The 57,671-nt window shown below is 46.3% G+C and carries 51 protein-coding genes, 1 tRNA gene and 1 other annotated feature (1 of these 53 running past the window's edge); of the genes, 4 read left to right on the forward strand and 48 right to left on the reverse strand.

The window, feature by feature from the left end; all coding sequences use genetic code 11:
* Positions 1-531: 531 nt before the first annotated feature.
* The 45 genes from KSP24_RS12450 to KSP24_RS12670 all read right to left on the reverse strand — a co-directional run bounded on the left by KSP24_RS12450 (position 532) and on the right by KSP24_RS12670 (position 49,697).
* Positions 532-2,175, reverse strand: a complete 1,644-nt coding sequence (locus KSP24_RS12450; protein ID WP_040103051.1) for a LysM peptidoglycan-binding domain-containing protein — start codon at positions 2,173-2,175, stop codon at positions 532-534.
* A gap of 159 nt (positions 2,176-2,334) precedes the next feature.
* Entirely contained in the window at positions 2,335-3,219 is an 885-nt protein-coding gene (gene ilvE / locus KSP24_RS12455; RefSeq protein ID WP_040103050.1) for a branched-chain-amino-acid transaminase, read from the reverse strand.
* A 17-nt stretch (positions 3,220-3,236) separates the two neighbouring features.
* Complete coding sequence (pheA, locus tag KSP24_RS12460; protein ID WP_216975249.1) at positions 3,237-4,136, reverse strand: prephenate dehydratase; 900 nt, start codon at positions 4,134-4,136, stop codon at positions 3,237-3,239.
* Positions 4,133-5,101: a homoserine kinase gene (gene thrB / locus KSP24_RS12465; RefSeq protein WP_216975250.1), complete on the reverse strand. Its 969-nt coding sequence runs from the start codon at positions 5,099-5,101 to the stop codon at positions 4,133-4,135. Before thrB ends, pheA begins: the two co-directional genes overlap by 4 nt.
* A gap of 27 nt (positions 5,102-5,128) precedes the next feature.
* The gene (locus KSP24_RS12470) at positions 5,129-6,415 is read right to left on the reverse strand and encodes a homoserine dehydrogenase (RefSeq protein ID WP_064963346.1); all 1,287 of its coding nucleotides are present in this window, start codon (positions 6,413-6,415) and stop codon (positions 5,129-5,131) included.
* Between the two features lie 43 nt (positions 6,416-6,458).
* Complete coding sequence (locus KSP24_RS12475) at positions 6,459-6,896, reverse strand: ACT domain-containing protein (protein WP_013372659.1); 438 nt, start codon at positions 6,894-6,896, stop codon at positions 6,459-6,461.
* A 159-nt stretch (positions 6,897-7,055) separates the two neighbouring features.
* The gene (obgE, locus tag KSP24_RS12480) at positions 7,056-8,366 is read right to left on the reverse strand and encodes a GTPase ObgE (protein WP_216975251.1); all 1,311 of its coding nucleotides are present in this window, start codon (positions 8,364-8,366) and stop codon (positions 7,056-7,058) included.
* Between the two features lie 13 nt (positions 8,367-8,379).
* Complete coding sequence (locus KSP24_RS12485) at positions 8,380-9,117, reverse strand: Spo0B domain-containing protein (RefSeq protein WP_216975252.1); 738 nt, start codon at positions 9,115-9,117, stop codon at positions 8,380-8,382.
* Between the two features lie 147 nt (positions 9,118-9,264).
* On the reverse strand, positions 9,265-9,582 hold the full coding sequence (rpmA, locus tag KSP24_RS12490) for a 50S ribosomal protein L27 (RefSeq protein WP_013311590.1): 318 nt from the start codon (positions 9,580-9,582) through the stop codon (positions 9,265-9,267).
* Between the two features lie 5 nt (positions 9,583-9,587).
* Positions 9,588-9,926 (reverse strand): ribosomal-processing cysteine protease Prp, encoded by a 339-nt coding sequence (locus KSP24_RS12495; protein ID WP_016818432.1) that lies wholly within the window; start codon positions 9,924-9,926, stop codon positions 9,588-9,590.
* Positions 9,927-9,939: 13 nt separating this feature from the next.
* Positions 9,940-10,251 (reverse strand): 50S ribosomal protein L21, encoded by a 312-nt coding sequence (gene rplU / locus KSP24_RS12500; protein WP_013372663.1) that lies wholly within the window; start codon positions 10,249-10,251, stop codon positions 9,940-9,942.
* Between the two features lie 13 nt (positions 10,252-10,264).
* Positions 10,265-10,351 (reverse strand) — a sequence feature (ribosomal protein L21 leader region).
* A gap of 96 nt (positions 10,352-10,447) precedes the next feature.
* On the reverse strand, positions 10,448-11,632 hold the full coding sequence (locus KSP24_RS12505; protein ID WP_016324654.1) for an Rne/Rng family ribonuclease: 1,185 nt from the start codon (positions 11,630-11,632) through the stop codon (positions 10,448-10,450).
* A 47-nt stretch (positions 11,633-11,679) separates the two neighbouring features.
* Positions 11,680-12,558 carry a M50 family metallopeptidase gene (locus tag KSP24_RS12510; protein ID WP_013372666.1) on the reverse strand — a complete coding sequence of 293 codons (879 nt, stop codon included), beginning with the start codon at positions 12,556-12,558 and terminating at the stop codon, positions 11,680-11,682.
* Positions 12,551-13,396 carry a peptidoglycan DD-metalloendopeptidase family protein gene (locus KSP24_RS12515; protein WP_216975253.1) on the reverse strand — a complete coding sequence of 282 codons (846 nt, stop codon included), beginning with the start codon at positions 13,394-13,396 and terminating at the stop codon, positions 12,551-12,553. Before KSP24_RS12515 ends, KSP24_RS12510 begins: the two co-directional genes overlap by 8 nt.
* A 339-nt stretch (positions 13,397-13,735) precedes the next feature.
* Positions 13,736-14,533, reverse strand: coding sequence for a septum site-determining protein MinD (minD, locus tag KSP24_RS12520; protein WP_013372668.1), 798 nt, complete (start codon positions 14,531-14,533; stop codon positions 13,736-13,738).
* A 3-nt stretch (positions 14,534-14,536) separates the two neighbouring features.
* Positions 14,537-15,199: a septum site-determining protein MinC gene (gene minC / locus KSP24_RS12525; RefSeq protein ID WP_013372669.1), complete on the reverse strand. Its 663-nt coding sequence runs from the start codon at positions 15,197-15,199 to the stop codon at positions 14,537-14,539.
* Between the two features lie 82 nt (positions 15,200-15,281).
* Positions 15,282-15,812 (reverse strand): rod shape-determining protein MreD, encoded by a 531-nt coding sequence (gene mreD, locus KSP24_RS12530; RefSeq protein ID WP_013372670.1) that lies wholly within the window; start codon positions 15,810-15,812, stop codon positions 15,282-15,284.
* On the reverse strand, positions 15,812-16,633 hold the full coding sequence (gene mreC, locus KSP24_RS12535; protein WP_013372671.1) for a rod shape-determining protein MreC: 822 nt from the start codon (positions 16,631-16,633) through the stop codon (positions 15,812-15,814). The genes mreD and mreC overlap by 1 nt, the downstream gene beginning before the upstream one ends.
* 55 nt (positions 16,634-16,688) lie before the next feature.
* Complete coding sequence (locus KSP24_RS12540) at positions 16,689-17,723, reverse strand: rod shape-determining protein (protein ID WP_013311600.1); 1,035 nt, start codon at positions 17,721-17,723, stop codon at positions 16,689-16,691.
* A 106-nt stretch (positions 17,724-17,829) separates the two neighbouring features.
* Positions 17,830-18,522 (reverse strand): RadC family protein, encoded by a 693-nt coding sequence (gene radC, locus KSP24_RS12545; protein WP_013372672.1) that lies wholly within the window; start codon positions 18,520-18,522, stop codon positions 17,830-17,832.
* Positions 18,523-18,536: 14 nt separating this feature from the next.
* Positions 18,537-19,145 carry a Maf family protein gene (locus KSP24_RS12550; protein WP_216975254.1) on the reverse strand — a complete coding sequence of 203 codons (609 nt, stop codon included), beginning with the start codon at positions 19,143-19,145 and terminating at the stop codon, positions 18,537-18,539.
* 22 nt (positions 19,146-19,167) lie between these two features.
* A complete protein-coding gene (locus KSP24_RS12555; RefSeq protein WP_013372674.1) occupies positions 19,168-19,410 on the reverse strand; it encodes a DUF4321 domain-containing protein in 243 nt (80 codons plus the stop codon).
* Positions 19,411-19,531: 121 nt separating this feature from the next.
* Positions 19,532-20,803, reverse strand: a complete 1,272-nt coding sequence (locus KSP24_RS12560) for an SPOR domain-containing protein (RefSeq protein ID WP_216975255.1) — start codon at positions 20,801-20,803, stop codon at positions 19,532-19,534.
* Positions 20,804-20,968: 165 nt separating this feature from the next.
* Positions 20,969-22,348, reverse strand: coding sequence for a UDP-N-acetylmuramate--L-alanine ligase (murC, locus tag KSP24_RS12565; protein ID WP_216975466.1), 1,380 nt, complete (start codon positions 22,346-22,348; stop codon positions 20,969-20,971).
* A gap of 6 nt (positions 22,349-22,354) precedes the next feature.
* Entirely contained in the window at positions 22,355-23,731 is a 1,377-nt protein-coding gene (locus KSP24_RS12570) for a bifunctional folylpolyglutamate synthase/dihydrofolate synthase (RefSeq protein ID WP_058712271.1), read from the reverse strand.
* 36 nt (positions 23,732-23,767) lie between these two features.
* The gene (locus KSP24_RS12575) at positions 23,768-26,434 is read right to left on the reverse strand and encodes a valine--tRNA ligase (protein WP_013372679.1); all 2,667 of its coding nucleotides are present in this window, start codon (positions 26,432-26,434) and stop codon (positions 23,768-23,770) included.
* Between the two features lie 435 nt (positions 26,435-26,869).
* Positions 26,870-28,201, reverse strand: coding sequence for a LysM peptidoglycan-binding domain-containing protein (locus KSP24_RS12580; protein ID WP_216975256.1), 1,332 nt, complete (start codon positions 28,199-28,201; stop codon positions 26,870-26,872).
* A 125-nt stretch (positions 28,202-28,326) separates the two neighbouring features.
* Complete coding sequence (locus KSP24_RS12585) at positions 28,327-29,238, reverse strand: RluA family pseudouridine synthase (RefSeq protein WP_025678453.1); 912 nt, start codon at positions 29,236-29,238, stop codon at positions 28,327-28,329.
* Positions 29,235-30,539 (reverse strand): glutamate-1-semialdehyde 2,1-aminomutase, encoded by a 1,305-nt coding sequence (gene hemL, locus KSP24_RS12590; RefSeq protein WP_025678456.1) that lies wholly within the window; start codon positions 30,537-30,539, stop codon positions 29,235-29,237. Before hemL ends, KSP24_RS12585 begins: the two co-directional genes overlap by 4 nt.
* Before the next feature lie 31 nt (positions 30,540-30,570).
* Positions 30,571-31,569, reverse strand: a complete 999-nt coding sequence (hemB, locus tag KSP24_RS12595) for a porphobilinogen synthase (protein WP_013372683.1) — start codon at positions 31,567-31,569, stop codon at positions 30,571-30,573.
* 48 nt (positions 31,570-31,617) lie between these two features.
* A complete protein-coding gene (cobA, locus tag KSP24_RS12600; RefSeq protein WP_025678459.1) occupies positions 31,618-33,174 on the reverse strand; it encodes a uroporphyrinogen-III C-methyltransferase in 1,557 nt (518 codons plus the stop codon).
* A gap of 4 nt (positions 33,175-33,178) precedes the next feature.
* The gene (gene hemC, locus KSP24_RS12605; protein ID WP_013372685.1) at positions 33,179-34,105 is read right to left on the reverse strand and encodes a hydroxymethylbilane synthase; all 927 of its coding nucleotides are present in this window, start codon (positions 34,103-34,105) and stop codon (positions 33,179-33,181) included.
* Position 34,106: 1 nt separating this feature from the next.
* Positions 34,107-34,754, reverse strand: coding sequence for a precorrin-2 dehydrogenase/sirohydrochlorin ferrochelatase family protein (locus KSP24_RS12610; protein WP_216975257.1), 648 nt, complete (start codon positions 34,752-34,754; stop codon positions 34,107-34,109).
* A gap of 8 nt (positions 34,755-34,762) precedes the next feature.
* Positions 34,763-35,590: a cytochrome c biogenesis protein CcsA gene (gene ccsA, locus KSP24_RS12615; protein WP_216975258.1), complete on the reverse strand. Its 828-nt coding sequence runs from the start codon at positions 35,588-35,590 to the stop codon at positions 34,763-34,765.
* Between the two features lie 16 nt (positions 35,591-35,606).
* Complete coding sequence (gene hemA / locus KSP24_RS12620) at positions 35,607-37,001, reverse strand: glutamyl-tRNA reductase (RefSeq protein ID WP_216975259.1); 1,395 nt, start codon at positions 36,999-37,001, stop codon at positions 35,607-35,609.
* Positions 37,002-37,250: 249 nt separating this feature from the next.
* On the reverse strand, positions 37,251-37,649 hold the full coding sequence (speD, locus tag KSP24_RS12625; protein ID WP_025678464.1) for an adenosylmethionine decarboxylase: 399 nt from the start codon (positions 37,647-37,649) through the stop codon (positions 37,251-37,253).
* A gap of 265 nt (positions 37,650-37,914) precedes the next feature.
* Positions 37,915-38,502: a hypothetical protein gene (locus tag KSP24_RS12630; protein ID WP_013372690.1), complete on the reverse strand. Its 588-nt coding sequence runs from the start codon at positions 38,500-38,502 to the stop codon at positions 37,915-37,917.
* 286 nt (positions 38,503-38,788) lie between these two features.
* Complete coding sequence (yihA, locus tag KSP24_RS12635) at positions 38,789-39,400, reverse strand: ribosome biogenesis GTP-binding protein YihA/YsxC (RefSeq protein WP_013372691.1); 612 nt, start codon at positions 39,398-39,400, stop codon at positions 38,789-38,791.
* A gap of 18 nt (positions 39,401-39,418) precedes the next feature.
* Complete coding sequence (lon, locus tag KSP24_RS12640) at positions 39,419-41,755, reverse strand: endopeptidase La (RefSeq protein ID WP_025678468.1); 2,337 nt, start codon at positions 41,753-41,755, stop codon at positions 39,419-39,421.
* Between the two features lie 110 nt (positions 41,756-41,865).
* Positions 41,866-43,593, reverse strand: a complete 1,728-nt coding sequence (gene lonB, locus KSP24_RS12645) for an ATP-dependent protease LonB (protein ID WP_216975260.1) — start codon at positions 43,591-43,593, stop codon at positions 41,866-41,868.
* Positions 43,594-43,811: 218 nt separating this feature from the next.
* Entirely contained in the window at positions 43,812-44,930 is a 1,119-nt protein-coding gene (gene ispG, locus KSP24_RS12650) for a flavodoxin-dependent (E)-4-hydroxy-3-methylbut-2-enyl-diphosphate synthase (protein ID WP_013372694.1), read from the reverse strand.
* A 110-nt stretch (positions 44,931-45,040) separates the two neighbouring features.
* Positions 45,041-46,297 (reverse strand): ATP-dependent protease ATP-binding subunit ClpX, encoded by a 1,257-nt coding sequence (gene clpX, locus KSP24_RS12655; protein ID WP_013372695.1) that lies wholly within the window; start codon positions 46,295-46,297, stop codon positions 45,041-45,043.
* A gap of 12 nt (positions 46,298-46,309) precedes the next feature.
* The gene (gene clpP, locus KSP24_RS12660; RefSeq protein ID WP_016324659.1) at positions 46,310-46,900 is read right to left on the reverse strand and encodes an ATP-dependent Clp endopeptidase proteolytic subunit ClpP; all 591 of its coding nucleotides are present in this window, start codon (positions 46,898-46,900) and stop codon (positions 46,310-46,312) included.
* Between the two features lie 407 nt (positions 46,901-47,307).
* Entirely contained in the window at positions 47,308-48,621 is a 1,314-nt protein-coding gene (tig, locus tag KSP24_RS12665; RefSeq protein WP_013372696.1) for a trigger factor, read from the reverse strand.
* Positions 48,622-48,764: 143 nt separating this feature from the next.
* Entirely contained in the window at positions 48,765-49,697 is a 933-nt protein-coding gene (locus KSP24_RS12670) for a hypothetical protein (RefSeq protein ID WP_025678472.1), read from the reverse strand.
* Between the two features lie 238 nt (positions 49,698-49,935).
* Between KSP24_RS12670 and KSP24_RS12675 the strand changes: the two genes are divergently transcribed.
* Positions 49,936-50,009: transfer RNA gene (locus KSP24_RS12675), tRNA-Arg, on the forward strand.
* A 214-nt stretch (positions 50,010-50,223) separates the two neighbouring features.
* Positions 50,224-50,988, forward strand: a complete 765-nt coding sequence (locus KSP24_RS12680) for an exodeoxyribonuclease III (RefSeq protein ID WP_137079123.1) — start codon at positions 50,224-50,226, stop codon at positions 50,986-50,988.
* Between the two features lie 112 nt (positions 50,989-51,100).
* On the opposite strand, the gene KSP24_RS12685 is transcribed toward KSP24_RS12680, so the two are convergent.
* Positions 51,101-52,447, reverse strand: coding sequence for a GH1 family beta-glucosidase (locus KSP24_RS12685; protein WP_058712256.1), 1,347 nt, complete (start codon positions 52,445-52,447; stop codon positions 51,101-51,103).
* 364 nt (positions 52,448-52,811) lie between these two features.
* Between KSP24_RS12685 and KSP24_RS12690 the strand changes: the two genes are divergently transcribed.
* Complete coding sequence (locus KSP24_RS12690; protein WP_216975261.1) at positions 52,812-53,852, forward strand: LacI family DNA-binding transcriptional regulator; 1,041 nt, start codon at positions 52,812-52,814, stop codon at positions 53,850-53,852.
* Positions 53,853-53,939: 87 nt separating this feature from the next.
* On the opposite strand, the gene glpK is transcribed toward KSP24_RS12690, so the two are convergent.
* Together glpK and KSP24_RS12700 are read right to left on the reverse strand one after the other, a co-directional pair.
* Entirely contained in the window at positions 53,940-55,433 is a 1,494-nt protein-coding gene (gene glpK / locus KSP24_RS12695) for a glycerol kinase GlpK (protein ID WP_216975262.1), read from the reverse strand.
* Positions 55,434-55,464: 31 nt separating this feature from the next.
* Positions 55,465-56,289: an MIP/aquaporin family protein gene (locus tag KSP24_RS12700; protein ID WP_216975263.1), complete on the reverse strand. Its 825-nt coding sequence runs from the start codon at positions 56,287-56,289 to the stop codon at positions 55,465-55,467.
* A gap of 317 nt (positions 56,290-56,606) precedes the next feature.
* Here KSP24_RS12700 and KSP24_RS12705 point away from each other — a divergent pair, with 317 nt between their 5' ends.
* A protein-coding gene (locus KSP24_RS12705) for a PTS transporter subunit EIIC (protein ID WP_216975264.1) crosses the window boundary here: on the forward strand, positions 56,607-57,671 show its 5' portion. 417 nt of this gene lie beyond the right edge of the window; the window shows 1,065 of its 1,482 coding nt (coding positions 1-1,065); its start codon is at positions 56,607-56,609; the stop codon falls past the right edge of the window.

Here is a 57,671-nt window from a genome sequence, read left to right on the forward strand (position 1 = left end):
GCCGCCAGCGTTCGTCCTGAGCCAGGATCAAACTCTCCATTAAAGACCAACCGAAGTTGGTTATAGAAAGAGCGATTAGCTCATTTTGAAACTGACGAGATAAAATATCTCTTGTTTGATTTTGCGAACAAAATCATTTTACTCACTCGTTGTTCAGTTTTCAAAGATCAAATCTTCATTATGTCTCACTTTGTCTCACCACCGCATCTCAGCGGCGACTTAAATAATATATCACGTTTGCCTCATCTTTGCAACACTTTTTTTTCAGAAGAATTTTTTAATCAATTCTACTTTGTTTTTGTGTTGCTAACTATCTTGTAAAAGACAGCTATAAGAATATAGCACATGGCCATACTAATTAGCAACATCTTTTTTAGTGACATTTTTCATATTTAAGATTACTGCATTTAAACAAAGAGACTATCATTCTCAACTAGCAGAATAACAGCCTCTTTAACTTTATTCCTTTAGCCTTACGACTAACAAATCGGGACGCTACTAGTGTTTACCTCTTTCTTGTATTTATCTGCGTCAGTCATTAATCCATGGATTTTGACGTGCACGAGCACTATAGGATGAGGAGCGAGATCTTCCTCCAGTCGATTTACGGGATTTATGCTTCTTAATAGTATCATGCTCGCTTGAAACCTTGGCTTTGGATGTTTCTTCTTTGGATGTACTGCTAGAGATATCTTTTGATTTGCCTTTACGCGCGCTATCGTCTTTTTTTGAAGAAGAAGCAACTTCATTTTGAGATGGAATAGTCAGATTGTTACCTACCTCTTGCGTTCCCGGAGAGGCTGGCGCCGACTCGGTGTTTCCTTCCCGGCATCCACAGTCTGGCATAAACATATAGGGCGTGGTATATCCCTCTAATGGATACATAGGTGCATTTCCATGTGCGAACGGATGATATGGGTGATTCGCAGAGTGTTGACCTATTGGTTGGCTAAAGTCGGACACGTATCCACTTGCAGGCATACTATATTGTGGTCCTCCCCATGCGTTGCCCCACTGGCTACCCTGGACCGCACTCTCTGGTTGCTTCTGCGGGCCCCCTTGATGGATAAATGGAGGATAGACAGGATAGGATGTATTTTCAGACGCTTCATGACTCGGATAATATCCGGGGGTGCAGCAGCAATCTGAATAGGCAGGATAAGGTGTGGGATGAGCATGTATGGGTGCTGTCTGCACAGGCCCCCAGCACCATGGATGCTCACAGTCATGATGATAGCCCTGATCTGCAACTACAGTAGGAGAGGCATGTTCTGCAAAGGAAGTATTTACAGGAGCATTCCCCCAATTCTGAGGAGATCCAATCCCCGGATACCACGAGTTCGGCATAGCATTTATTGGCGGACTGTAATCAAATGCCGGTTGCTGTAATGGCCATGAGGAATTCTCCATCGGCTTCGAGCTGGTGCAGCCACAAAACTTTTCGGTTACGGGTTGCTTCTCAATATGAACTGGAAGCTGCGGTTTAGGTGCAATCGGTTGGGTGACTATAGGTTGCATTTGTTGAGGTGGGGCAGGTTGAGTAATTATGGGCTGCAATTGAGGTGGAGCAGGATTTACGGGCGCCATATTGACGGGTGCCATATTGACAGGCGCCATAGGAACTTCAGGCAGTTTTAATTCAGGAAGCTTAGGAGGATTCACTGTTTCTTTCGGCTGTGTCATTTCTTCTTTAGGACTAGGCATATTCTCCGGTTTAGGCTGTGTTAATTCCGCCTTGGGCTGGGTAAGCTCTTCCTTGGTTGGGGATTCAGGTTTAGGCTGTGTCATCTCTTCTTTCACTGCGGTATTTTTCTTATTCACAGAAAGATCAGATACGCTTTCTTTGTAGTGTGGAATATTAACTGTTTCTCCAACCAAAAGTGCATTCGGGTTTTTAAGCTGGGAATTGGCATCAATAATTAACTTAAGCGGTACATTCCACGCCTTGGACAACTTCCACAACGTATCACCTTGCTTAACTTTGTGTTGATAGACCGTTGACGGCTGTGTTTCCATCGTAACAGGATCTGTCGGAATTTTGATTTTCTCGCCGATGCTCAACTGATTAGGGTCTGCCAATTGGGGATTAGCGGCAATAACTTTCTCTAGTGTCACATTATACTTCTGTGCCAGTAAGTACAGAGTGTCACCTTTTTTGACGATGTGTATTTTCACAGGTCACAAACCTCCTAGACTTTCGTTCGGGCGGGATAAACGCCCGGCTTCTGTTATTACATCCTATGCACCTCCCAGGCGAATGACCCCCTACAAACAAAAAAATCCTCTCAACCGAATACTCTTACAAGCATTCAGTCAAAAGGATCTCGTATTCTTTTAGTCCTGCCACACTTTATAGCCATCCTGATCCACAATCTTCCGGAACTCGGCCAGGAGCTCTAAAGTCACTGGACCAGCAACACCGGAGCCGATCGTACGACCATCTACTTCATAAGCTGCAATCACTTCTGCAGCGGTTCCCGTAAAAAACACCTCATCCGCCACATATACATCATGCAATGTAAAAGGTTGCTCCTTAAGCGAATATCCAAGCTTGGCACACAAATCGATGATAGCATTACGTGTAATCCCCTCAAGCGCTCCCAAATAACAAGGCGGTGTATATAACACTCCATTTTTGACAATGAAAATGTTATCAGCAGAACCTTCCGTCACATATCCTTGGGAATTGAGCATAATAGCCTCACCTACACCAGCATAATTAGACTGGATCTTCACCAGGATATTGTTGAGGTAGTTCAATGATTTTATCTTTGGATTCAAAGCATCCGGGATGTTGCGACGTTGAGAAACAGAAATTGTCTTCAGACCTGTCAAATAAGCTTCTTCCGGATAAATGGTGAGCTGCTCGACAATAATGATGACACTCGCCTTTGCACAACGAAGGGGATCCAAACCTAGATTTCCAGCACCCCGGGATACAACCAATCGGATATATCCATTGCGCATTTCGTTAAGACGAATCGTTTCAGCCATTGCTTCCAACATTTCATCAGGAGACAACGGAATGTTCAACTGAATAGATTTCGCAGAATCATACAGCCGCTCTAAATGCTCCTTACATTTAAAAATATTGCCGTTATAAATACGAATACCCTCAAATATACCGTCTCCGTACAGGAAACCATGATCATATACAGAAACCTTTGCGTTCTCCTTAGTCACATGCTGTCCATCCAGATAGATCCATTGTTCTGCCATTACAACCACACCTCCGATTAATGTTCCTTCAAAATAGGTTCGATCGCTGCTTCAACATACTTGTAGCTTGGATAAGAGCCAAGAATACGTACATGGCACCCCAAAGCCTCGATCTCTGCAAAGGCTGCCGGAAGCAAAACGGAATGCAGAGATTCCAGAACTTCAATGTAAAAATAATAATTCCCCAATTGCTTTTTGGTCGGACGCGATTCAATACGAGACAGATTTAACCTGCGCCATGCAAATGCGGATAAAACCTGATGCAGCGCTCCTGGGAAATCCTGCGGCGGCGTAACCAGAATACTGGTTCGCTGGCCTTCAGGCGTACGCGGGAACCTTACAGGTTGATGTCCAATCAAGACAAAGCGGGTGAAATTGTTATCATGATCCGTCACTTTGCTGGCCAAAATATCTAACCCGTGTTTGGCAGCCGCAAGCTTGGTTCCAAGAGCGGTCCAACCTTTACCTGGGTTATGTTTAACAATTTCGACGGCCTCTGCCGTACTTCCTGCACTCTCCAGCTCGGCTTGAGGAGCGAAAGTTTGTATGAATTCTTTACATTGGGGAAGCGCTACAGGATGGGACATAATTTTGACCACTTTGATCAAATCAAGCTTGTCCTGATCCCCGAGAAATTCACTACGATGTCCAATAAGATTTTGAATTGAAGGATATACCCATTCCGCCTGCATTGGAATGTCTACCTCATGCACAAGCCAGTCCATATGCAAACTTACAGAGCCATCAATCGTATTTTCTATAGGAATTACACTATAGTCTGCCTGTCCCTTGTCTATTGCCTGAAATACGTCTGCTATATGCTTGTAAAACAGTAGTTCACAGGGTGTATCTCCTAACAAATATTTAATTGCTTCATGAGAAACAGTCCCCTCAGGAAGAAGTGCAATTCGCATCATATCGTAAGTTCCCCTTTAATCATATCCATAAAAGGGTGTGTACTCCCTTCCGTATATACTTTAGCTCCTTCAATCTCCGGGCGCAAATTTAAAACAGACGCCGTGATCCCTTCTTTGTTCATTGTCTCCGTTAAATACTGTTCAAGCTCCGCTTTACGATTTTCCCGTTGATCCGTCAATGCCAGCAATGTCGGTCCAGCACCGCTAAGGGCCACACCTAATGCACCATAATGGTACGCATTCTGTAGGATCTCTGTCATACCCGGTACAAGTGCCGCGCGGTAAGGCTGATGAAGCTGATCACGCATCGCTTCGGCGATTAGATCTGTTCGGCCCGATGCCAATGCCGCTACCAGCATTGAAGCATGGCTTATATTGTATACAGCATCCTTCAAGGATACATGGGTAGGCAGGACCTCTCTGGCCTTCGACGTGGACAGTTGAAAATCTGGAATAACTACTATTACCTCTAGATTAGCATCCGGTTCAATCCGTAAGTGCTTGGCATGTTTGCCATCCCACACAGCAGTAATAATACCGCCAAACAAAGAGGCCCCGACATTGTCCGGATGCTTTTCAATAGCGCTTGCCATATCAAATAGCTTGGAATCCGACAGAGGCGAGCCAATCAGCGTATTAGCAGTCACCAAGGCACCTACAATAGCGGAAGCGCTACTGCCCAAGCCACGGGTAAGCGGAATATCCGAGTACATCGAAATTTCCAGCTCAGGAACAGATACACCTGCTTCACGAAAAACCATTTGTGCTACCTTGTAAATCAAATTGGTTTTATCTTGGGGAACGCCATTCATTTGATCCCCGTACAGATGGAAAGCTGTCTGCTCGGCCTCTTTTAATTCAATCCATGCGTATAGAGACAACGCCATGCCCAATGTATCAAAGCCAGGTCCTAGGTTAGCCGTACTCGCAGGCACGCGCACTCTTGCTGTTTTCAAAACGGTCATACAGATGATTCCTCCTGCTTTTATTAACTATCCCTCTACCCGATATACACTCTTGATGCGGCGAATCACGTCCAAAGTTTCAAAATGCTCCAAAACCTTTTTCATACTTGCTTTACTAGCTAAATGAGTCACGATAATAATCTCAGCATCAGGATTAGTCTCATTCGGTTGCTGCACGACAGATGCCAAACTGACATTGAATTCAGCAAATACCTGCGTAATCTGTGCCAATACCCCTGCTTTATCATCTACGTGTAAAAGCACGAAATTTTTGAAATACACGTCTTCGTCATTGCAAATTTTTTTAGGATTGTAGGGTACGATTGCTTTTAGCCCATTTACGCCAAGTTTGAGGTTTTTCACTACAGCTACCAGGTCAGCCACTACTGATGTAGCTGTTGGCATTTCGCCTGCACCTGCACCATAAAACATGGTTTCTCCCACTGCTTCACCATGTACATAAACTGCGTTGAATACTCCGTTCACCGATGCCAATGGATGCTGCTTGCGCACCATAGTCGGCTGAACATTAATCGTAAATTCATCACCTTGGCGTTCTGCAATACCAAGCAACTTCATTTCATATCCTAGTTTTTTAGCAAAGGCAATATCTTCACTGGTTACCTTTGAAATACCGCTCACGCTTACATCCTTGAGCTCTACATTAGAGCGGAAACCAAGGGTTCCCAGTATTGCCATCTTGCGCGCCGCATCCAATCCTTCGACATCTGAGGTCGGATCAGATTCTGCGTATCCAAGTTCTTGAGCTTCCCTAAGAACCTCCTCGTACGAGGCTCCTTCCTGACTCATTTTAGTTAAAATAAAGTTTGTTGTACCGTTCACAATCCCCATAATGCGGGTAATACGGTCAGAGGAGAACCCTTCAATGAGTGTACGAATGATCGGGATACCGCCTGCCACACTAGCCTCATAAAAAATATCACATTGTTTTTCCTGTGCTTTTGCCAATACTTCAGAACCGTGCAATGCCATTAAGTCCTTGTTGGCTGTTACAATGTGTTTGCCTCTCTCTAGCGCTTCTAGAATGTACTCCTTCGTCTGATCAATCCCACCCATGACTTCGATAATCACATCAATTTCAGGGTCTCGAATGACTTCCCACGGGTCCTCAGTAAGTTTGGCGGTGTCTACTTCTATGGAACGATACTTATCTATGTTTTTTACAGCTATTTTTTCAATGATGATCGGTGAACCTACTTGTCTGCTCAAGTCTTCCTGATTGCCCTCAACGATTCGAACGACTCCCGTACCTACAGTCCCTAAGCCTAACAATCCTACTTTGACCGGTTTCATCCATTCCCCTCCTGCTAACTTTTATCTAACGAATTGAATCGCCTCAGCCTTGCCCAATCAGACGGACCCGCTTGACTCCAGAAATGCTTTCCAAGCCCTCCAGCAGAACACCCAATTCATCACTAAGCCTGGACATTTCGACTGAGATAACTACGTTGGCTCTACCTTGCAGTGGAATACTTTGCTGGATCGTCAGCACATTACCTCCGTAATCCGCCACTCTGCCGAGCACCCTGGACAGCATGCCGGATTGATGCTCTAGATCGATAGAGATATTGACAATTCGCTCACGCTCCAACTGGTTAACCAAATGTATACCATCTTTATATTTATAAAAGGCGCTTCGGCTTAGCCCAACTTGCTCCACAGCATCATGTACGGTTTTAACATCTCCCGAAGCCAGCAGCAGTTTTACCTGTATGGTCTTAACAATAGCTTCAGGCAAAATATCTTCCCGCACCAAGTAATAGCGCTCTTTCAAGAACGTCCTCTCCTCAAAGACTTATGTTTTTGTATAGAGGACATTATATCTAAACTCATGAAAATCGGCAAGCTAACAATACAAAAAAAACGGCTACTGCCTTCTATAGAATTCCCTATAGTGCAGTAACCGTTCAGGTTTTAAAGCTTTATTTAATTTTTAGTAGTAGCTGCTGCCTTCTACGAATTCGAACTCGAAATCAGCGATGCGTACAGATGTACCATCTGTGGCACCACGTTTGCGTAGCTCAGCATCCACACCCATATGACGCAACGTTCTTGCTAATTTCAAGATGGCATCATGCGAATTCATCTGCATGCGCTTCATCATGCGCTCAATTTTGGGGCTGTGCACCACGAATGTGTCGTTTTCACGTACAATCGTAAAGCCCTCGTCTTCGGTCGTATCCAACTTAAATACCTTGCGTTCATTAACTTCTGCTACTTCCTCAACAACCGGCTCGTCCGGTATTTGATCCAACAGATCAGCAGCCCGATAGAGCAGTTCCTTTACACCCTGACGTGTCAGAGAGGAAATAGGCATGATTTCAAGGTCAGGACGTATCGTAGCAATCTGCTCTTTGAAGTGAGCAAGATTTTCTTCAGCTTCTGGCATATCCATTTTATTGGCCGCCACAATTTGTGGACGCTCAGCCAGAGCTGCATTATATTGCTTTAATTCATCGTTTATTTTGGTCCAGTCTTCAAACGGGTCACGTCCTTCAGAGCCGGCCATATCCACAACATGGATAATAATTCGCGTCCGCTCAATGTGACGCAGGAATTCATGGCCCAGTCCAGTGCCTTCATGGGCTCCTTCAATCAAACCAGGCAAATCGGCCATCACAAAGTTCCGCTGATCGCCCACATCCACGACGCCCAGGTTTGGGGTAATCGTTGTAAAGTGGTATGCGCCAATTTTGGGTTTTGCAGAAGATACAACTGACAACAAGGTAGACTTTCCTACACTAGGAAATCCGACCAAGCCTACGTCAGCCATCACTTTTAACTCAAGCGTAACATAACGTTCTTGCCCCTCCGCACCGTTTTCAGCCAATTCAGGCGCTGGATTACTCGGTGTTGCAAAACGAATATTGCCGCGTCCTCCGCGTCCTCCTTTAGCTACAACGACCTGTTGGCCATGACGAGTCATATCTGCCAATACTTCACCTGTGTCATCATCCATGATAACTGTTCCCGGTGGTATACGGACAATCATGTGCTCAGCGTTGGCTCCGTGTTGGCTTTTGTTGCGACCTTTTACCCCACGCTGGGCTTTAAAATGCCGTTGGTACCGAAAATCCATCAAGGTACGCAAACCCTCATCTACACGAAAAATTACATCTCCACCGTTCCCTCCGTCACCACCAGCTGGGCCGCCATTAGGAACATATTTCTCACGGCGAAACGCAATTAATCCGTCTCCACCGTCACCGCCTTTAACAAAAATCTTCGCTTTATCTACAAACATGGTTACACCTTCCTTATGTCTGGCACTGCATTCGAATTTGAAGCATATCGCCCGTAGGGAGCTTCTCTGTTCGAAGGCGTTCACTTCTAAGTACGGATCTGACCTGCTTTAGTATATTTAAATCGGCAGGTATGTCACTTCCTTCAAACCGGACGATAACATCATTCTGATCCATACCGAAATAAAGTGTCAATCTGCGCACTTCTCCCCAGGACGACCGGCCCCCGCCATATTGATACGCACGCACCGTTTGTATGACGGCCGAGGCAAGCGACTCGCCGTCTTCGGGAGACATGACAGCGTCTAACTTTAAATCCTCCTCAACCTGTACCGACAATTGTAAATTTCCGGCGTTCACGCGAAAAGACTGCAAATAAAACACCAGCGAGGGAATACCCAGCTTAGATATTTTACTGTCTTCCGACACCCGCCCCTTTATTGTTTCCACATAAGCAGCTGATTTATCATGCTTATTCATACGAATATAGCCATAAAGCACCTGTAAATCATTCATCCAGTCATGCCGATGATGGTTAAGCGTTGCTATCGCTGTACGCTCAAAAGAACGCAAAGCAGCTTTCCGCTCATGTTCAACCTGTCTATGTGTATACCACATACCAAAACAAGCAGCAGCTACAGCCCACACAGCTAGTATGATAATCGTTAATGCTTTGGGATAGAGCAGTGAAAAAACCAAAGGAATCAGAATGGAACCCAACGCCAGATAAGGCGCTCTTATCCGCTGGAACATGGCTTCTCTCCGTTCTGCGATAATTAAATGGACTAGTCAACAACCTTTATCCAGTATAGCACAGACTAACTTTCCAGTTCATTACCATCATGCAAAAAAGCCTCCGACAAAAGTGCCGGAGGCTTTTTCAGCGTGTTTAAGCCGCTATTAAGCTTCTACAGTAGCTGCTACTGGAGCAACGTCGATCGGGTAGATGCTCACCTTTTTGCGATCACGGCCCCAACGTTCGAACTTCACAACGCCGTCCACTTTCGCGAACAGAGTGTCGTCCTTACCGATGCCCACGTTCGTGCCCGGGTGAATTTTCGTTCCGCGTTGACGAACCAAGATGCTACCGCCGGTAACTGCTTGACCGTCAGCACGTTTCACTCCAAGACGTTTCGATCTGCTGTCACGTCCGTTTTTTGTGGAACCTACACCTTTTTTCGATGCGAATAACTGAAGATCCAATGTCAATTTCAACATGATGTCTACCTCCTTCTTTGTTTATTTTCTATTTGAATATACTTACCGTATGATTCAGCAATGCTTGTCAGCATAATCACCATGGACTCCAACAACAGTTGAACCTGTGCGTTCGCATCATGATAACTTTCAGGAGAAAGATACGCGCTTAAAAAGCCGTTTTCCATTTCCGTTTCCATTTCAACGTCCGTAAGAGCTACAATCGAATTGACAGTTCCTACTGTTACCGCTGAAACACCAGCACATACGATATCCTCGCCAGATTTAGCAAAATTCGCATGGCCTTTAACAGAAAACCCCTGTATGCTGCCATCCTCCAGTCGTATAATACGCACGATAATCAATTATCGCACCCTCTTACGCTTGGATTTTTTCAATCGTCACTTTCGTGTACGGTTGACGATGACCTTGCTTCACATGGTAGTTCTTTTTAGGTTTGTATTTGTATACAACGACCTTTTGACCTTGACCATGCTTCTCAACTTTAGCTGTTACAGAAGCTCCAGAAAGAAGCGGTGTACCTGCTGTCAAGCCATTGTCGCCGGACACTGCCAGAACACGATCGAACGTTACAGTTTCACCATCATTAGCTTCCAACTTCTCGATGAACAATACATCGCCCTCTTGAACTTTGTATTGCTTACCACCAGTTTCGATAATTGCGTACATTTGCTTGCACCTCCTTATGTCTCAGACTCGCCTAATTGCAGGTGGCAGTTTCCTTAGGATACTGCACTTCAGTACCTGATTGGAGCGGTTACAGCATGTGCAGCCAATCTTACGCATCACACATACTAAATGATTGTAGCATAAGCTTCGTACACATTCAACCTTTAGTTTTGAAATAATTTTGATTACGCACGTTCTACACGAGAGTCTTTTCTTCACGCACTTTTTTGCGGGTCATTTCCAGTAAACCTAACCGCGTCCAACCGACAACATATGATTTAGTCCGGTCCTTTTTTAATCTTGCCTCCAGCACAGAAGATACTTCCCTACGATTCTCCTCTTGTTCCATATCGATGAAATCAATGATGATAATACCTCCAATATCACGTACACGTACCAGGCGAGCAATCTCTTCTGCTGCTTCAATGTTAGTCTGGGTCACCGTCTCTTCCAGATTACTGCCGCCCGTAAACTTCCCAGTGTTCACATCAACGACGGTCAATGCCTCCGTATGATCAATGACAATGTATCCGCCACCCTGAAGCCATACCTTTCGTGCAAAATCGCGCTCCAGCTGCTCATGAATGCCATAAGCTTTGAAAATCGTTTCTTCTGCACTGCGAAATATACTTACATGAGCTTTCGCAGAACCAATCTGCTGCAGCATTACTTCTGCATCCTTTGCTTGCTCCTCACTGTCAATGACCAGTTCATCCTGCTCAGGTGTAAACACATCGCGAATTAAACGCTGAACGATACTCAGATCTCGGTGCAATTCACACGGTGCGGAGTGTTCACCCGCTTTGCGCTGAATAGCCGCCCATTGCTTACGTAGTTGATTCAGATCATTTTCAATCGCCTCTATACTCATTTCCTCTGAAACCGTACGAATGATGACCCCTTCCTCACCCGTGCGCAGTTGCTCTCCCATGGCTTTCAAACGGGCACGTTCTCCCTCACGCTCAATCTTCTTGGATACGGCCACATAATCAGCACGGGGCATGTAAACAATCCAGCGGCCCGGAAGTGAAAAATGAGTGGTCACCCTGGCTCCTTTGCTACCAACTGCCTCTTTTAATACCTGTACTACGATTTCCTGCCCCACCTTTAACAGTTCAGAAATGGACGGCTTTACCTCTGGCTGCTTGTCCAAATGAGCATGAAGTACGTCATCCACATACAAAAAGGCATTCTTGCGCTGTCCAATGTCAACAAAGGCGGCTTGCATTCCTGGTAGCACATTGACCACCCTCGCTTTGAAAAAAGAACCTAGAATTCCCCGTTTTCGCGGTAGTTCAGCCGCATATTCAACCAATCGTCCCTCTTCCAACAGTGCCATTTGGGTCATCTGCTGTTGGCATTGTACAATCATTTGCTTCATGGTTTTTCAACCTCTCTGAATACAGCCTCTTCCTTATTTCATAAACATTATTTTGGTTTGGATTCTCCACCATTTGGCGGGCGTGCCGCAAAATAAGAACGTATAAGTCGTTGTTCCGGCAATACAGCTACAATCCGTCCCTGTTCATTCATAACGTAAACCATATGATATCGATCTCTTCTGAAAAGACGCAAAACAGGCTCCAAATGTTTCACGGGCAGGGATACAATAGGTAAGGCAATGCTTCCTTTAGCCGCTTCGCGGTAAAAAAGCTCGTCCCTCCCCAGCAAAAAACGTATAAAACGGTAAGGGATATTCCGATAATCCACAATATTAGAATAAAGCAAAAAAATCCCTACCGCCAGCAGATTTAAATGTAAAGGCTCATCTTGCCTTAATAACGGCGAAATACCATACAGGCAAAATAGCAGACTTGTTATGATACTGGCTCTAAAAGTCCATACTAATGTGCGGTGATAAGAGAAGAATAAGCTAATCAGCGACTGCAATATTTTTCCACCATCAAGCGGTAAAATTGGCAACAAATTAAACAATGCAATAACAGCATTTCCCTGAATTATATAATTTACATAATCATGCTCCAACCCACTCACATTCCTAAGCCACAAAAGAATGATGATCATGATTCCGTTTTGCAGGGGGCCTGCTAGGGCAATGACAATCTCCTTCCACGCATTGAGCTTCCCCTGATCCTCAATGACAGCCACTCCTCCAAAGGGTAACATCTGTATGGAAAGCAACCGCGCCCCCAACAACGAAGCAGCTGTCGCATGACCTAGCTCATGTATAAACACTAGTGTAAATAAGGTCATGATCTCGATGAAATGTCCAGTTAATACAGAGGTCAGCATAACCAGTACAAACAGTGGATGCAGTGATAAGGTCACCCCTCGGACATTAATCAAGGGCTACCACTTCCGACGGGTCAATGTATTGATCCCCTCTTTGAATTGCCAAAAATAAAGTCGCCGCCTCGCTACCGCCGTGACTTGCTGGCAATACACCGATCTCTTCACCCTCCTGAACCCAATCGTTCACTTTTAAGGTAGAGCGTGAGAGCCTTCCGTAAGTTGCTGTGATACCGCCAGTGTGACGAACTGTAACTGAAATCCCACTTTTGGGATGATTTAATACATCTAATACACGTCCTGCATCTATACTTTTAACAGCGATTGCCCCGTTATCGGTAACATTCGGCGTAATTTCTACTCCTTTAAGGCTCAGTACAAACGGCTGCGTTATATTGCCTTCAATCGGTGGAGAGCCCTTTCGACTTGCGTCTACCTGTTTCGTTTCATGCTCCTCGCCAAAAATCGGTAAGAAGGAAGGAGCTCCGTCAAAATAAGTTTTATACCATTGTCCGGCGGCTGCAAAATCCATGTCCTTATTCAAGGCATCCGCGACAAACATTCTCAAATTTACTGCATAGGGGATATCCCAGCGAAATAAGCCCCACACCACTCCAAATAACACTGCTGCTATGACAGTTCTACGCCAAAAGGAACTCCAAAAAGACGGACCACGATTTGCCCCAAAAGATTGCTGCCAACGTTGTCGATCATTTTTCCACTCGGTTTCTGGGTCTCTGGGCGAGTTGGCACTGACTACAGGCATCGATTTCATTTCTCTGTACCCGTACCTGTTCTGATCTATGCCTGAGGAATACGCCTCCGCTTTGTTTCCCTCGATTAGCTGCTGTATACGTTCTTTTCTGCGCTGCTTGATTCCGGAATTTTTGTCCATCCTGTTCAGCCCCCTCAGCGAGGTAAGTTTATTACATCTTATGAGGACGGGCTTCAACTTATGTTGTCCGGTTGGGGATTACATACCCTAAAAATCAAAAAAACCGGCGCTAGCGCACCGGATATGTTTTGCATTTATAACATTTATGTAATGATCTAAATTTACGAACCAGAATTATAGAAATTTAAAAAAGCAAACCAAAAACACTTAAATAAGTGGTGACTTATTTAAGTGTCTAGTATTACAAATGAATGCTACTGTAACACTTCCCTTAGAAATCAGTGAAAATATCTCACTAGAAAAGGCCAAGCAACCACCAGCAATAACTTCCTGTTTTCCTTATCCACCCATACCAAAAAACTTCTTAAAGCGTGTCATCACACTCTTTTTCTGGTCCAGCTGCATAAGAGGCACAGTATCGCCCAAGATTCGTCTCGCAATGTTCCGATAGGCAATCGCTGCCTGTGCATCCGGATTCATAACAGTAGGCTCTCCTGTATTAGCTGCTTTAATTACCATTTCATCATCCGGTACAATCCCAATAAGGTCTATGCTAAGCACTTGTAAAATTCCGTCAATATCTAACATATCTCCGGATTTAACCATACTATTGCGAATGCGGTTAACCACCAACTTAGGTGATATCACGTGCGAACTTTCCAGTAAACCAATTACCCGATCTGCATCGCGTACAGCAGCATTTTCTGGAGTAGTCACAACAATGGCCTGATCCGCACCGGCAATGGCATTTTTAAAGCCTTGCTCAATACCCGCAGGGCAGTCGATCAATATATATTCAAAATCCTTTTTAAGCTCCAAAATAATATCCTTAACCTGCTCCGGCGTAACAGCACTCTTGTCCTTGGTTTGAGCAGCTGGTAGCATATACAGCTCCTCAAAACGCTTGTCCTTAACCAGTGCCTGATTTAGACGGCAACGACCTTCCGCTACATCAACAAGGTCATAAATAATCCGGTTTTCCAGACCCATCACAACGTCTAGATTACGCAAACCGATATCCGTATCCACCAAACACACCTTTTTGCCGAGCAGTGCAAGCGCTGTTCCTATATTGGCTGACGTCGTCGTTTTGCCGACGCCGCCTTTTCCTGAAGTGACGACGATAGCCTCTCCCATGTGCTACACCCCTTTGAACACGTTAAAATCGCGGCCCAGACGCACAATATTGCTCATTTTATCTATTTGCATAGCGCCATCCTTGAGATACGCAAATTCCATGCCGGATTCACGCGTCTCCCATTCATCTGGTGGACGGCTAATCATTTCGGAAATTCGCAGCTGTGTTGGTGCAAAATAGGAGGCCGCGATAATCGCTTCACTATTTCCCTCCATCCCTGCATGCGCCATACCCCGCAGAGCGCCAAGGACATAGATATCACCGGTACAAGTTATAATTCCACCCGGGTTAACATCTCCCAAAAAGAGTAAGTTTCCATCGTGATGAAGCACTTGTCCTGAACGGATAATCCCTGTCACCGTGTGAATTGGGGGCTTGCCCTGCACTACCACAGGCAATCCGGGTGATTCTACAGACCTGATGAGCAGATTCCCCTTCTGCTTCAAAATCTCCAGAATACTTTCCTTTTGCTCCTCAGTTACTTCCCGACTTCCCAGTTTAATATCCACATGAATGATCGGACCAGTTAAAATATTTTGATGACTGTGCTCCAGCTTAAAACGCAGCTCACCCAGCAAATCCTCAAATTCGCATTGATCGTCCAGCAGGAATACCAGGCCATCTTTGATGCCTTTAATCGTGACATGATTCGATTTCACCGCCATTAGCCTGTCCCTCCTATCTCAATCATTTCGTCCCCGGGACGTCAAATCCCTGCTAACCCGGACAAAATGTGTGTAAAAAGACCTAGACAGTCTCTTCCTTTTTCACACGGGTACCCAAACGCTGCAATTGCTTGCGAACTGGGACATAAATGATGAGGGCGAACAGAAAATGGATAAACAAATCAGGAATCATATACTGAGCAAGTGCCCAATTGAAAGTCTGATGATTCAGTTGAAACAGCTGATCAATGGCAAAAAGCATAGAATCCAGCAGGAAACTACCAATCAATACGGCCGCCATCATAATGGGCATCGGTGCACGTCTAGCAGTAAACACAAGCCCTAATAAGTATGCAGACAACCCCATTGCAAAAGAATAAGGGCCAATGATAAACCCGTAGTACACTACATCATGAATAAGTCCAAAAACAATACCTAGCACCAACGCTGTATGACGGCTGTAATACACAGATACAAACAAAATTACGACATACACAAAATTTGGAACCATTCTTGAATGCCAACTATCCGGGAGAAGCCACGGAAGAATCGTTCCTTCAGCTATAAACAGGACAAACAGCAGCAGTATCAGAACCTGACCGCGCATCTTCATTATTCCGGTACCTCAGGAGTGTAGAGGACGAGCAGTTCTTTCCAATCCACAAAGCTGGCTGCCGGTTTAATAATCGCTGTCCGTGTTTTGCCGAACTCTCCAACCTGAATTTTCTCCACCGTTCCAATCATTAGGTTTTTGCGGAACTTCCCGCCTGCACCAGACGTAATAATCTGATCACCCTTTGCGATTGGATCTTTTTCTTCAATGCGAGTCATTTGAAATGTGTTCGTACCCGGATCATAGCTTTCAATCATACCAAACGATTGATTTTCCTTACCCAAGACTGTCGCTGCAATAGCATAAGAATTCGGATTTTTAGGATCCAATGTAGTCAACAGCGTAACGGTAGACGTAAAATTCCCCGTGCGGCTAATGACCCCAACAAACCCTTCAAGTGAACTGACCTCCTGACCGACCTTGGCTCCGTCCTTCTCACCAATATCAATCACGAGTGTTTTGGAATCATTGCTAACACTGTTCACTTGCGCAACACGATAATCATAATTATTTTTCGCCTTTTGCGTTTGGGTGAACTTCAGTTCATTCTGCAATCTGGCATTTGTTTCAACATAATTATGAGTCTGAATCTGGTCACGAGTCAGCTTGGCCACGGCTATTTTTAAGCGCTCATTTTCTTCGTAAATACTACGCATATTACCGATATCTTCAAAGAAGCCCGCTATTGCTGAAGCGGGCCTGTAAAAGATACCTTGCACAAAGCCAATTGAATCTCTGGCAAACTTCTCGGGCCAGGTTAAGGAATTTCTCTGTCCAAGTGTAATCCCCATAAGGGCAATAAACAGAACGATTCCGATCAATAGAACAAATAGTCTTTTATTGCCAAACAGCTTAAACAGTTCCTACACCCCCGATTCAACGTTTGGAACGGACGGCAGAACTGCTGCGCGATTTGAACAAATGGATATTTTCCAGTGCTCTACCCGTACCGATTGCCACACAATCCAGAGGATTTTCCGCTACGATCACCGGCATTCCGGTCTCACCTGCCAACAGCTTATCTAGGTTGCGCAGTAGTGCTCCACCACCAGTCAGTACAATTCCTCTATCCATGATGTCCGCCGCCAGCTCGGGAGGGCATTTTTCCAATGTTACTTTGACTGCGTCCACGATCGCATTAACGGTATCCGATAATGCTTCGCTGATTTCATCGGAGGTAATCGTAATTGTCTTCGGTAAGCCTGTTACCAGATCGCGTCCGCGGATCTCCGATGTTTCCACTTGCTCTAATGGCATAGCTGAACCAACTTCCATTTTCAGCTGCTCAGAAGTCCGTTCACCAATCATCAGGTTGTATTGACGTTTCACGTATTGAATGATGGACTCGTCCATTTCATCGCCAGCTACACGTACAGAACGACTTGTTACGATCCCTCCCAAGGAAATGACCGCGACTTCGGTTGTACCTCCACCGATATCGACAACCATACTGCCTGTAGGCTCCCATACCGGCAGATCAGCGCCAATTGCCGCTGCAAACGGCTCTTCAATCGTGTACGCCTCTCTTGCGCCTGCTTGCTTGGTCGCATCTTCAACAGCACGCTGTTCCACTGCAGTAATGCCCGAAGGCACGCAAACCATCACGTTCGGATGGCGCGGAAACAATGAACGTTGTGCTTGCGCCTGACGGATGAAATATTTGATCATCGTTGCAGTCGTATCAAAATCAGCAATGACTCCATCCTTCATTGGACGAATTGCACGGATATTTCCCGGTGTGCGACCGATCATTTTTTTCGCAGATTCCCCAACAGCCTCAATGGTTTTTGTATCTGTACGCAAAGCAACTACAGATGGTTCACGAACCACGATTCCCTTTCCTCTTACGTATACAAGCGTGTTTGCCGTTCCTAAGTCAATTCCCAAATCTTTTGTAAAGCCACCCAGCATGATGTTAATCTCCTTTTCTCTTCCCTGAAATCTGTTATCCCTGTATAAACGGTTTATTCAGGCCGGTTTATCCGGTCATGTTTAAATGTTTGATTTAAATATTATATTATATCAGACCTTGTTCCTTCAAACTTACAAAGGTCCCGTCCCCGATCACAATATGATCAAGCACGTCGATGCCCACGATATTGCCCGCTTCCATCAGGCGGCGAGTCAACTGGACATCTTCCGGGCTTGGCTTCGGATCACCGCTCGGATGGTTATGAGCGCAAATAATCGAAGCACTGCTGCACTTGATTGCAGCCCGAAATACTTCACGAGGATGCACGATGGCGGAATTCAGGCTGCCCATAGATAGCGTTTCCTGAGCAATGACATGGTTTTTGGTATTTAAAAACAGGCAAACAAAATGCTCTTTCTGCAAATAGCGAAGCTGTTCAAACAGCAGATCTGCCACATCCCGTGGGCAACTAATCACCGGGGTCTCCAAGTGGCGTGACAATGCTAATCGACGCCCGAGTTCGATCCCCGCTTTTAGCTGTATCGCTTTAGCATTTCCAATGCCCTTAATCTGGGTCAACTCGCTCAGACTCATATCCACCAGTTGACGCAAATTCCCTGCTTGCTGCAAAATACGCTGCGCTAAATGCAGAGATGATTCACTTTGTGTTCCTGTACGCAGTAGTATTGCTAGCAACTCCGCGTTGCTCAAGGCATCCGCCCCATATGTCATCATGCGCTCTCTTGGTCGTTCTTCATGGGGGAGGTCGCGAAGCATCAGTATTGGCGACTCCAGCATATGTTTATCCCCTTTTATGGACGCAGCACATTCACTCCAAAATCGGACAGCATGTCCGACAGCAAAGAAAGCGGCAATCCTACGACGTTAAAATAACAACCCTGAATAGATTCCACCAACGTAGCACCCATGCCTTGAATGCCATACGATCCTGCTTTGTCAGACGGTTCTCCAGTATTTACGTATGCCACAATTTGCTCTTGGGTCAGAGGCTTCATTGTGACCTCCGTTTGGCGATGTCTAACAAGCATCTTGCCGGTTCCGGTATGTATGCAGGCTACCCCAGTGTACACACGGTGTGTTCTTCCCTGCAATGCAGTCAACATACGAACCGCGTCCGCATGGTCAGCAGGCTTGCCCAATACCGAATCCTCCAGCACGACAATCGTATCACTGCCAATCACCAATCCAGCTTCCTCGGACTGTGCGGCAGTGCGCACGACCGCTTCGGCTTTGCGGGCCGCAAGGGTCTCCACGATTTGCTGAGGCGTCCAGCTCTCAGGCGTGCTTTCATCCGCATGACTCGGCACCACCTCAAAGGGGAGTCTCAAATATGCGAGTAATTCCTTCCTTCTTGGTGAAGTCGATGCCAGAATAATGCGGGGCGTAATTTTCCCGTCCATAAGGGAAGCTCCTTTTCATCAGTTAGAGCCTGCGATACAGCCAGAATGCGGCGATGATGCCGATCAGACTAAGCAGGCTCAATTCAAAATTTATCGTTATGTTGTAGCTGATAATATCCAGATCCGCTCTCGGCGACCAGGATATCGTAGTGGGGTGGGTCAGAAAGGAAAGGACTTTGACCGATTGAAGGGCCTTAGCAATCCAGGCACCCAAAAGCCAACCGAGCAACAAAAACAGTATAAGCATTCCTACATTTTTTTTCATCCTGATCTTCCCTCGCCATTTTTTGACACCTTCATTATTATACGGTGATTTGTACTGCAATACAAACAGAAATCCGGCATGGGGAACTATTTCCAGTTCCTTGCCGGAAAGTATGGTTAGTCTACTGTTTTATGAATTGGATAAATTCCTTCTCACGCAAAACATATTCCATCATGGAGGACTGAATCTCCCAAATGTGTTCCTTGGCTGTGTTCTTGTTATATTCTCCAAGTGCAGAGACTGCGCTGTTCATCGCCTTTTCAAGCGAAGTTGCGGTGGCAGCCGCTTCCTTCGGAAGACCAGTGGGAAGTGCAGCGATATTTTGTGTCCACTGCTGATGCAGGTCGTTCAGCTCGCTCATGTCGGAGGCTGGCACCGTATTTGGGCCTTCTTCTCTGAGCAAAGTTGAGGATAGTCCGCTCAGCTTGCCCACTAATGAGTTGCTTAACTGAAAAAAGGTAGTGAGTTTATCACCATTACCTCCGTAAGCCGCTTTTTCGAATCCGGGTAATTCGAGCTCGCGGACATACAATTCCACTCCTTGTGTCTTCAATTGATTACTAAGCAACTTGGCTTGCTCCCTATCCGACGATATTCCTGCATATACTCGGTTTTGATCCTCGCTATCCCCTCCTGCTGCAATGCCTGCCTTCAACAGTTCTTCCTTTGCCTGTAAAGCCCTCTCTGGAGTGCTGAAAACCCCGTATTGCAGCAAGTAATAGGTTTGTGGAGGCACTTGAGTCGCTACGATGGTAACAGGGGCAGCATTCTCTTTTGCAGACGTTGTATCGACATCAACAGATTCTTTGAAAACGGCTACAGCCTCATTATCCAAAGAATCAGATCCCGGGACCATACTACCTCCGTTAAACAGTAACAACATAATATATCCGAACATGCCCCCAGTCACCAACGCACTGGCTACAGAACCGATTAATCTCCATCTGGAAGGGTGAGGTGGACGCTTTCTATACTCTTGACCGGAATAATAGGCCTCTTCAACATCATCCTCTTCTGGACTTTCCGGTAGAACGTCTGCATCTGACCAGGAAGCTGCCGAACGACCAAAAGGGTCGTCCCATCCCTCTTGTACCCTCAATGTTGGAGTAAAGCGCCGAGTTGCAGTGCGTTTATTCGTCTCCACAGGTTTGCCGAGCTCTGGATGTTGTGTAGTTCGAGTATGTTTCTCCATACTACTAGTCCGTTCCATTCCTTTACGCTGGTTATCAGTTTGATAAAGCTCATCATCGTGGTGTAACTCCGTATCTCTAATCATGTCACGCTGTCCGTTCGTAAACGACTCATTTTTGTTCGGAAGCACCTGTAGCTTATCCTCCCGGCTTGTTTCCGGCAACTGTTGATCGAACCGGAATGTCATCTTGGCCTTGTTCATGGATGCACTCCCTCCTTGTCCCATACTTCCTCATAGTCTGTTGTATGAGTCAAGCTGAGGAAATATGCCACGGCATTACAAAAAAAGGTATCCCGAAACACTTTCGTGTTCGGAATACCCTTCAAAGCTATAATTCATTGGCGTAACAGCCCATGTTTATACCTATTACACTTGTTGCCCGCGAAGATGGCGTGCTAATGCGTCGCCAGCTTTCCAAATATCCCCTGCTCCCATTGTCAGCACTAGATCACCCGGCTGTAACCGATCTTTCAGCTCTTCGATCACGGCTTCTTTGGTCGGTAAATAGACTGCATTCGCATTGCTGTTTTGGACGATTAAATCCACCAGTTTGGAAGAATGCACACCTTCAATCTGTTTTTCTCCCGCTGGTGAATAAATATCGGTAATGATCACTTCATTAGCCTCGCTAAAAGCACGGCTGAACGCATCCAACAGGAAAAAGGTACGGCTGTAGCGTTGTGGCTGGAACACGGCAATAATACGCTTGCCAGTCGCTCTCGCTGCACTGATCGTAGCCTCAATCTCTGTTGGGTGATGCGCATAGTCATCAATAATCAAAATGTCATTGCCTTCACCTAGCACTTGAAAACGACGTTTTGCTCCGTGAAATTCCACAATAGTTGCAGCAATTTGATCAAATGGAATTCCTGTTTCCAAACATGAAATCACCGTAGCCATCGCATTATACATGTTATGTTTACCCGGTACAGACAATTCAATAGTTCCGAGTGCTGTTCCCTTACGACTCATCGTAAAGCTTAATCGGCGGTCACCTAGTTGGATATCTGTCGCCATGTAATCCGCTTCATGCTCTACCCCATAAGTAATGACCCGAGTTTGGAGCTGAGGCAACATCTCTCGGATGTTCTGATCATCTGCGCATACAATAGCTGCTCCATCCGGCCGAATTTGACTTAAAAACTGTACGTAAGCACTTTTCAGCCGATTAAAATCGCCATCGTAATTTTCCAAATGATCCGCTTCAATATTGGTTACGATACCCTGCCAAGGATGATATTGCAGGAAAGAACCATCGCTCTCATCCGCCTCGGCAACGACAAACTCGCTTTTACCCGCTTTGGCGTTCGTTCCCAAATTCGTGATTTCGCCGCCAATAATATACGTTGGATCAACGTTACATCTCTCCATAACCAGAGCGATCATGGAAGAGGTCGTCGTTTTCCCGTGCGCACCCGCAACCGCTATTCCCTTACGTTCGTTAAGCAAGCGAGCCAGCATCTGCGAACGGTGCAGTGTTGGAATATTCAATTCTTCCGCTGCCACCCGCTCTACATTGTCACGTGACAATGCTGTTGAATAGACAACAATATCTGCGCCTGCAATATGTTCAGGCGTGTGTCCAATATATATTTTTGCGCCTTTTGCCGCCAGTTTTTCTGTCAGCTCCTGTGATGCCACATCTGAGCCAGTCACGGTATATCCCATCTCCAGCATGACCCGAGCAATCGCGCTCATCCCGTAGCCGCCGATACCGATAAAATGAACATGTTCCGAAGTAATCAACAAATTTCACCAACCTTTTTCCGAATCGGTTTGATACATAAGGGTAGCCCGTACATCCGCAATAAGATACAGCGTGCCGGACACCACCCCCAGATCTTCCGCTTCCGTATGTGACTGAAACAGGCTTAAAGCCTTTTTCCAGTCACCTTCTACAATAATTTTTAAATCCGTTTTGGCATAAGACGGCCGCAGCTTCTCCACGAGATGAGCCAAATCAGCGGCATTCATTTTGCGGCGAAAATCGGGCTCGGTCAGGATAAGCGTATCCACTAGTGGCAGTATATGCTGCAAGTATGCCTCATGATGCTTGTTTGACAGCATTCCCATCATTAAAACCAATTTTTTGTACGAATACACTTGTGGGAGACTCTTGGCCAGCGTCTGAGCCCCTTCTGGATTATGAGCCCCATCAAGGACAATTCTCGGCGAGGTACTGACTTGTTCGAGACGCCCTGCCCAGGCAGCTTGCCTAAAGCCCTCCAGCAGATCCGCATCATCCAACACAAAAGCCATATACTGACGTAGGACTTCAAGTGCCATCATAGCTCCTGCCGCATTAGAACATTGATGCTCGCCTAACAACGTGATGTCGATTTCCATATGCCGGAAGGGTCCAGCGAATGAAAAGGTCTGACCTGTTTCATTCCCATTTAACCGTTCATACGTAAATTGTTCTCCTGCCAGGTACAAGGTAGCTCCTTGCTTGGCCGCCGTTTCACGTATGACCTGAATAGCCTCGGGCTGGGAAACACAACTGACGACAGGTACACCCGGCTTGATGATCCCAGCCTTTTCTCTTGCAATCTGTTCCAGTGTATCTCCCAAAATGTCCGTATGGTCATAGCCGACATTCGTAATAACCGAGACGATAGGACTCACGATATTAGTTACATCCATCCTTCCCCCGAGACCTGTCTCCCATACCACAACATCTGGAAAAGCTACCGTAGCATAGTACAAAATAGCCAACGCTGTGGACACCTCAAACATCGTGGGTGATCCCAACTCACTATCAGCGATTTCTTTCACCAACGGATACAAGCGATTGGCGAGTGAAACCAGCGTTTCATCTGGAATATCGGTCCCGTTGAATTGAAAACGGTTTGTAAATCGGGTGATGTACGGAGAAGTAAAGGTCCCAACATCGTATCCACATTTCAGAAGCACAGAGGTTAGAAAGGCACAAGTCGAGCCCTTACCGTTGGTTCCCGCAATATGAATAAATTTCAGATGTCGTTGGGGATCACCCAGTCTACTCATCAGCTGTTCGATTCGTTCCAGTCCGGGTCTAATGCCAAACGGAATCAACCCGTTAATCCATTCCACTGCTTCATCATAATTTTGTAAAGGGGCTATGTCGCCGCCCCTGATCGTATCTGACATCCTCTTCACCTTCAGGTCATTTTATTGTGAGTGAAATTATCCCTTGAGTTCTTCAATACGTGCGATAACTTTAGCGCGCTTATCTGAGTAATCGGCTTGCTTGGCCTTCTCTTCCTCGATGACTTTGGCTGGTGCCTTTGCCACGAAGCCTTGGTTGGAGAGCTTTTTCTCCACGCGCTCCACTTCACTGTTCAAATGCTGAAGTTCTTTTTCGAGTCTGCTAATTTCCTGGGCAATATCTAGCAGTCCGGCTAACGGCAGGTATAGCTCTGCGCCGCTAACAATAGATGTCATGGCTTTATCTGGAGCGGTGAACTCTAATCCCGCGTCGAATTCAGACGTATTACAGAATCGACGTACATACTCCCCATTGCGGTTAATGATATCAAGAACGGCTTGATCGCCGGGTTTTATGAGCAATTCAATTTTTTTACTCATCGGCACGTTGACTTCAGCGCGGATATTGCGCACAGCACGAATCACGTCGATCAGCAAATTCATTTCAGCGACCGCATCCTTATCCTCGAAAGCAGGATCGTAAGCAGGCCAAGCAGCTAGTGTGATCGTTTCTCCCTCATGCGGAAGATGCTGCCATATTTCCTCGGAGATAAAAGGCATGAACGGATGAATCATGCGTAGTGTCCGATCCAAAACATAGGCAAGGACGGATTGTGTTTTCTTTTTCGCCTCTGCATTATCGCCATATAGGGAAAGCTTCGCAAACTCAATGTACCAGTCACACAAATCATCCCAAATAAAGTTGTACAGAAGGCGGCCTGTCTCGCCAAATTCATAAGCATCTATTAGACGCGTGATGTCGCGTGAAGTTTCGTTTAGACGGTGCAGAATCCAACGATCAACGGTGCTCAAGTCACCGGTAATGTCTATATCTGCCGCAGTGACGCCTTCCAGATTCATCAGCGCAAAACGTGATGCATTCCAGATTTTATTGGCAAAGTTACGCGCCTGCTCCACACGTTCCCAGCGGAAACGAAGGTCTTGTCCAGGCGTGCTGCTGGTGGAGATCATATAACGCATAGCATCGGTACCATATTGTTCGATCACGTCGAGCGGATCAACACCATTGCCCAGGGATTTGGACATTTTTCTTCCGTCCGCGTCACGAACCAGACCGTGCATAAGTACGTCCTTGAACGGAATCTCTTCCGTAAATTCCAGCGCGGTAAAAATCATACGCGATACCCAGAAATAAATAATGTCGTAGCCTGTAACTAGAACATTAGTCGGATAATAGCGTTTGAGATCCTCTGTCTGCTCAGGCCAACCCAGGGTCGAAAACGGCCACAAAGCAGAGCTGAACCAAGTATCGAGTACATCCTCATCCTGTTTGAGCTTTCTACCGGCATATTCAGGCAAAGTGGTAGGGTCCTCCGCCGATACAATCACTTCTCCGGTTTCTTCATCATACCAAGCCGGAATACGGTGTCCCCACCATAATTGACGGGAAATACACCAATCTCGCACATTTTCAATCCAATGCAGATAAGTACGCTCAAAGCGATCCGGCACAAAGTTTACACCGTTGCCAGCCTTCTGTGCTTCAATCGCCTTAGCTGCCAGAGGCTTCATTTCCACGAACCATTGCGTGGACAGATAAGGTTCTACAACTACACCTGAACGCTCACTATGGCCTACTTGGTGTACATGCTCTTCAATACGAATTAGTACACCCTGCTCTTTCAAATCAGCGACGATTTGCTTACGGCAATCGCTGCGATCCAGTCCCTGATATTTGCCTGCTTCAGCATTCATGGTTCCCGTCTCGTCCATCACCGTAATTTGTGGCAACTGGTGACGTTGTCCCATTTCAAAGTCATTCGGATCGTGAGCCGGTGTGATTTTAACAGCGCCGCTACCGAAATCTTTATCCACATAGTCATCCGCAATGACCGGAATTTCACGCCCTATGATTGGAAGCACAAGCGTTTTGCCGATCATTTGCTTGTAGCGTTCATCTTCCGGATGTACAGCTACAGCCGTATCGCCCAGCATCGTTTCAGGACGTGTGGTGGCTACAGTAATAAATCCGCTACCGTCTTTCAGTGGGTATTGCAGGTGATATAGATTTCCATTCACCTCTTTGTATTCCACCTCAATATCCGACAACGCAGTACGTGCAGCAGGGTCCCAGTTAATGATGCGTTTACCGCGATAAATCAGGCCCTTTTTGTACAGTTTAACGAATACTTCGCGTACCGCTTTGGACAGTCCCTCATCCAATGTAAAACGTTCACGGGAATAATCGAGAGAAAAGCCCATTTTTTCCCATTGGTTGTGGATATTGTCCAGATAAAGATCCTTCCACTCCCACACTTTTTCCAAAAACTTCTCACGGCCCAAATCATAGCGAGTCAGGCCTTCTTCACGCAGCTTCTGCTCTACTTTTGTTTGAGTAGCAATACCTGCATGGTCTGCCCCTGGAAGCCACAAGGCATCATAACCCTGCATCCGCTTGGCGCGGATAATAATATCCTGCAAAGTAAAGTCAAGAGCATGTCCAATATGCAACATACCCGTAACATTGGGTGGTGGAATAACGATTGTAAAAGGCTCTGCCTCTGGATGTTGCCCGGCGCGGAAATAGCCCTTCTCCATCCACGTTTTGTACCATTTTTGTTCTGCTGATTTGGGATCATACGTTGTTGGCATTTCCAAGGTTGTCTTGTTGTCTTGTTCTGACATATCAGGATACCTCCATGATTTTTCAATTGGCAAATAAAAAAAGCCCTTCATCCTCAAAGGACGAAAGGCTGTTCTCTCGCGGTACCACCTTTGTTTCACCCCTAGTGTATGTATCCACTGATCCATTACACATGGTGTGACACTTTATGCAGATAACGGTTGCGGACCGGCCTTATTCTACCGTGAACCTCTTATCTTCCGAAGGAATGAAATGAGGAACCGTTCAAACAGGCGACTCCCGGGTGACTTCGGCCAGTAGCTTCCTGCGGAACCTCACAGCGCTGCAATTCCACTCTCTGAAGGGCTTGCTGCCTACTCTTCCCGATCTCAGTCTTTCAATAACTATACCACATCATACATTTCCCATTGACTATAGTCAACACCCATTTCTCATTGACTATAGCCAGCACTTCGTCGCATGTTTCAGCAACCGAATCAAGGGATGTACAATACTTGCCCTTCTTCTACATGATGCTCTGCCAATCTGTTATACAATTGAAGCTCCCGTGTGCTGAGTTGATAACGGTCTGCTATCGTTTCCAGTGTATCCTCGCGCTGTACAATGCATAACCTTACCTTGCGGAAAGGCGTTTCATCCTGTGTATGGAAAAAAAGATTTTTCCACTTGGCATCCTCACGCTCTTCGTCGACTTTCTGATCCTGACCTTGCGGTTCATGTTCCAGCTGCTGCTGGTGTTCCGCTTCTTTTACCGAACGGCTGGATTGAAGCAATGATGAGTAGACAACCGGGTCCGGCTCGTCTGCTCCTTCATCCTTTTTACTGTTAAAAGCCACGCGCATCTCTGGCTTTTCCTCAGTAAAGGTATCATGAACTTCATGGTTTACCTGTTCTGACGCCTCAGGCCTGAAGTCAAAGTCATTCCCCTGACTTGCTTCCAACTGCGGCTCCAAATAAATCTCCGACTCTGTGTCAGAATGCGGCTCCGACAGCAAAGAGTCGTATGCTACATTGGGAGATGTAGAAGATACTTTAGGCTCATCTCCTACCGTCCCTACTGCCTCTTGCTGAATTCCCCACACTTCCGGTGACTCCTGCTCATGCTTCACTTCGGAAGAACTGTCTTCAATTGCTTTTCCCGTCCATGGCTCATAATATCGATTCGGATCTACTATCGGGTCATAAGTCTGCTGCTCCAATGATGACTTCTGTTCAAGTTGATCCTCTGACGGCTGTTCCCAGTACGCTGACTCCTGTTGCTCTGCTATTGTGTATGAAGTTTCCGAGTCTGTATAGTTGTTGAATGCCGAGTCTTGGGTAGAATAGGCCTCTTCGTGACGATGCTCCCCATCGCCGGAAAGAGATGGAGCCGGATGTTCAGGTGCATGCACCACAGTAAACTCCTCATCCAGCCAAACCGCTGTCTCCTCTGCATGAGAGCTTTCCACCCCATGCAAAGAAAGAACCCCTGTAATGTTTAGACTGCGTAAAGAGAGCAGGTCCACATCAAAATTTTCAATCTCCACAGAGATATCTTCCAATCTTCCTACCCGGTTCAGCGGAATGGTAATTTCCACAGGGATCAAATGATGAAGCTCGCTCGTGATCTGTTCAGGTGTGCGGTACACGCCCTCCAGCAGCAAATGCCCTCGCAAAGCGGCATGGTCGCCGTGGGTTACAACCTGAATGCGTGGCAGAAGCTCAATTTCCTCCAACTCGGCAATCCCGGCAGCTTCCTCCGTCAAATGAATGCGTTCATAAATATCAAAACGCAAGCCTTGCGGCTGATCATTCTGTTGTTTATTCAAGGATGGCATCCTCCTTTGGGCAGCCTCCGCACATCCTCTGACTCGTGTCAGGCGCACGGAAACTCCATATTGCAAACCGTTTCTAGGTTCAAGTATATGCGCCAAAATAGAAGGCATGCCATCTTTTATAGCTGTTTGTGCAGCTTTTGAAAATCATCCGGCCAAGCATCCTCCACGGTTATCGTTTCGCCGCTCAGCGGATGACAGAAGGTAAGGCGCTCTCCGTGAAGGGCCTGCCTACCAAAATCAACAGCACGACCGCCGTATAATACGTCCCCAAGCAAAGGATAGCCAGCATGACTAAGATGTACGCGTATCTGGTGCGTCCGGCCTGTCTCCAGCGTCAGATACACGAGACTGACCGCACTCGGACCACTCCCCCATACTTCACCAACTTCCACATGGGTAACCGCCTTCTGCCCGGTTGGGGATACACGGCGGCGCTGTTTATGATGCCTATCCTTGCCAATCGGCCAATCCAACGTCCGCAGCGATGGAGGTACTTTCCCTCGTACCAAAGCTACATAACGACGACCGATGTCCTTAGCTCGCATTTGTTCGTCCAGCTTGAGCAACGCAAATTCATTTTTGGCATATAGTACCGGGCCTGTCGTGTCCACATCCAGACGATGTACATGCCGTACTGCTGTATGAATGTCGTTAATTTCATAATAGGATGCGACAGCATGATCCAACGTCAGCGGACCATCCTTTACACCACCGTCTGGATGGACCGCCATACCCGCTGGTTTGTGTACGACCAAGCAAAAATCATCCTCGTATAGTATCTTCAAATCATACCAGCGTGGGATGACGCCGAGGTCCACTACAGGAAAAAGGGCCAGCCGCAGCCGGTCCCCTGTAAGTTCAATCCCTTTTTCATGCCGTAGCCTGCGCCACAGCTTGTCTGGTAATCCCAGACGGTTCAACAACCAGCGGTCCACAGCTTCAGCGCGATTTTCATCAGTTGCAATTTCTCGCCCCGGTGTGACTTCCAGCCACGGTCCTCTTCTTTTCCAGGTGCCTTTCCAACTCATAGACGTTTGAGCGCGCGATAGTTCGCTTCAATGGTAGCATCAATATCCTCAACTGTATGCACACCTGATACGAACATGCCCTCAAATTGAGATGGAGCTACACTAACGCCCTCATTCACCATTTCAGTAAAGTAACGGCGGAAGTGGTCCTGATTACTCGTTTTAGCAGTGTCAAAATTGACAACCTTCTCGTCTGTGAAGAACGGACACACCATAGAACCTACACGGTTGATCGTGACAGGAATCCCCAGCTCTCGCGCGTTACGTTCGAATCCGGCCTGAAGTCGTGCTGCCCGCTCTTCCAGGCGATCATATACTTCTGGTGTCAGCAATTTAAGCGTCGAATAACCTGCTGCCATAGCCAGCGGATTTCCGCTAAGCGTACCCGCTTGATAGATGGGGCCAGATGGCGCGATTTGCTCTAGAATGTCGCGACGACCGCCATATGCACCTACAGGTAAGCCACCACCAATTACTTTGCCTAGACACGTAAGATCCGGCGTCACACCAAAGCGCCCTTGAGCGGAATGAAGTCCCACCCGGAATCCAGTCATCACTTCATCAAAAATTAGTAGACTTCCGTGCTGCTGGGTTACCTCACGCAAACCTTCCAAAAATCCATGCTGTGGCGGTACAACACCCATATTGCCGGCTACCGGCTCGACAATAATAGCAGCAATCTCTTCACCAAATTTCTCAAAAGCCAGCTTCACCGATGCCAAATCATTATAAGGGACGGTGATTGTATGTGTGGCCACGACTTCAGGTACACCCGGACTATCAGGTAGACCTAAGGTCGCAACACCAGAGCCCGCTTTAATCAGCAAGCTGTCCGCATGACCGTGATAAGAGCCTTCAAATTTAAGAATTTTGCTACGTTTTGTAAATCCACGCGCGAGTCGTATCGCACTCATCGTCGCCTCGGTTCCCGAGTTGACCATGCGAACAATGTCCATAGAAGGAACACGCTCACATACGAGCTTCGCCATTTCCGTTTCCGCCAACGTTGGGGCTCCGAAGCTGGTTCCTTTTACAACAGCAGCCTGTAAAGCTTTAACCACTTCGGGATGCGCATGGCCCATAATAAGCGGTCCCCATGAACATACATAGTCTAGATAGGATTGACCATCGATATCATATACACGCGATCCTTCTCCACGATCGATATATACCGGTGTTATACCTACGGATTTAAAAGCTCGAACCGGACTGTTCACGCCACCCGGAATATACTGTTTTGCCTCATCAAAAGCTGCTTTGGAACGCGTATCCTTGCGTACTGTTCGTTGTTCGTCGATCATTCTAATCACTCCTGTCTTCTAAAAAATACACTTATTGCTTCAACCATCTTGCCGCATCCTTGGCAGAATAGGTAATAATCATATCCGCACCGGCACGCTTCATGCTTGTCAGAATCTCCAGTACCATCGCTTTTTCATCAATCCAGCCTTGGAGGGCTGCCGCTTTGACCATTGCATATTCACCACTGACGTTGTAAGCCACCATAGGCAAATCAAATTGGTCCTTAATGGTGCGCATTACATCCAGATAAGAAAGAGAAGGCTTCACCATCAGCATGTCCGCACCCTCCATCACGTCAGACTCCGCTTCCCGCAACGCCTCACGTGCATTGGCAGGGTCCATCTGATAGGATTTGCGGTCACCGAACTGCGGCGCAGAATCAGCAGCTTCCCGAAAAGGACCATAAAAGGCAGACGCATATTTAACGGAATACGACATAATCGGAATATGTGAAAAACCTTCCAGATCTAGTCCTTGCCGAATCGCCTGTACAAAACCGTCCATCATATTAGAAGGAGCGATAATATCTGCACCGGCTCTCGCCTGAGAAACGGCTGTACGTACCAGCACCTCCAGAGATTCATCATTCAATACTTCACCGCATACCTCACCATCATGCTCATGCATGTGCACCATACCGCAGTGTCCATGGTCCGTAAACTCACACAAGCAAGTGTCTGCCACGACCAGCAGTTCGGGATAACGTGACTTGATCAAACGAGTAGCTTCCTGAACAATACCGTTGTCCACAAAAGCTGAAGTCCCTACACTGTCTTTGGTTTCTGGTATGCCAAACAGGAGCACAGCAGGAATGCCAAGCTCACTAATTTCTTTCAGCTCTTCTTCCAGCCGATCCAAAGAAAAACGGTATACGCCTGGCATGGAGCTAATCTCCTGTTTCACTCCAGTACCAAATGTTACGTAGATCGGTTGGATAAAGTCTGCCGGATTCAATACCGTTTCACGCACCATGCTGCGAATGGCAGCCGACTGGCGCAAACGACGATGTCTGGTAAAAGGGACACTCATAGTTACAAACCTCCATTTTTTTATACATTCATTTGTAAAAATTAAAATTTATAATGTCATAACCGTACTTGATTGTTTCCAGTCACATAGCGATTGAATTAGACTTTCAATGGTCGCCTTCTCTGACATCAAACTGACAGTCAAGCCAGCTTGGGTTGCTGTCTCACCAGTCAAGGGACCGATCACAGCGATCGTAACTCCCTCCAGCAGGGAGACTGGATCACTGATCCCCATTTGTCTGAGGGCTTCCAGGAAAAAGGTTACGGTTGAGGAACTGGTAAACGTAATCGCATGAATGGCACGCTCCTCCAGCAACTTGAGCAGTTCATCATCCTGTGTGTTGGCCGCCAGCACCGTTTGATACAAATCAGCCTCGGTCACACGAAGTCCCATTTCCCTCAGCTGATCTGGCAGCCAGGAGCGAGCGAGATCACCTCTTGGAAGAAATACGTTTTGCCCTGCTTGCAAATCTTGCTCAAACGCTTCAAGTAAACCCTCTGCCTGAAAAGGACCTTCGATCTGTTCTGCTACAATTCCGTGCGCCCGAAGCGCGTCTGCTGTAGCTGGTCCGACCGCGGCAATACGTGCTTTGTATAGCGCACGTACATCCTTGCCCTGTTCCTTTAAGTGAGTGAAAAAGTACTCCACTCCGTTAACGCTGGTAAAAAACACCCAGTCATATTCAGGAAGCCGCGCAAACGCCTCTTTGATTTTCTGTTTTGCCTGCTCGTCCGAAGGGACGACGGTCTGGATAACTGGGAACTCATAAGGTTCGCCTCCAAGCTCCTCAATCCGGTGAACCAGACTACTGGCCTGCGCGCGTGCGCGAGTAACCAAAATTCGCTTCCCGAACAAAGGCATATCCTCTGCCCATTTTAACTGTTCACGCTGATTGACCACTTCTCCGACAACGATGACGGCGGGCGGTTGGAAATTCGCTGCCTTCACCTTGGCTTCAATATCCGCCAGCGTGCCCACTAGCGTATCTTGCTCGGCGCGGGTCCCCCAACGGATCAATGCAACTGGAGTATCGGACGGCTTACCGTGCTTTATCAGCTGATCACTGATATAGCCGATCTTCGCTACACCCATCATAAAGATCAGTGTCCCCGTTGCGTTCGTTACTTTATCCCAATGAATACTTTTATCGAGTTTATCCGGACTTTCATGACCTGTAATAATAGACAGCGACGAAGCCATATCCCGATGTGTAACGGGAATGCCTGCATAGGCAGGCACGCTGATAGCTGATGTGATACCAGGTATGATTTCATAGGAAATGCCGTGTTTACGCAGCAGCCCGGCTTCCTCGCCAACTCGGCCAAAAATAGTGGGATCTCCCCCTTTGAGCCGGACGACTGTCTTTCCTTCCAAAGCTAAATCCACCAGCAGCTGATTAATTTCCTCTTGCTTCATGGTGTGACGATCTGGCAGCTTGCCGACATATATTTTTTGGGCCCCTGGCTTCATCAGCCCCAAGAGGCGAGGGCTTGCCAGTCTGTCATACACAATGACATCGCCCAGTTGAATGCACTCCCAACCCTTAACCGTAATTAATCTTGCATCTCCGGGTCCTGCACCTACTAAATATACCTTTCCCACCATTCCATTATCCCCTCACCTGCGCCAGAATCTGTTCCGCTCCTTTGGCTATCAAACTGGCCGCCACCGCTTCTCCCAGCTTCTGCGGATCATTTCCCTGGAGCGTTTCCTTCAAAATAACCTCGCCATCTGGCGAGCCTACCATCCCTGTGAGACTGATTTCTTGACCAGCCCAGACTGCATGAGCGCCGATTGGCACTTGGCATCCCCCATTTAACACACCCAAAAAAGTTCGTTCTGCCTCAACCGTAGCCGAGGTATCCTGGTGGTTGTAGAGACGCAGCAATGCCAACAGCTCTTCATCGCTCGCACGGCATTCAATACCGAGCGCTCCCTGTCCCACTGCCGGCAAACATGCCTCCTCTGGTATATAGGACGTAATTCGGTCTTTCCAGCCCATCCGGTGCAAGCCTGCTGCTGCCAAAATGATGGCGTCAAAACCTTCCGTCTCCAGCTTTTTCAGACGGGAATCAATATTGCCACGTACTGGCTCCAATTGTAGATCAGGACGCATGGACTTGATTTGACTGGCTCTGCGCAAGCTGCTTGTGCCCACCTTGGCTCCTGAAGGCAAATCCTCCAGACTCTTGGCGCCCAATGTGATTAGGCAATCGCGTGGGTCCTCACGGCGCGGTACAGCGCCATTGACAAGACCCTCCGGCAATTCGGACGGCATATCCTTCATACTATGTACTGCCATATCAATTTCACCAGCCAGCATGGCCTGTTCAATCTCTTTGACAAAAAGCCCTTTGCCACCCACTTTGGACAAGGTTACATCCAATATCCGATCACCCTTGGTCAGGATTTTTTTGATGACAAATTGCAAATCCAATCCATGCTCCGCGCACAGCGCATTCAAATCCTCAATGACATGCCCGGTCTGAGTTAACGCTAGAGCGCTCTGTCTGCTGCCTACCACAATTGTTCGCATGTTATTCCTCCTGATTTTGCGCAATCCATAAATCTATTTCTTTTTCGGTCCAAGCCATAAATTCATGACGTCGTATTTGTTCCAAAATTCCGCTATTAACCAAGCGTCTTAATAGTTTGGTCCTTTGCTGTGGGGAACTTATCTTGCGTTTGATGATCTGCCGCATATCGTGCATGAAATCCAGATAAGGCTCATATTCGCTACCGAACAACGTATCCAAGGCTGATCTAATATTAGCGGTCACAGCGGGGCCTGCCCCTTCTGTGGAAATACTAATCGTCAGTCTCCCTCGTCGGATGATACCCGGCGTTATAAAATCTCCCTCTTCCGAGCGATCCGCCACATTTACCAGTATACCCCTTTGTCTGGCCTCATGCGCAACCTTATTATTCACTTCTCTCTGGTTCGTAGCGGCATATACAAGAAAGGCTCCCTGGAGGTCACCCTCGCGATATACGCGATTTACCCAGTGGAGCTGCTTGTGATCGGCCAGGACCTGTAAATCCGGCGTTATATTCGGGCTAATGACGGTAATGGACGCCCCACTTTCCATCATCCCCTTAACCTTTCGTTCCGCAATCCTGCCGCCGCCTACAACACAACAGAGCTTATTGTTACAATTCAACGAAATCGGGACAAAATGCTGCAAATGGCTTTTCACTCTCCCGTCCACTGATGAAATACAGACCAGGAATTCAGCAAAAAATTAAGAATTAGTAGCGTGTAGCCAACCAAAGACCACTTTGCCATGACAAGGCCTGAACGCTGGTTCAATCTTTTGCTCACTAAAAATACAATATACACGCATAAGGCAATCGCTGTCATCAGCACTTTGGTATCTAGTAAAAGACGCCAGCGTTCCTCGGCAATAATAGAAATGACAGCCACGACAATAGAAACTCCCAGCAGAGGAGTACCAATTAACAGCGCCATATGTGTATACCGATCCATCATTTCCAGACTCGGCAGGCGCTTGATCGTGTCATTCCATTTCTTGACTTTCAATTTACGATGCAAAAACAGATACAAGCCCGAAAATACAGCCGCTACCGTCATCGCGACAAAGCCAAGATTAGCCAGCGCAATATGAATCAGAAGCAGCCCATGTACTGTATGCCAATTTCCAAGCGGGTTGTCGATCGGCTCCATCCATATATTATTAAGCACAAGAACAGCAAAGCTAATGATATTAAGCAGCAATACCGCAAATTCCGATCGCTGATAACGTGACAAAATCAAAGAAATCAGCACCAGAATAAATGAGAACAGAAACAGAAAGTCGTAGGTCACCAAAATGGGAAGATGCCCTTCATTCCAGGTTCTCATTCCCATAAAAACAAGCTGGAGCACTACAACGATAAGAAGAAGCCCTGTACCTGTCCGTTTAGCATTCGCATTGCGACGAATTCCATCCGAAAATACAAACAGAAGGCTCAGGGCAAAAACATAAATCATTGAATCATATATAAGCATGCCTGAGGCCATGTCTGTTCACCCACCTTTACAGGCTGGCCGGCGCAAACGACGCTGGCAAAGCCTGAGCCTGACCGGTTTTTCCATGAACACCAGCCTCCGGTTTTATCAACGCAGATGCATCGCTTTTATCTACTTTCTGAGCGGCGTCCTCCAAACGATCCTCCAGAGCAAAAATGTGGTTAAACATGTCTAACGCCTCATTTCCCTGCTTTTGGACAGCCAGTTCCTTAACCCGATTGATCGGATCATGCATCATCTGATTCAGCATACTTTTCGTCAAGCGGCTTATCACTTTACGCTGCCGTTCATCCAGCTCGGGAAGCTTGTTATACAAGCTTTCCAGCGTATCCTGATGTATAGACTCCGCTTTTTCCTGTAATGCACGAATCACCGGACGCACTCCCATCGTTTTCAACCATTGATAAAACTCGCTAAGCTCATCTTCGATCATATGCTCGATTTTTGCAGCTTCAGTACGACGCATTTCCAGGTTGCTCTCCACGATCCCTTCCAGATCATCAATATCATATAGGAAAACATTCTGCAATTCGCCAATAGCCGGGTCCAAGTCGCGCGGAACCGCGATATCAATCATAAACAAAGGACGAGACTGACGACGTTTCATACTGGCTTCGACACGGTTGCGATCCAGAATATACCCCTGAGCACCAGTCGAGCTAATCACAATATCCACATCCGCCAACCGATTCATGCCTTCCTCCATCGTAACTGGTGTTCCATTAAACTTGGAGGCCAGATCCTCGGCGCGGGACAAAGTTCGATTTGCTACAATAACCTCGGCAGCTCCGCCGCTGTACAAATGCTTAACGGTAAGCTCACTCATTTTACCAGCACCGAGGATTAGTACCTTTTTATCCGTAAACATCCCGAAAATCCGTTTGCCCAGCTCAACGGCTGCATAGCTAACAGATACGGCACTTTCTCCAATAGACGTCTCCGAATGGGCACGCTTGCCCAATGTGACGGCCTGCTTAAACAGCATATTAAACCACGTTGCTGTAATTTTCTGAGATTGAGCCTGGAGAAAAGCATTCTTTACCTGACCCAAAATTTGTGTTTCTCCAATGACCATGGAATCCAGACCACAAGTCACACGGAACAAATGCCGAATTGCCTGCTCGTCTTCATATATATATAAATGTTGTGTAAACTGATCACGAGGAATACCAAACCATTGCTCCATAAAACTGCGTATAAAATAACCGCACATGTGAAGGCGGTCGACCACAACATATATTTCAGTCCGATTGCAGGTTGCGACAACTACGCCCTCCAACACACTTTTGGTAAGTTTGAGTTGCTCCAGCGCTTTTGGCAAATCCTGTTCTGCAAATGTAAACCGTTCTCTGACTTCCACAGGCGCCGTACGATAATTCAACCCAACAACGACGATGTGCATTGTAAAATTCACCTGCCTAAACTGTAATAAGAATACTCATTGTTATCATAAACTATGTTAATTATATCACAGAAGTCCGAATCCCCTTCGGCTGTTTTATGAATTGTTTATGAAAATTGGATAGCTTTCATAAACATCCAGCACGTTCTGTATGTTTTAGTTTAGTTTGAACTACTTTTAAAACAAATAACCATGGAATTGTTCCATGGTTATAATATAGGACGCACAAAAGGCTCCATAAAAAAAGATTTATACCAACTCAGCTAACTTGCACTTCGGTGATTCCACCTGAAGTTCTCCCAAGCCGCGAATTAGCTTCTTCGCATATGTTTTTTTCGGTTTTAGAACGGATACCAGGTAATCAATAGCCAGCTGCGGATCAACAGTCTCACCGCAAGTATAACAATCAATAGCGGCAAACCCTCTCTCAGGATACGTATGAATAGAGAGATGACTCTCCGACAACAGTACAAGCACGGTAGCTCCCTGTGGTTCGAATTGCTTGGATTGAACGGACATCACCGTTGCTCCGCAAGCTTCAGCAGCTTCAACTAATTGAGCCTCCAGAAACTGCGCATCATTCAGTAATTCAAACTCAACACCCCAAGTATCTACGGCAACGTGTCTTCCGAAAGTTGAGTATTCCAATTCCATCTTTCGGTTCCCCCTTCCTAGGAATAAAATGTTTGAAAAAAATTTCATCCGCTAGGACCTACGTCATTCACTTCCCGAGGGATAACCTCTCGCAACATTCAATGTCCTGAGTGAATCCTGGTTCCTATATTCATTTTCAACGAGATTAAAAATAACATCTATGTGCAGCAAATGCAATCATTTTTTTGGAATAAAAAAGCCCCTTTCGGCAAAGAAAGGGACTACACTGTATAACAATTCATTCCATATATTCAGCCTTTTAAGCTTCCAGTGCAAATAATTTGGAGCAACTCATCCGAAGCTTATGGTCAATCTGTTCCAGCTCAGAGAAAGTACGCGCCAAATTCCGTTCGTCAAGTAACGAATTAATGAGGTTGTATATATCTGCTATTTCATTTTCGACGTTCTGATGTTGAAAAAGCTGCTGCAGTTCTTGCACTGTATTTCTATATTCAAACACCAGCCTAGAGCCTTCCGCATTCTTTTCCATAATTTTGCGGACCGCACCCTCATTATAAAAATACACCATAGTGAATCCTTGATACATGCGGTAAACAATACCTTCACCCTTAAAGCGAACAAATAGTTGGCGTATAAACAGGGTTAGCTGTGGATGAACTAAGCGGCAAGTTAATTCACAAACAAACGCTCCCTCTTTGGCTTCAAAAAATAAATGAACTTCCTCACCCGCAATATGCTCTAGAACGATTTCCTGTCTTCCGTTATCCAGAACTTTAATGCGGTAATGCACCTGGGGATCATCCACTGCCTGCAAAAATTCGTCCATTTGGGTTTCTGACAAGGTCAAAGTGGTTTTTACATACTCTGTGGCTAACCGCTGTGCCATACCAATCTCCTCAATTCTTTCCTGAACCTTTAGTGTAAGCTTTATACTTTATTATACATCAGACCTGTTGCGCTTTCTTGCGTATCAAATCATAAATATCCGCCATTCATCGAAGATAAACGGAAAATACCGGAATCGCAGCTGTATTATCCTCCATATGCTCACTTTTATGCTTAAATCCCACGATTTCCTTTGTTTATTATATATTATTCCTACCTTTTTAGTGAGTTTAATGTTTTGAATCCAACTTCATAAAAAAAAGGCGCCCTTAAGGACGCCCCTAACCTTACAATTCCGTCTGCTCTTCGTCGTCATTCTCGATATAACTGGAGATGACCGACCACAGCTCTTCCTTGCCCATGCCTTCTTCGGATGAAAAGGGGATAAACAAACCCCCGGGAAGTATTCCAAGTTCCTGCTTGATTACCTTATAGTGCTTTTCTCGACGTGTTTTAGGGATTTTATCTGCTTTTGTACCTACAACACAGACAGGAAGCCCGTTATGACGCAGCCAGTCGTACATCATGATATCATCCTTGGACGGTGGGTGGCGCAAATCTACCATTTGTAGCACCAGCTTGAGCGGCTCACGTTCCAGCAAATAAGACTCAATCATTTGTCCCCAAGCCTTACGTGACGTTTTGGATACCTTAGCATAACCGTAACCGGGAAAATCGACAAAATAAAGCTCATCATTAATCCGGTAATAATTGAGTTGCTGAGTTTTACCCGGCGTAGAACTGGTACGCGCCAAATTTTTACGGTTAATCATCCGATTAATCAGTGATGATTTTCCAACATTGGAGCGCCCCGCCAGAGCAATCTCTGGCAAAGCGTCCACAGGAAACTGATCCGGACCAACCGCACTTATTATAAATTCTGCTTTTGTTACTTTCATTGTGTCTTTAATTCCTCTCTAATGTACCCTTGCCTGCTCAACCAAAGCATGCTTTAACACCTGATCCATATGGGCAACGGGGACAAATTCAACATCCTGCCGGATACTGTCGGGAATATCCTTCAAATCCCGTTCATTATCTTTGGGAAGCAGAATTTTTTTGTAGCCTGCCCGATGGGCAGCCAGCGATTTTTCTTTCAAACCACCAATCGGCAATACGCGACCGCGCAGGGTAATTTCGCCCGTCATCGCTACATCCTTAGATACATGACGGTTGGTCAAAGCCGAAATTAATGCAGTAGCAATCGTGATTCCGGCAGATGGACCATCCTTCGGAATTGCTCCCTCAGGAATATGAATATGGATATCATTTTTCTCATAGAAATCCAATTCGATGCCCAGATCGACTGCTTTGGAACGAGTGTAGCTGAATGCCGCCTGAGCGGATTCTTTCATAACGTCTCCTAGTTTACCCGTAAGGATCAGTTTCCCGCTCCCAGGCACGACCGTCACTTCAATCATCAGTGTTTCACCACCGACCTCTGTCCACGCCAAGCCTGTAACCGTACCGATCTGATCCTCCAGTTCTGCTACACCGTAACGGAATTTGGCGATACCCAAATAATCTTTCAAATTATCCGGTGTGATTTCAATCGGTCCTTCGCCACCGGATACAACTGACTTCGCCGCCTTGCGGCATAGAGAAGCCATTTGCTGTTCAAGATTACGCACACCAGATTCACGGGTATATTCACGAATGACACGCAGCAGCGTATCCTCCCCAATAACCAACTGTTCCTCTCCCAAGCCATGCTCTCTCTTCTGCTTGGGCAGGAGATACCGATTGGCAATTTCCAACTTCTCCAGTTCGGTGTAACCGGGAATATAGAGCGTCTCCATACGATCCATCAGCGGACGCGGGATATTATGTGCAGCATTGGCTGTCGTTACAAACATCACGTTGGACAGATCAAACGGCAACTCAACAAAATGGTCACTGAACGTGTTGTTTTGTTCAGGATCGAGCACTTCGAGCAATGCCGCCGATGGATCGCCCCGGAAGTCGGAGGCCATTTTATCAATCTCATCCAGCAAAAAGACTGGATTAGATGTTCCTGCGGTCTTCATTCCCTGAATAATCCGACCCGGCATCGCGCCAACATAAGTCCGGCGGTGACCACGGATTTCCGCTTCATCCCGCACACCTCCGAGAGAGATGCGGACAAATTCCCGACCCATGGATTTGGCAATCGAGCGAGCCAGCGAGGTCTTGCCGACTCCTGGCGGACCTACGAGACACAGAATGGGTCCCTTAATGGTCTTCACCAGTTTGCGCACAGCCAAATACTCCAACACCCGCTCCTTGGGCTTATCCAGCCCGTAATGGTCGTTATCGAGTATTTCTTCTGCTTTGACAATATCAAGATCATCATCGGTGAACTTGTTCCACGGCAAGCTTAACAGCCAATCGACGTAATTGCGGATGACACCACCCTCGGCAGAGCTTGCCGGCATTTTTTCCAGACGGTCAATTTCCTTTTCGACCTTCTCCTTCACCGGAACCGGCAACTCTCGTTCACTTAGCTGGTTGCGTAGTTCTTCAACTTCTCCTGCGCGACCTTCCTTCTCACCAAGTTCCTTCTGAATCGCCTTCATTTGTTCACGCAGATAATACTCCTTCTGCGTCTTTTCCATCTGCTTCTTCACACGCTGGTTGATTTTACGTTCCAACTCCAGCACTTCACGCTCATTGTTTAAAATATCTAGAAGCTTCTCCAGACGCTGAGTTACGTCGATCGTCTCCAATATATCCTGCTTTTCCTTAATTTTGAGCGTCAAATGGCTTGTGATCACATCAGCCAGGCGTCCTGGCTCCTCAATATCAGATACCGCAGCGAGAGTCTCCGGTGTTACCTTTTTGGACAAATTGATATAATGCTCGAACTGAGTTAATACAGTGCGCATAAGCGCATCCGTTTCAGGCTGCACATTTTCTGCCTCGTGCAGTTCCTTCGCCATTACCTCGTAATATTCTTCATTGTCCGTATATTGAATAATCTCAGCACGTTCCAGCCCTTCCACCAATACTCGAATGGTTCCGTTGGGAAGCTTGAGCATTTGGCGTACTTTGGCTACCGTGCCGACTCGAAAAATATCCTCTTGTGTGGGTTCTTCAATATTAACTTCTGATTGAGAACACAGGAGAATCAAATTGTCTTCAACCATCGCTTTTTCCAAAGCCTTGACCGATTTTTCCCGGCCCACATCGAGATGCAGAACCATGCTCGGGTAAACCAGAAGTCCTCTTAAAGGCAGCAAAGGAAAACGACGACCTTTTGTCTTGGTGGGTCCCATCGCTTTCGCACCTCCAGTGATTCTCAGGTTCCGGATTTTACAATCCTCACGTTGTTATCTTTCATATTTTATCAAATGTTTTATAAAAAAACCAATGAAAGACTAGTTCATTAGCAAGATCCTGTATCTGAAATCGTCCCATTATGCGTTCCATCCGCCTGTAACAAGGAGGACTGGGATGGGCGAAAAGTCTCAATTGGCGCATGTACAGGCGCATCCGTCGTCATCTCTTCTCCGAACACATGACGGAACACTTCGGTCACCGACTGTACAGGGATGACTTTTAGGCCTTCAATGCTATCAAAAAGAGCTTGCCAGTTGTCCTGTGGAATGATCACTTTTTTGGCACCAGCCTGAAAAGCAGCTTCGACCTTGGCTAATACGCCGCCAATCGGCTTGACTCGGCCATGGATGCTAATCTCGCCAGTCATGGCAATTTCATGATCCACCGGAATTCCCCGCATTGCAGAGGCAATAGCTGTTGCCATTGCAATCCCTGCCGACGGACCATCTACTGGCGTACCCCCAGGAAAATTGATATGCAGATCGTAATTGGAGGGGGATAAACCGAGCGTACGCAAAACAGTCAGAACATTTTCTACAGAGCCTTTAGCCATGCTCTTACGACGCAGTGTTCGGGAGTTACCTCCGATCTCTTCTTCATCCACAACACCCGTAATATTATAGCTTCCCTTTCCTTCGGGAACCGGAACCGCAGTAACTTCAATTTCCAGCAGCATCCCCATGTTCGGACCGTATACGGCTAATCCGTTAACGAATCCGATTTGCGGCAAGCCCGGTATTTTCCGATCAGGACGGGGTTGAATTTGGCTGCTACCCGCTACCCATTCCACGTCCGAAGCATCGAGTCGTTCCCTTTTCTCGGTAAGTGCCAAACCAGCAGCAAGCTGGATCATATTGACTGCCTCCCGGCCGTTGGTCGCGTAACGCTGTACAACCTCTACTGCCTCTGGACAAGGACCAAAGCCTAGCTTGTGTACAGCATCTTCAGCAATACGAGCAATCTCCTGCGGCTGCAGGGCACGGAAATAAATTTCCATGCACCGGGATCGAATAGCAGGTGGCAGCTCATGCGGTGAACGGGTCGTCGCACCAACCAAGCGGAAATCCGCTGGCAAACCGTTTTGAAAAATATCGTGAATGTAAGCAGGCGTATGCGAATCTTCTGAATTGTAATATGCACTTTCCAAAAATACCTTTCGGTCCTCCAGCACTTTCAACAGCTTATTCATCTGCGTTGGATGCAGCTCGCCAATCTCATCAATAAACAGCACCCCTCCATGAGCCTTCGTTACAGCTCCGGGTTTAGGTTGAGGGATACCTGCTACCCCCATCGCTCCTGCCCCTTGGTAGATTGGATCATGTACTGAACCAATTAACGGGTCCGCAATACCACGCTCGTCAAAACGGGCCGTTGTGGCATCAATTTCCGTGAATTTAGCATCCCCTTTGAACGGGGAGGACTGATTCTTCTTGGCCTCTTCCAGCACCACACGTGCGGCTGCCGTTTTCCCTACACCAGGGGGGCCATAAATAATGACATGCTGCGGATTCGCACTGCATAACGCCGCCTTGAGCGCACGCAGCCCATCCTTCTGACCGACGATATCCTGTAACGTGGCAGGACGTGTGCGTTCAGCCAGCGGCTTAGTAAGTGAAATAGAGCGCAATTTGCGCAACTTATCCAATTCCTTCCGAGATTCCCGATCCACCGCACTACGGTTCGTTTTCTGGCTCCGTAGAAGGTTCCAGAAATACAGACCAATAACAATCCCAAAAAACATTTGCACCAATAACAATATCATAGTCAAGTCCATCGTATTCCCTCCGTTTCTCATCTCAGCAATTTGAAAATGCTGTTCTATGAAAGACAGTATTTCCTTTTCCACGAGAGCTAAACGGCTGTCTTTCAAAAGATCAGAGAGAAATACAAAAACACCGCGAAGAACAGTTCTGTAGCAGAGCTGCTCTCCACGGTGTTTAAACAATGACAATAGTTTATGATTATACCTATTTTTAAAATAACCGCTTATGCCTACACTTTCTCGGCAGTGTGACGCTCTTCACGTCCGGGTATTTTACCTGTTTCCTCATAAGCTTTGACGATGATATCAATTTCTTTTTTCAATTCGTCAACCATTTCAGCCTCAGGGACTTTGCGAATCATCTTTCCATAACGGAACAATAGACCTTCTCCGCGTGCTCCGGCAATTCCGATATCAGCTTCCTTCGCTTCACCCGGGCCGTTAACTGCACACCCTAGTACAGATACTTTAATCGGCACCTTGAGTTTTGCAATGTAATCCTCTACCTCGTTCGCAATAGAGAACAGATCAATATCCAGACGCCCACAAGTCGGACAAGAAATCAATGTAGCTGCGTTCGTGATCAACCCAAACGTTTTGAGCAACTCCCGTGCTACCTTCACTTCTTCTACCGGATCGGCACTTAGCGAAATACGCATAGTGGACCCGATACCTGCTGCCAACAGAGCTCCCATACCTGCCGCGCTTTTAACCGTTCCAGTAAAGAGTGTACCGGCTTCGGTGATGCCCAAATGGAGGGGATACTTAATAATTTCAGCTGCCTTCGTGTAAGCGGCAATCGCCATTGGAACGTCAGAAGCCTTCAGTGATACGATAATATCATGGAAATCAAGCTCTTCCAGTATCCCGATATGGTACAGTGCACTTTCTACCATCGCTTCTGGCGTAGGGTAGCCATACTTATCCAGTAAATGCTGTTCCAATGATCCGGCGTTAACACCAATCCGAATCGGAATCCCCTTTTCTTTACATGCCTTAACGACAGCTTCCACTTTTTCACGTCGTCCAATGTTGCCTGGGTTAATGCGAACCTTGTCAATTCCATTTTCAATTGCCAGTAGAGCCAGCTTGTGATTAAAGTGAATGTCTGCAACCAGCGGAATATGAATCCGCTTCTTAATTTCTTTAATAGCTGCGGCAGCTTCCTCATTGTTGACGGTAACCCGCACTATCTGACATCCGGCTTCTTCCAAACGAAGAATCTCGGCTACTGTAGCTTCCACATCTGCCGTCTTGGTTGTGCACATGCTTTGGATGATGACTTCATTGCTGCCGCCAATCGTCAGATTCCCGACTTGAACGGGACGTGTGTCTTGTCTTAAGAACATATACTTTTCTCTCCCATTAACGCCAAACCTCCACCCCATAAAACCTCATACAGGTTTCGTGAAGTGGAGATCTGGCTTCTCATGTTGTAGAGATCGCGAAGTATCAATCCTTAGGCGCTCTCTTCTTGTTTTTTATCCTTATCTGTACCACCGAGTTCCGGTGCAATTTTGTCTTTTACTACCTGCTCGTTGATGACGCAAGTCGTCACATCATCACGGGAAGGAACTTCGTACATAACGTCAAGCATAATACCTTCAATAATTGCGCGAAGGCCACGAGCACCCGTGTTACGCTTGATCGCCTCACGAGCAATGGCTTCCAGAGCATCTTGTTTAAACTCCAGCTGCACATTGTCCAGTTCCAGCATCTTCTGGTATTGCTTGGTCAACGCATTTTTCGGTTCAGACAAAATACGAACCAATGTCTTCTCATCAAGTGGCTCCAGCGTCGAAATGACTGGCAAACGTCCTACGAATTCCGGAATCAGACCGAACTTCAACAGATCCTCAGGCAATACCATGGAGGTATATTCGCCTGGTTTCAGATCTTTTTGTTCACTAGTCGCGTTAAAGCCGATGACCTTCTTACCGATACGACGTTTGATCATTTGCTCCAGACCATCAAAGGCACCGCCACAAATGAACAGGATATTCGTAGTATCAATTTGAATGAATTCTTGATGTGGATGCTTGCGACCGCCTTGCGGAGGTACAGAAGCAACCGTGCCTTCCAAAATCTTAAGCAATGCTTGCTGTACACCTTCACCCGATACGTCACGGGTAATGGACGGGTTTTCAGATTTACGAGCTACTTTATCAATTTCGTCAATGTAGATAATGCCGCGTTCTGCTTTTTCTACATCATAATCGGCAGCTTGAATCAGTTTCAGCAAAATGTTTTCAACGTCTTCACCCACATAACCCGCTTCCGTAAGGGAAGTGGCATCTGCGATAGCAAATGGGACGTTCAAAATTTTAGCCATGGTTTGCGCAAGCAACGTTTTACCCGAACCTGTAGGTCCAAGCATCAAAATGTTACTTTTTTGCAGTTCCACATCATCAATTTTGTTTTGTGTATTAATACGTTTGTAGTGATTATACACCGCAACAGACAGTGATTTTTTCGCTTGATCCTGACCAATAACATATTGGTCCAGAATTTCACGGATTTGCATTGGTTTTGGAATGTCTTTCAGATCTACTTCTTCTTCATGACCCAATTCTTCCTCCACAATTTCCGTGCACAACTCGATGCATTCATCACATATATATACGCCCGGTCCGGCAACAAGCTTGCGAACCTGATCCTGAGATTTACCGCAGAAAGAACATTTTAATTGTCCTTTTTCATCATTAAATTTAAACATAGAGCCACCCCTTTACAGATTAATCGGTTTAGACAGCACCTGGTCAATGATACCGTATGCTTTTGCCTCTTCCGCTTCCATGAAGAAATCCCGGTCAGTATCACGTTCGATTTTTTCGAGGGGCTGACCTGTACGCTCCACATAGATTTGATTCAGCTTGGCACGTGTTTTGATAATCCAGTCCGCATGAATCAGCATGTCGGAGGCTTGCCCCTGAATGCCGCCGAGCGGCTGGTGGATCATAACTTCACTATTGGTAAGTGCATATCTTTTGCCTGGTGCACCAGCTGTGAGCAATAAAGAACCCATACTAGCAGCCATACCTACACAAATCGTCGATACATCCGGCTTAATGAATTGCATTGTATCATATATACCCATGCCTGCAGTAACAGAACCGCCTGGCGAGTTAATGTACAAATTAATGTCCTTCTCCGGGTCTTCCGCAGAAAGGAACAATAGCTGTGCAATGACGAGATTGGCGACATCGTCATCAATCGGGCCACTTAGGAAAATGATGCGATCCTTAAGCAACCGCGAGTAAATATCGTAAGATCGTTCTCCTCGATTCGTTTGTTCCACAACCATAGGGACGAGACTCATCACGACCAACCTCTTTTCTTTATTAAAATGAACACCTGTATTCATCCGCTTCCTTATGTCCCATTAAAACGGAAGCGGCAATCATGAAACGTGAACACCTTACAAAATATTTTAACATGTTCAGAGTCTCGTGTCATATTTGCCTGCTCATATATGAAGTGCAGGCTATGTACAGACACCCTGCCGAGACCTTCTCATATTTAACCATGTTTCGTATGTATGTGCAAATGTACGGTAGTGACTTATGTAAAACAGAAAACACCATTCACAGCGCTTTCCATAAACGACTAAAATTTGGGTTGTCTAAGGTAAAAATAAGGCACGTAACTTTCACTACGTGCCTTATCCTTATCTAATTACTACGTTGCAGCCTGTTACAGCCTACACCGTATATTTTATCGTTTAAATTACTCAGCAGCTGCAGCTGGCGCTTCAACTTCTTTGCTGTTTTCCACCAGCAAAGCGATTGTTTTGCGCAGGGAGATCTCTTCTTTCAAGTTAGCGAACGAGCCGTTACTTTCCAGAATGCTGCGGATCTCTTCTACAGAACGTTTGTAAGTGTCAGCCATGTTTTGCAGTTCTTCATTAATTTCCGCTTCGGAAACTTCGATGTTTTCTGCTTTAGCCACTTGCTCCAGCACGAGGTTGTTGCGTACGCGCTTCTCAGCATCTGCTTTCATTTGCTCTTCCAGGTCTTCTTTGCTTTGACCGGAGAAGCCGAGGAACATTTCAAGGTTCATGCCTTGGCTGCGCAGACGGTTGTCGAAATCGCGAACCATGTTTTGCACTTCACTCTTGACCATTGCTTCAGGAATGTCGATTGTTGCATTTTCAGCAACTTTCTCCACTACAGCGCCCTCACGAGCTGCTTTAGCTTCGTTTTCTTTGCGCTCCAGCAATTGCTTTTTCAAGTCTTCCTTGAATTCAGCAAGTGTGTCAAATTCACTTACATCTTTAGCAAATTCATCGTCCAATTCAGGAAGAACTTTGCGTTTCAGTTCATGAACTTTCACTTTGAATACAGCTTGTTTACCAGCGAGGTCAGCAGAATGGTAGTTCTCAGGGAACGTTACTTCAACGTCCTTGGAATCACCAGTGTGCAAACCAATCACTTGGTCTTCAAAGCCAGGGATGAAGGTATTGGAACCCAGTTCCAGAGAATACTTCTCAGCTTGTCCACCTTCGAATTGTACGCCGTCTACGGAACCGTCGAAGTCAATGATAGCTGTATCGCCGGATTGAGCAGCATCTTCATCAACAACAACCAATTCAGCATGACGTTGTTGCAGGCGCTCCAGCTCTTGAGCCAGTTCTTCGTCGCTTACTTCGTTTTTGCTTACAGGCACTTCTACGCCTTTGTAATCGCCCAAAGTTACTTCAGGTTTAACCGTAACTTTTGCTTTGAATTTGAAAGATTCACCTTTAGCAAATTGATCAATTTCAACATCAGGGCTATCTACTGGGAAGATGTCTGTTTGCTCTACAGCTTGGCTGTATGCTTCTGGCAACAGGAAGTCAATTGCATCCTGGTACAGACTTTCAATACCATAACGTTTTTCAAAGATAGGACGTGGTACTTTACCTTTACGGAATCCTGGTACACTTACTTGTTTAACCACTTTATTAAAAGCTTTGTCGAGTGCAGCGGCTACACGATCCGCGTCTACCTCAACTTCAAGAACCCCAAGGTTCTTCTCTATTTTCTCCCAAGTTGCTTTCATTTTATGCTTTCCCCTCCAACAAAATCTTCACTTAGTTTTCATTACAATCAACGCACACAAAATAACCACTATAGTATATCTAACATTACTGTCTTTTTCAAGGGCAGCCCTTGAATGCTTTAACAGGTAAACGTTTCCGGTCATTAAGGAGTGTTCATTCCCGCCGCGACGAATAATCGCATCGACCGATACGCTTGCTCAAAACGGAAGCGTAGTGCATCTGTAATGCCATATATAGCGCGGGTTTCTTCCTCATTATTGTTCCCGTTCAAACTTTCCGAAACGGTCTGATGGAGTGCTGCTGCCCAAATATCCGGCATCCCGTCCTCTTCCACCAACATTGATCTATAATCTTTCGTACCGTACACTGCCATCACAAACTGTGACCATAGCTCCTGTGCAAAATAGAATAGTGTAGGCTCATGCACTTCAGTCTGGTCAGCTACCCGTTCCAAAATACGCATAATCGCCTCTGGAAACTCATCGGGCTGTAACGGAACCGTTTCAATATCGATTTCCGTCTTTTCATCACCCCGTCTGATTTCTATCGTCCCTTCCATTCCACGGCGTCTCATTGTCTGTAGAACACGGAATTGGAGAAGAGGATGGATTTCCCGTTCAGTAATCCAGCGAAGCAAGGCATCGTCGATCTCCGGCAGTTCCAAGTAGGATAGCTGTTCCAAAGCTAGAATCGTCTGTTCGGATAACGGTTGATCCATAGCCATCTGCAAAAGCTTGTTACCGTAGCCTGCATCCTGTTCCTGCTTAAAGCGTGCATGACGGCGAGCCAACTCAACTTCACTGACTTCGTCTTCTTCCACATTGTCCGTTGCCGCCCCGCTGTCAGCGTACTGTGGAAATGCAGCTTCCAGCCATTGTAACAGAGCGTTCCATTCATCGTATTGTTTCTGCTCCTGTCCCTGACACTGCATCAAAAAACGCAGCATCGCCATCGCCTCTCCGTAACGTTCGTTCTCAAGCATCACCGTAAGTTGAATTTGATAGTAGTCCAGTGTCTTCGGAAACAATACGATATTATTTTCTTTTGTCGTCACCTTGGAGTCCTTTATTTTCAAGGCACCCCCTCTCCTCCGCAAGCTAAAGTATTTGTAGATTATATGAGAAACAGCAGCCGAAGTTCAACCACTCGTCTTCAACATATTCACCTGTATTCTAACATACCCTTTTATAAGGCAAAAAAAACGATGTGTATTCTGAATTTATGTGGTGTAGAGGCCAAATAAGCGATATATGCAAAATAAGACTTGTATCTTTTTCATCCATATGATATATTAATATTCGCTTGAATTTTATGTCCCAGTAGCTCAGCTGGATAGAGCAACGGCCTTCTAAGCCGTCGGTCGGGGGTTCGAATCCCTCCTGGGACGTATAGCCGAAGCTTCCTGTTTAGGAAGCTTTTTTTATTTTCCAGCGAAATAGGACCCACTGTGGATGTTAGAGCCTAGCATCGTATTACAACCTACTTTAATGTAGAAAAGGCTGTTTCCGCAGCGCTGTTTGAGCGTTTGTCTGGGACAGCCTTTTATCGAGGGTATACCATTACACCGCTTGACTGCGTGGAGTAGTAAGGAGTTTAATCAAATGAAATTAATATCTTGGAATGTAAATGGCTTAAGAGCCTGTGTAACCAAAGGATTTTATACTTATCTAAAAGAAACGAATGCTGATATTTTTTGCGTACAGGAAACGAAGCTTCAAGAAGGACAAATCCTCATGGAGAACATGGAGGAATACGTTCAATACTGGAATTACGCTGAGAAAAAAGGGTACTCCGGCACAGCTATTTTCACCAAAATCAAGCCGCTCTCTGTGCATTATGGACTTGAAGAAAATGAAGAGCCAGAGGGTCGAACTATTACACTAGAATTCGAAAAATTTTACCTCGTCAATGTGTACACACCAAATACGAAACGAGACTTATCGCGATTGCCATATAGACTGGAATGGGAAGACCGTTTTCGCAGCTATCTGCAACAACTAGACGCTCAGAAGCCTGTCATCATTTGCGGAGACTTGAACGTGGCTCATCAGGAGATCGACCTTAAAAATGCTAAAGCCAACTACGGTAATGCTGGCTTCACACCCGAGGAACGAGACCGCATGTCACAGCTGCTCAACGCCGGATTTATAGATACCTTCAGATATTTTTATCCTGATCGGACAGATGTTTATTCCTGGTGGTCCTACATGCCAAAGGTGAGGGAACGGAATATCGGCTGGCGGATTGATTACTTCCTCGTCTCAGAGAGGCTTCGTCCGCTATTAATGGATGCGAGTATTGATTGCCATATTACAGGCAGTGACCACTGCCCTGTTATATTGGATTTGCAAGATATTTCTGCATAGATCCCCTACCTGACGCAAGGATTTATAAAATTAAAAAGCCGTTATGCTCTGTTTTACAGCATGACGGCCTACATAAATTGAAGCTATCGCTAACTTGCACCTGGTTTTCTGTTTAAAACCCGTTCTTCTCCATCATTTGCTTGAACCACAGCGCACTTTGTTTGGGGGTCCGTTCCTGCGTCTCATAATTGATATGTACAATACCAAAACGCTTGCTATATCCCCAGGCCCATTCAAAGTTATCAAAGAAAGACCAGACAAAATAGCCCTTGAGCTGACCTCCCTCCCGGATAAAGCGATGACACGCCTTTAAATGCTCTTCAATATAGCGCTGACGCCCGGTATCTTCAATCTGTCCATTCACCAGTTCATCCTTCATCGCTGCTCCATTTTCCGTAATCAGAATGGGTAAGCCCTTGCTAAAATCCTTCTCAATCCGCGTCAGCAGCTTATAAAAGGATTCAGGGTGAATCTCCCATCCCATGTCTGTTACTGGCTCCTCCATGTGAACCTGCTCTACTTGCAGCAATGAGGCGTCGTTAGTTGCTCGAATGATACTGCGGGTATAATAGTTAATGCCTACAAAATCTCCCGGCTGCTGAATCAGCTCCAGATCACCAGGCTGTACAAAATCCAATCCATTCAGATACGTTCCGTACCATTCCACCATATCTTCAGGATACTTTCCGTTAAACAATGGCTCAGCAAACCAACGATTAATAAAGCCATCCCTTCTGGCGGCAGCAGCAATGTCCTCGGGTCGCTCGGAAGCGGCATCCACATGTTCCATGTTTAGCGTAATGCCAATTTTACCTGTTAATCCTTTTTCCTTGTGCAAATTGATCGCAATCCCATGACACATCAAAATATGATGGGCGGCAGTAAAGGCTTCTTTCCAGTTCTCATGCCCAGGGGCATGCTCCCCTGTACCATATCCCAAAATAGAAGCGCAATAAGGCTCGTTTATCGTATTCCACCAGTTAATTCGCTGGCCAAATCGGTCCATGATTACAGAGGCATACGTTTTAAAATGTTGGATAATCTCTCGCTGCGTCCATCCACCTTCGTCCTCAATCCACTGCGGTAAATCCCAGTGATACAGAGTCAGCATTGGAATTAGCCCGGCCGACTCAAGCTCATCCAGCAGATGCTCATAGAAGAGCAGCCCTTGTTCGTTGACCACGCCGGGCGCGGGCATAATGCGCGGCCAAGCCACAGAAAAACGATAATGTAAAAAACCAAGCTGTTTCATTAATTGCACGTCTTCTTTAAAGCGGTGAAAATGGTCACAAGCCACATCTCCACAATCCCCTTCGATCACCTTCCCGGGAATTTGACAGAAAGTATCCCAAATGGAGGGCGTTCTACCGCCCTCTTTTGTGCCACCTTCAATTTGATAGGAAGAGGTTGAAGTTCCCCACATAAACGTATCAGGAAATACAAAGATATTCTCACTCATACTCGGTACCTTCCTTTCAGAAATAAAGACTTCACAGCTCCGGCCATTACACCGCCGACAATAAAGCGCTGGAGGAAAATATGCAAAATAACCAGCGGTAAATGCATTCATTTTTACGAAAGCGGTTTAGTTAATTACAGCTACTATTATGTATCGAATAACCTGTATTTGTAAATAGAGAATTATGAAATATCAAAAAAATATAATCACCGTTAAATTATCGTTGTTACTCCTTAAAATATTAGGATAAATCCTTTATTAACTCTGTTGACTCCCATCTATGAGGTAGCATAGAATACGAGTAATCATTGAATTTGAAATACAAAGTCAATTTAACTAAATCAGTTTAGTTGCGGAGGATTCCATGAATATAAAAACAATAGCTAGTATGGCAGGCGTTTCAGTAGCGACGGTTTCGAAAATCATAAACAATTACACAGATATCAGTGAGGAAACCCGGCAGCGAGTACTTAAAATTATGGAGGAAACAGGCTATAGACCTTCCTCCTCGGCTAAAACACTTGCTACCAAAAAATCCAATCTGGTAGGCGTTATATTCGCTGGCAAGCTGAATGTCGATTTTAGTCATCCTTTTTTTGTGGACATCATTAATGTTTTCAAAAAGCAGATTGGCTTGCTCGGTTATGACCTGCTGTTTTTTTCAAATGAAAAATTTCTGGATAATGGAGAGGACTATTTGGCTCGCTCGAAATATTTTTCAGTGGACGGGTGCATTATTATTGCTGGGGACGAAGTGGAGAAAAGTGTTTTCGATCTCGACGCCAGTCTTATCCCCTGCATCGGTGTCGATATTGAGCTAACCGGAGCCAGTTCCTGCTACATTATGTCCGACAATCAAAAGATCTCAATGAAGGTTGTTGAGCACTTTTACATGAATGGATACCGCGAGATGGGTTTTATAGGCATTGAACGCCCCTCCTTGGTTATTAAAGAGAGAGAGGAAGCGTTTATCGCTTCACTAAAGCGGTTTAGTCTTGATGTAAGACCTGAATGGATCGTGTATGGTAATGACTATGCGGCAGAGGATGGATACCAGATCGCGAAGGCGTGGATACAGCAAGGAGATTTACCAAGAGCTGTTTTTGCGGCTACCGACCTGCTTGCCTTTGGTGCCATCCGTGCTTTTAAGGAAAACGGCTTGAGGGTACCCGAGGATATTGCTGTAGTAGGCTGTGATGATATTGAAGCCTGTCGTTATACCGATCCTCCATTGACGACTGTAAAACAAGACAAGCAAAAAATAGGTCGTCTAGCCGCCATGGTGCTGTTTGACCTGATGAATAAACAAATGGATACGAAATGTATTAAAGTAGAGCCCGAACTAGTCATTCGTACCTCTTGCGGAGCCCGGCAAAATTGGAACCATACGAGGATCAAGGGATAGCATATACCTCAAAAAGGGTGACTCCTGTTGAAATTCAGAAGTCACCTTTTTACAGTTTAAATATATAGAGCCTCTTCGTTTAAGCTATTACTTATAGGCCATCGTTGCATTCACGGCCTTTTTCCAGCCTTCATACAGGCTGTCACGTGTTGCTTCATCCATCGTAGGGGTAAAGGAAGTTTCCACCCTCACTCGCTTACGAAGTTCATCTGTACTCTTCCAGTATCCAACCGCCAAGCCTGCCAGACATGCGGCACCCAGCGCTGTTGTCTCATGGATGACCGGCCGTTCCACCGTCGCATCCAGAATATCGCTCTGGAATTGCATCAGAAAATTGTTCAACACAGCTCCACCATCCACTCGCAACATCTTCACCGTAATACCTGAGTCAATCTCCATAGCTGTAAGCACATCCTTGGTCTGATAAGCGAGCGACTCCAAGGTGGCGCGGATAAAATGCTCTTTTGTGGTTCCCCGCGTCAGACCGAACATCGCTCCACGCACCTCGCTATCCCAGTAGGGGCTGCCTAGTCCGACAAAAGCGGGTACAAGATACACCCCTTCTGTAGAGGAAACACGGGCCGCATAAGGCTCACTGTCCTTCGCCTCACGGAACATGCGCAGCCCGTCTCGCAGCCACTGGATCGCCGAGCCCGCAACAAACACACTCCCCTCAAGTGCGTATTGCACTTTGCCTTCCTCCAGTCCCCAAGCGATGGTCGTGATCAGACCGTGCTTGGATTCAACAGGCTGATCCCCCGTATTCATCAGCATAAAGCAGCCTGTGCCGTAAGTGTTTTTGATCATTCCTTTTTCATAACAAGCCTGACCGAACAAGGCTGCCTGCTGGTCACCTGCTGCACCAGCGATCGGTACATTCTGACCAAAAAAATGATAATCCACGGTGTGCGCATATACCTCGGAAGAGGGCCTTACCTCAGGCAGCATGATTTTTGGAACACCCAGAATGTCCAGCAGCTCTTCATCCCACTTGAGCTCGTAAATATTGTACATCAGCGTTCTGGCCGCATTGGAGTAGTCTGTTACATGAGCCTTTCCGCCGGATAGTTTCCAGATTAGCCACGAGTCAATCGTACCGAAGAACAAGTCGCCTCGTTCCGCCTTTTCGCGCGCGCCTTCTACATGATCCAGTATCCACTTTACTTTAGTGCCTGAAAAATACGGGTCGATCAATAACCCTGTTTTGCTGTGAAACAACTCCTCATGCCCTTGCCGCTTCAATTCTTCGCAAATATCCGCGGTTTGGCGTGATTGCCATACGAGTACGTTATACACGGGTAATCCTGTATTTTTGTCCCACACGACCACCGATTCACGCTGATTGGTAATGCCGATGGCAGCAATTTGGTTAGCTTTTACACCCGATTCGGAAAGACAGGAGGCAATAACGCCCAGAATAGAGCTCCAGATTTCATTCGCATTCTGCTCTACCCAGCCGGGGTGAGGAAAATATTGCGGAAATTCCCGCTGGGCTGAGTACACCACATCTCCTTCGCTATTGAACAAAATCGCTCTTGAACTTGTCGTTCCCTGGTCTAGTGACAAAATATATTTTCCCATGTTCATCTCTCCCCGTGTAAATCCATCGTTTTTACGCTGTTAGCTTATGATTCATTTTATGATTTTTATAAGTACGACTGATACGGAAGGTAATCAAAAGTACCACCGCGATGACCCCTAATAAAATCCAGAAAGCCGAAGTTACACTTCCCTTAAAAATGGCCTGATAAAATGGCCCTGCGAAAGATCCCCCCAATAGCGGTCCTACAATGGGCACCCATGCGTATCCCCAGTTGGATGCTCCCTTCCCGGGAATCGGTAGCAAATAATGCATCAGACGCGGTCCAAAATCCCTCACTGGATTGATGGCATAACCCGTTGTACCTCCAAGGGATAAACCGATACTGACAACCAAAAAACCAACAATCAGCGGTTTCAGGCCGTCTGTAAATGAATTGGCACCAAACGACAGTAAGGCAAGGACAAAGATAAAAGTACCTATCATTTCACTAAGCACGTTGGCAAACGGATGATCAATAGCTGGTCCTGTCGCAAATACACTGAGTTTGGTTGCTGCGTCCTCCGTCTCTTTCCAGTGGGGCCAATAATGCAAAATGACGATCACTGCACCCGCCATGGCCCCAAAAAGCTGGGCCATAATATAGCCGGGAACATCCTGCCATGGAAAACTACCCTGAAATGCCAACGCGAGTGTAACTGCCGGATTCAAATGCGCTCCGCTGATTTGACCCACCGCATACACCGCAATAGCTACCGCGAGCCCCCACCCCATTCCGATCACAATCCAGCCGGAAGCGTGAGCAAATGACTTTTTCAGGGACACCCCTGCGCACACTCCGCCACCTAGGGCAATAAGAATCATTGTCCCTATGAATTCGGCTGCGTATGGCGACATACAACCAACCTCCTCAATAGATCCTCCGATTTTGATCGTTTTCATCGCGCAAAAAAAGAAAAGCCATCACAAACCAACCCTGTGCTGTACCATGGGATGTCTGCGTGGCTCTCTCGTCTCCGTCACGATTATTAACTTAAATTTGATATTATATAAGCATGTAAGCGATGTCAACTACGGATTTACGTCTTTTTGTATTCTAAAATAATCGTTGACCATGTTAGATTGCGCGATTTATGATGTAAAAAAATGGCTGGACGTAAGGATTTCAGGATGAATACGACACTCCCAAACTTGATGAAGAAGGGAAGAATGTTATGCTGAAATTTCTACAAAAAATCGGCAAGTCGTTAATGCTTCCAGTAGCTACTTTACCTGCCGCAGGGATTTTGCAAGGGCTAGCTCTCATTAATTATGAAACAGACATTCCGCTTGGTCCTGGAGTGGGTGGATTTCTCAATCATTATGTCACTCCTTTTCTGAACGAAGGGGCGGGTGCCATCTTCGGCAACCTGGCGCTCATTTTCTCCATCGGTGTTGCTATTGGCCTGGCAGGCGACGCGGTAGCCGCACTTTCGGCGGTCATTGCCTACTTGGTGCTGACCCGTATTTTGGCGGCCGTACCGGGTATATTTGCGTATATTCCAGACGACGTCAAGCTGGACATGGGCGTATTGGGTGGTATTTTTATCGGCGGATGGTCTGCTTACCTGTTCAAAAAATATCACAATATTCAGCTTCCAGATTGGCTTGGCTTTTTTTCGGGCAAACGTTTTGTCCCCATGATTACCGCCTTCACGACCATGATTCTAGCCATTCTGCTCGGCATGATCTGGAGTCCGATACAAGATGGAATTGCAGCCTTCGGCAACTGGATTGTCGGCTTTGGCGGAATCGGGTCAATGGTGTTTATGATTGCCAATCGGCTGCTGATCCCGCTCGGTTTGCATCATGTGTTGAACTCGATCGCATGGTTTCAAATTGGTGACTATACCAATGCTGCAGGTGAAGTTGTTCATGGTGATCTGACGCGTTTTTTTGCAGGTGATACATCGGCAGGTATGTTCATGTCCGGCTTCTTCCCCATTATGATGTTCGCTCTGCCTGCGGCGGCTCTCGCATTCATCCATACGGCCAAACCGGAAAAACGTAAAGCTGTCGCTTCCATCTTTATTGGTTCTGCGCTAGCATCGTTCCTGACCGGAATTACTGAGCCCCTCGAATTTTCGTTTATGTTCATTGCACCATTGCTTTACGGCGTTCATGCTCTGCTAACAGGGCTGAGCGGTCTGGTCGTATACCTATTGGATGTCAAACTCGGCTTTTCTTTTTCAGCAGGTCTCATTGACTATCTGGTCAATATGAAGCTCTCCACTCACCCT

This window comes from Paenibacillus sp. AK121, assembly GCF_019042715.1.
Taxonomy (GTDB): Bacteria; Bacillota; Bacilli; order Paenibacillales; family Paenibacillaceae; genus Paenibacillus; species Paenibacillus polymyxa_C.

Excerpts from the sequence above, each read along its gene's own strand:
- KSP24_RS12685 (WP_058712256.1), bottom strand. The coding sequence starts at position 52,447 with ATGAGTGAGAATATCTTTGTATTTCCTGATACGTTTATGTGGGGAACT.
- KSP24_RS12515 (WP_216975253.1), bottom strand. The coding sequence starts at position 13,396 with ATGGACAAAAATTCCGGAATCAAGCAGCGCAGAAAAGAACGTATACAG.
- glpK (WP_216975262.1), bottom strand. The coding sequence starts at position 55,433 with ATGGGAAAATATATTTTGTCACTAGACCAGGGAACGACAAGTTCAAGA.
- KSP24_RS12505 (WP_016324654.1), bottom strand. The coding sequence starts at position 11,632 with ATGAAGCAAATGATTGTACAATGCCAACAGCAGATGACCCAAATGGCA.
- hemL (WP_025678456.1), bottom strand. The coding sequence starts at position 30,539 with ATGATCGACGAACAACGAACAGTACGCAAGGATACGCGTTCCAAAGCA.
- minD (WP_013372668.1), bottom strand. The coding sequence starts at position 14,533 with ATGGGAGAGGCTATCGTCGTCACTTCAGGAAAAGGCGGCGTCGGCAAA.
- KSP24_RS12470 (WP_064963346.1), bottom strand. The coding sequence starts at position 6,415 with ATGAAACCGGTCAAAGTAGGATTGTTAGGCTTAGGGACTGTAGGTACG.
- hemB (WP_013372683.1), bottom strand. The coding sequence starts at position 31,569 with ATGAGTGTCCCTTTTACCAGACATCGTCGTTTGCGCCAGTCGGCTGCC.
- hemA (WP_216975259.1), bottom strand. The coding sequence starts at position 37,001 with ATGCACATCGTCGTTGTTGGGTTGAATTATCGTACGGCGCCTGTGGAA.
- thrB (WP_216975250.1), bottom strand. The coding sequence starts at position 5,101 with ATGACCGTTTTGAAAACAGCAAGAGTGCGCGTGCCTGCGAGTACGGCT.
- KSP24_RS12690 (WP_216975261.1), top strand. The coding sequence starts at position 52,812 with ATGAATATAAAAACAATAGCTAGTATGGCAGGCGTTTCAGTAGCGACG.
- ccsA (WP_216975258.1), bottom strand. The coding sequence starts at position 35,590 with ATGGCCTCAGGCATGCTTATATATGATTCAATGATTTATGTTTTTGCC.
- tig (WP_013372696.1), bottom strand. The coding sequence starts at position 48,621 with ATGAAAGCAACTTGGGAGAAAATAGAGAAGAACCTTGGGGTTCTTGAA.
- obgE (WP_216975251.1), bottom strand. The coding sequence starts at position 8,366 with ATGTTTGTAGATAAAGCGAAGATTTTTGTTAAAGGCGGTGACGGTGGA.
- clpX (WP_013372695.1), bottom strand. The coding sequence starts at position 46,297 with ATGTTTAAATTTAATGATGAAAAAGGACAATTAAAATGTTCTTTCTGC.
- KSP24_RS12555 (WP_013372674.1), bottom strand. The coding sequence starts at position 19,410 with ATGAAAAAAAATGTAGGAATGCTTATACTGTTTTTGTTGCTCGGTTGG.
- KSP24_RS12485 (WP_216975252.1), bottom strand. The coding sequence starts at position 9,117 with ATGTTCCAGCGGATAAGAGCGCCTTATCTGGCGTTGGGTTCCATTCTG.
- KSP24_RS12550 (WP_216975254.1), bottom strand. The coding sequence starts at position 19,145 with ATGGACGGGAAAATTACGCCCCGCATTATTCTGGCATCGACTTCACCA.
- cobA (WP_025678459.1), bottom strand. The coding sequence starts at position 33,174 with ATGGTGGGAAAGGTATATTTAGTAGGTGCAGGACCCGGAGATGCAAGA.
- pheA (WP_216975249.1), bottom strand. The coding sequence starts at position 4,136 with ATGATGCGAATTGCACTTCTTCCTGAGGGGACTGTTTCTCATGAAGCA.
- KSP24_RS12585 (WP_025678453.1), bottom strand. The coding sequence starts at position 29,238 with ATGAGTTGGAAAGGCACCTGGAAAAGAAGAGGACCGTGGCTGGAAGTC.
- rplU (WP_013372663.1), bottom strand. The coding sequence starts at position 10,251 with ATGTACGCAATTATCGAAACTGGTGGTAAGCAATACAAAGTTCAAGAG.
- KSP24_RS12700 (WP_216975263.1), bottom strand. The coding sequence starts at position 56,289 with ATGTCGCCATACGCAGCCGAATTCATAGGGACAATGATTCTTATTGCC.
- KSP24_RS12560 (WP_216975255.1), bottom strand. The coding sequence starts at position 20,803 with ATGAACAAGGCCAAGATGACATTCCGGTTCGATCAACAGTTGCCGGAA.
- minC (WP_013372669.1), bottom strand. The coding sequence starts at position 15,199 with ATGGCGGTGAAATCGAATCATGTCACGATTAAAGGCATCAAAGATGGC.
- KSP24_RS12570 (WP_058712271.1), bottom strand. The coding sequence starts at position 23,731 with ATGTCAGATACGATCAGGGGCGGCGACATAGCCCCTTTACAAAATTAT.
- clpP (WP_016324659.1), bottom strand. The coding sequence starts at position 46,900 with ATGAGTCTCGTCCCTATGGTTGTGGAACAAACGAATCGAGGAGAACGA.
- KSP24_RS12630 (WP_013372690.1), bottom strand. The coding sequence starts at position 38,502 with ATGGCACAGCGGTTAGCCACAGAGTATGTAAAAACCACTTTGACCTTG.
- hemC (WP_013372685.1), bottom strand. The coding sequence starts at position 34,105 with ATGCGAACAATTGTGGTAGGCAGCAGACAGAGCGCTCTAGCGTTAACT.
- KSP24_RS12540 (WP_013311600.1), bottom strand. The coding sequence starts at position 17,723 with ATGCTGGGTGGCTTTACAAAAGATTTGGGAATTGACTTAGGAACGGCA.
- ilvE (WP_040103050.1), bottom strand. The coding sequence starts at position 3,219 with ATGGCAGAACAATGGATCTATCTGGATGGACAGCATGTGACTAAGGAG.
- mreD (WP_013372670.1), bottom strand. The coding sequence starts at position 15,812 with ATGAAGATGCGCGGTCAGGTTCTGATACTGCTGCTGTTTGTCCTGTTT.
- ispG (WP_013372694.1), bottom strand. The coding sequence starts at position 44,930 with ATGTTCTTAAGACAAGACACACGTCCCGTTCAAGTCGGGAATCTGACG.
- KSP24_RS12680 (WP_137079123.1), top strand. The coding sequence starts at position 50,224 with ATGAAATTAATATCTTGGAATGTAAATGGCTTAAGAGCCTGTGTAACC.
- yihA (WP_013372691.1), bottom strand. The coding sequence starts at position 39,400 with ATGAAAGTAACAAAAGCAGAATTTATAATAAGTGCGGTTGGTCCGGAT.
- lonB (WP_216975260.1), bottom strand. The coding sequence starts at position 43,593 with ATGGACTTGACTATGATATTGTTATTGGTGCAAATGTTTTTTGGGATT.
- lon (WP_025678468.1), bottom strand. The coding sequence starts at position 41,755 with ATGGGACCCACCAAGACAAAAGGTCGTCGTTTTCCTTTGCTGCCTTTA.
- rpmA (WP_013311590.1), bottom strand. The coding sequence starts at position 9,582 with ATGTTGAAATTGACATTGGATCTTCAGTTATTCGCATCGAAAAAAGGT.
- KSP24_RS12575 (WP_013372679.1), bottom strand. The coding sequence starts at position 26,434 with ATGTCAGAACAAGACAACAAGACAACCTTGGAAATGCCAACAACGTAT.
- radC (WP_013372672.1), bottom strand. The coding sequence starts at position 18,522 with ATGCTGGAGTCGCCAATACTGATGCTTCGCGACCTCCCCCATGAAGAA.